This window comes from Aliiroseovarius sp. B-4 (assembly GCF_056857795.1).
This window is the reverse complement of sequence record NZ_JBSXNV010000029.1, coordinates 1-55441: the sequence shown is the minus strand read 5'-3', so window position 1 is coordinate 55441 and position 55441 is coordinate 1. Positions and strand designations below refer to the sequence as shown.

Here is a 55441-nt window from a genome sequence, read left to right as displayed (position 1 = left end):
GAATGCGCGAGTGAAATAGGCTGCCGAGGCAAAGCCAAGCGATTTGGCGATGTCCTTGATCGGGATATGCGTTTCTGTCAGCAAACGACGCGCCTCGTAATGGATGCGGTCTTGCAGGATGGCCGAGGCGGGGCGCCCACAGGTTCGGTTGCACACACGGCTCAGATGGGTCGGTGTGACGCCCAGTTCAGCGGCATAGTCGCGCACCGTCTTGTCGGTGTGGAACTCCTGTTCGACGAGCGCGGCGAAAGCGTTCACCAGACGCCCTGTGGCCCCGATTTCCGATTGCTCGACCTTGGTGTCGGCCAGTTGGCGCTCCAGCCACACAGACAGCAGGCCCGCATGGCACATCATGGCGCGGTGGGCCGTATCGCTGTATTTTTCCATCTCGCGTTGCAGGTCATCGACAAGACCGTTCAGAACCATCTGCTTGTCCGCTTCGCGCAGACGCATATGGACAGCCTCGTCCGGCAGGGCCAACGCCTCTTCGCTGCCTTGCGGAAAGACCACGATGGTGCCGTTCACCTGATTGGACATTTCGAAACCGTGCATGGTGCCTGCGGGCAGGAACAAGCAGTTATGCGGACCATAACCGGCGGTCACACCGTTGACGGTGATCCGGCCCTGACCGCGGGTGAACCACAACAGAACGGGCGCGCCATAGGATCGCATGGCCTCGGTGCGCCACCTGCCACCACTGCCCAACCGGGCAAGCGGCAGGACACGGAAGGGCGACGAAAAAGTATCGGATTTGGTCATAGGTTCAGCGTCAGACGTATAATACGGGCAATATCGAGCAACGTATCATGGGTATCCCAAAAACACGTCGCTGTCCCCAGATTTTTTATGCAACAGCGTTATCCACAGCTTGTCCACAGGCTTTGGGCGACAAATGACGGGTTTTCGGCGGATTGATGCAGAAATGATAACGGTCAGCCATCAGCGTGCGGGCAGTGTGGCACGGTCAGGGCAGGGGAATCACCTGCCAGTTGCCCATCCGCTTGCGAAACCATGTCCGTTGCCTTTTGGCATATTGCTGCGATGCGACAATGGCATGGTTGCGGGCGTCTTCCAGCGTCATTTCTCCCTTCAGATGCGCGATCAACTCGACCGCCCCAATGGCCTTGGCACTGGGGTCTTTGGGGTTCCAGTCGTCAAGGTTGGCGCGCGCCTCGTCCAAAGCGCCTTGTTCAAGCATCAAATCAAAGCGGTGCGCGATGCGGTCCCGCAACCAATCCCGGTCAGTGTGAAACACGAAAGGGCAGGTGTCAGCGAGCGGCAATAACGGTGGCGGCGTGCTGTCTTGCCAACTGGCCAAGCCGCGCCCGGTGGTGCGTTGAACCTCCCATGCGCGGGCCACGCGGGCTGGGTTCTGCTGGTCGATCCGGTCCAGTGTCTCGGCGTCCAGATCGGCCATAAGGGCGGACAATCCCCCTTCGGCCATCCGCTGTGCGCCTTCGACGCGGATTTCGGGCGGAGTCAAAGGGATGTCGGCCAGCCCCTCGGTCAGGGCAGTCAGGTTCAGCCCCGTCCCGCCAACAATGATCGGGCGAAGCGGGCCTTTCAGGATCGGGGCAACATCGCGCAGCCAATGCCCGGCGGAAAAAGGATAGTTGCGCGGAACATACCCGTAAAGCCGATGCGGCACTTGAGCCTCGTCCGCGATTGACGGGCGCGCGGTCAGCACCCGCCAATTGTCAAAGACCTGAAGGGCATCGGCATTGACGATCACCCCACCAGAGGCTTCCGCGATGGCCATGGCCAAGGCTGATTTTCCTGACGCCGTTGGGCCAGCGATCACAACTGGTCGATCTTTCGGTACGCTTTTGGCGATGGACTTTATGTCAACTCGGGTCTGGGACATGTGGCCTCGTGCACATCTCGCCCCGAAGGGGCTTTTTTGACAGGGGACGCGGATCGCGCATTGAATAATGTGCCTTGATCGGTCATTTTGCGCCAAAACAATCACGACAACCAGAAAGTGGCAACCGATGAGTGATCAGGCCTCAGGGGTTTCGGGCAAAGACGCGTCAGACAGCGACGTCGATATCCCGCAACCGACCTATAAACGCGTCATGTTGAAAATTTCCGGCGAAGCGCTGATGGGGGATCAGGGGTTCGGTCTGAACCCGCCCACCGTTGAGCGCATCGCGCAAGAGGTCAAATCGGTCCATGATATGGGCGTCGAGATCTGCATGGTGATCGGCGGCGGCAATATTTTCCGGGGGCTGCAAGGATCGGCCCAGGGGATGGAGCGGACGACGGCGGATTACATGGGAATGCTCGCCACGGTGATGAACGCGTTGGCAATGCAATCGGCATTGGAAGGTCTGGGGGTCTACACCCGTGTGATCTCGGCCATTCCGATGGATCAGGTGTGCGAGCCGTATATCCGACGCCGCGCGGTGCGCCACCTTGAAAAAGGGCGCGTCTGCATCTTTGCGGCAGGTACTGGAAACCCGTATTTCACCACCGACACAGCCGCGACTTTGCGCGCAAATGAAATGGCTTGCGAGGCGATCTTCAAGGGAACGAAAGTCGATGGGGTCTATGACAAGGACCCGGTCAACAATGCGGATGCCGTGCGCTATGATAAAGTTTCGTATGACGATGTTCTGGCCAAGCGGTTGGGGGTGATGGATGCGTCGGCAATTGCCTTGGCGCGTGACAACAACCTGCCTATCATCGTATTTTCGCTGGATGAACCGGGTGGGTTCCGGGGCATCCTGTCGGGCAAGGGCACCTATACCCGTGTTGGCAGCTGACCGGCGCAGACGCATGGGGCGATTTTTCGCCAACCGATGAAACACCGTGCTGGGTCCGGTCAACCGGACCTATACATCATATGGCTGGTGGCGTTATACCGGGCCGAAGACGCTCGGACGTAGGGACGAGAAGAAGACAAGGGGAAGCCACAGGATGGCAAACGAAGAATTTGAACTGGATATGGGTGATCTGGAACGCCGAATGGACGGTGCGATTGCATCGCTCAGAACGGAATTCGCGTCGCTGCGCACGGGGCGTGCGTCGGCCTCGATGCTTGAGCCGATCATGGTCGAAGCCTATGGGCAGCGCACACCAATCAACCAGGTGGGCACCGTGAACGTGCCGGAACCGCGTATGGTGACCATCAATGTCTGGGACAAAAGCATGGTCAACGCGGTTGAGAAGGCGATCCGCGAAAGCGGGTTGGGCATCAATCCTCAGCTCAATGGCACCATCATCATGCTGCCGATCCCCGAGTTGAACGAAGAACGCCGCCGCGAGTTGAGCCGTGTAGCCGCGCAATATGCAGAACACGCGCGCGTCTCTATTCGGAATGTGCGTCGTGATGGCATGGAACAGCTTAAAAAGGCAAAGAATGATGGAATGAGTGAAGATGATCACAAATTCTGGCATGATGAAGTGCAAGGCCTGACAGACAGATTTGTTGGTAATGTCGACAAGGCGCTTGAGGTAAAACAAGAAGAGATCATGCAGGTCTGACCCTCAATCGGGCGAAGATTGATCGAATAAACAGAATTGGGCATGTCGATGGGCAGAAAAGCCGCGGACAAAGCAGAGAAGGTGCATAAGTCGCCTGATCATGTTGCCATCATCATGGATGGCAATGGCCGCTGGGCGCAAAGTCGTGGAAAACCCCGACTTTTTGGCCATCACGCAGGTGCCAAACGGGTGCGCGAGATCGTCGAAGCCTGCCCGGATCTGGGCGTGAAATACATCACCATTTTTGCATTCTCGACCGAGAACTGGAAGCGGACTCAGGCCGAGGTTGCCGGTCTGATGAGCTTGTTTCGTCGCTATATCCAGAAAGAAGCGCGTGCCTTGCTGGCCGAGGGCGTGCGGGTGCGCTTCATCGGTGATCGTGACCGGCTGGACAAGAAGCTGATCGCTCTGATGCACGAGCTGGAGACGCTGACCGAAGGCAATGACCGTGTTCATCTGACCATCGCCCTGAATTATGGTGGCCGGGACGAGGTTGCACGCGCAACACGTCGCATGGCGTTGGATGTGGCCGCGGGTCAGCTGGATCCTGAAAGCGTGAATGAACAAACGCTTACAAGTTACTTGGATACATGCGTTTTACCCGATCCAGACCTGGTAATCCGCACATCCGGCGAAGCGCGAATTTCGAATTTTCTGCTGTGGCAATCCGCCTATGCGGAGTATGAGTTCATCGACACGCTCTGGCCCGATTTCTCAGCCGAGGTCTTTGAGGAGGTGGTCGACCGTTTTGCCGGGCGCGAGCGCCGGTTCGGTGCGGTCGAAACCGCTGCCGAGTAACCTTCAGACCGGTCCCTGATCGGCCCATCGGTGGCGCGACAATTGCGCCACGCCATAGCTTTGCCCCACATCTGCGTGATCAACAGCTTGAGGGCCGCGCGTGTGAGTGCCATAAACCCCGCATGACAACCGCAAATTCTTCTTCGAAATGGTCCGATCTGGCACCGCGCGTGCTTTCTGCCATCGCCATGGCGGCCATCGCAATCGTAGCCGTTGCGCTTGGCAATCCGGTCTATCTGATCATGATTGGCACAGTGATCGGGCTGTCCGTGGGGGAGTTCGCGCGCCTGATGCAACCCGAGATACCGCGCGTCTATATTCTGTTGGGAATTCTGGCGACCATCACCATATTCGTTACCGGGCTTGGCGTTGATATCGCCGATCGGTCAGGTGGTTTGATCGCGTCCAGAACGCTGTTTTTGCTGATTCCACCGCTGCTGGGCACCGCATTGATCAAACGGCACAAATTGTTGTTTCTGGGTTATTGCAGCCTGATCATGCTGGCCGGTTTGGGCTTTGTGGTGATGGGACCGGGCAAGGTTCTGATCTGGTTCTTGCTGATCATCATCATGTCCGACGTGGCTGGCTATTTTGTGGGCCGCACGCTTGGTGGGCCGAAATTCTGGCCAAAGGTCAGTCCCAAGAAGACATGGTCCGGCACGATTGCGGGCTGGGTCGGTGCACTGTTGATTGGCTTGCTTGGGGCAGGTCTGGGCGATTTCACCCCGACGGAAGCCTTGTTCGCCCCCGTGATCGCCTTCGCCGGTCAAATGGGTGACATCGCTGAAAGTGCAATCAAGCGCAAGATGCATGTGAAAGACAGCTCAAACCTTATTCCGGGTCACGGCGGTGTGCTGGATCGGTTTGATGCTATGATCGGCGCCTCGGCGGTTCTGCTGCTTCTGACTGGGGCCGCATCCTTTATGATTTCAGCGGTATGACAGGGCAGGGCGCATGACACCGACATCGCAGCGCAGGGTCTCGATCTTTGGGGCGACCGGGTCGATTGGGCAATCCACGATTGACCTGATCGCGCGTGACCTTGCCGCCTATGACGTTGTGGCGCTGACCGGTGGGCATAACGTGGCCTTGCTGGCGCGCGATGCAATCCGTCTGAACGCGGACATCGCGATCACCGCCCATGAAGAGCACCTGCCAGCCCTGCGCGACAGGTTGTCCGGTTCCGGGATTGAGGCTGCGGCAGGAGAGGCCGCGATTGAGGAGGCCGCCACGCGACCCGCCGATTGGGTCATGTCCGCAATCGTGGGGGCGGCCGGTTTGCTGCCAGGTCTGCGCGCACTGGAAGCCCGCGCGACGCTGGCACTGGCCAATAAGGAAAGCCTGGTAACGGCGGGGCCGCTGATCATGGCCACGGCAAAAGCGCATCACGCTCGCATTCTGCCCGTGGACAGCGAACACTCGGCGGTGTTTCAGGGGCTGGCAGGCGAAAACCTGGCAGCGGTCGAGCGGGTGATCATCACGGCCTCGGGTGGGGCATTTCGCGACTGGCCGTTGGAAAAACTCGCTCATGCCACGTTGGCGCAAGCCAGTGCCCATCCAAACTGGGATATGGGTCAACGCATCACCATCGACAGCGCATCCATGTTTAATAAGGCATTGGAAGTAATAGAAACCAAAGAGTATTTTGGTTTTCTTGCAGATCAAATCGAAGTCGTCGTGCACCCCCAAAGTCTGGTTCACGCGCTTGTCGGGTTCAACGATGGTGCCTTGATGGCACATCTTGGCGCCCCGGATATGCGCCACGCCATCGGATATGCGCTACATTGGCCGGATCGGCGCACATTGCCAGTGGATCGTCTGGATTTGGCCCAAATTGCAACCTTGGAGTTTCGTGCACCTGACGAGCAACGATACCCCGCGCTGCGTCTGGCGCGCGAGGTGATGGCGGCAGGCGGCTTGTGCGGAGCGATTTTCAACGCGGCGAAAGAGGAGGCGTTGGACAGTTTCATTGCGGGCCGCATCGGTTTCATGGATATGGCTGACGTGGTTGAACAGGTTTTGACGCGTCTTGACGCAGATGTGACCCTGATGCAGGGCGCAATGACCCTTGATAATGTTCGCGCCGCCGACCAAATGGGACGGATAACTGCCCAGCAAGTCATCGGTTCATACCCCGCCGTGTAAGCGGCCAATAGTAGAAAAAAGAGCAGGAGAGACATCCCATGGAATTCACCGGGTTGCTTCCCGATTTTGGAAACCTCGCCTTTACGATATTGGCGTTCCTGGCTGCGCTGACGGTGATTGTCGCGGTGCATGAATATGGCCACTACATCGTCGGGCGTTGGTCTGGGATCAAGGCTGACGTGTTTTCGATCGGGATGGGCCCGGTTTTGACCTCGAAGATGGACAAACACGGCACGCAATGGCAGATCGCGGCCTTCCCCATCGGCGGATATGTCAAGTTCCGGGGGGACGCCAATGTCGCGTCGGGCAGCGCGGATGAAGACGCCATGGCGGAGATGAGCGCCGAGGAAAGGCGCCATACCATGCATGGGGCCCCGCTCTGGGCGCGGGCAGCCACGGTTGCAGCCGGGCCGATCTTCAACTTCATTCTTTCGATCATTGTCTTTGCCGGGCTTGCGCTTGCCACCGGCGTCGCGCGTGATCCGCTGTCGGTTGCCACACCATTGGACGTGCCGGGAATGGAAGATGGCCTGAGATCCGGGGACGAGATCCTGTCGATTGCCGGGATCGAGACTCCGCCCTTGGCGGACTTTGCCACATTGGTCGAAAAGCTGCCCGATACGGCCCTGATCGACTATCGGGTTCGGCGCGATGGGCAGGTGATGGATCTGACCGCAACCCATCCCTTTCCCGCCCTTGTCGGGTCTGTCAGCCCGCAATCGGCGGCGATTGATGCGGGTTTGAAAGAAGGCGACTTCATCGCGACGGTCGATGGCACCCCGGTGCCCACCTTCAACACCCTGCGCGAGATCGTGGTGAACGGTGATGGAAGCCCCATGACCCTTGGCATCGTGCGCGAGGGCAAACCGCTTGAGGTAACGCTGACCCCGCGCCGGCAAGACATTCCCAGCGCCGATGGCGGGTTTGAAACCCGTTGGCTGATCGGCATCACCTCGGGCATGGTGTTTGAACCGGCGACCCGCACACCCGGTGTCTGGGAAAGCGTCGCGTCCGGGGCTGAACGGGTGGTCTATATCATCCGCGCCAGCCTGTCGGGGCTTTGGCATATGATCACCGGTGCGATCTCAAGCTGCAATCTGTCCGGTCCAATTGGCATTGCGCAGGTCTCGGGGCAGGCCGCGTCGATGGGAGCCACCAGCTTCATCAGTTTTATTGCGATGCTGTCGACGGCCATCGGTCTGTTGAACCTGTTCCCGATCCCGGTTCTGGACGGTGGACATCTGGTGTTCTATGCATGGGAGGCGGTGACGGGCAAAGCACCGTCCGACAAGGTTCTTAATGTTCTGTTGGCAATTGGTCTGTCTCTGGTGTTGTCCTTGATGGTGTTTGGGGTCACAAATGACCTGTTTTGCCCGTGAAACCACTGTAAACCCGCGCTTGCCACAATCTTGCCGCATTTCTGAAAAGGTTGTGCCGCAATCCCTTTCTAATCTTTGAGATGTCGTGAACTACGACTCGTTGAAAGGGTTGGGCAATGGACCGGATAGATCGCGGATCAAACGCATTCGCTGTTTTGGTTGATCTGAACTGGGATAGATTATTTTTCGCGAGCGCGATTGCAGCCGCTCTCGTCTTAAGCGCGGCGCTGCATAGTCTTTTGTGATCCCCCGAAAATCGCCGGGATGGCACGACCATCACCTTGACCCGCCACAGCAACCCTGTGCGCGGGTTTGTCATGACCGGATGCCGGATTTGATCGCGTCGAGCGCATCTGGACAATCTACATCGCACGCACGCCGGACGTGATCGAATTGGCGCGGCGCCGCCCCCTTTCGAAAGTCTTGTTTCGCGCTTTGACAAGACCGTCGCAACCCCTTATCCACATTGGCACTGGGATGTCTGGGGAAAGTAAATACGATGGCATTTGATAAGAGGTTGGGCAGCAACCGTTTCAAGACAACAGGGCGCGGCGCAAAAGGTCTTTTGACCAGCGGTGGGCTGGCATTTTTTCTGGCAATTACCGGGGTTACGGTCACGGTGCCGCATGTTGCGGTCGCGCAATCCTATGCGTTCCAGCGGATCGAGATCGAGGGCACGCAGCGGATCGAAGCCGCCACCATCCTGTCCTATCTGGGAATCGCCCAAGGAGAGGCCGTCTCGGCGGCGCAGTTGAATGATGGATATCAACGTCTTGTCGGCTCTGGCCTTTTCGAAGACGTGCAAATCCTGCCACGCGGCAACACTTTGGTGGTAAAGGTCCGCGAATACCCGACCATCAATGTTGTATCGGTCGAAGGAAACCGCAAGGTCAAAGATGACGTCTTTGCACCCCTCCTGAAATCCCAGCCACGTCAGGTCTATAGTCCGGCCAACGCGGAGCTGGACGTTCAAACCATCACCGAGCTGTATCAGGCGCAAGGCCGATTGGCGGCGCAGGTGACACCGAAAATCATCCGCCGCTCGAACAACCGTGTCGATCTGGTATTCGAAGTTGTCGAAGGCCGCAATGTCGAGGTCGAGCGTCTGTCCTTTGTCGGCAACCGTCAGTTTTCGGACAGTCGACTGCGGCGGGTTCTTGAAACCAAGCAGGCCGGCATCCTGCGTGCCCTGATCCGGGCCGACACCTATGCGCCGGAACGGATCGAGTTCGACAAGCAGGTGTTGCGCGACTTCTATTTGTCGCGCGGCTATGTGGATTTCAAAACCACGGGCGTCACAAGCGAATTTTCCCGCGAGCGCGACGCTTTCTTCATCACCTTTTCGGTGCAAGAAGGCCAACAGTTCCGGTTTGGCAACATCACCACCTCGTCCGAGGTGAACAATATAAACGCGGCCGACTATCAAGCGGTGCATAAATTGCGCTCGGGTGTTGTCTACAGCCCGGCGCTGATGGACAACGCCATTGCGCGAATGGAACGTCTGGCCATTCGCAATGGTCAGGATTTCGTCCGCGTTGAACCGCGAGTGACCCGCAACGAACGCGCGCGCACGCTGGATATTGATCTGGTTCTGGTCCGCGGCCCGCGCATCATCGTCGAACGAATCGACATCGAAGGCAACGCGACCACGTTGGATCGCGTGGTGCGCAACCAGTTCCGCGTGGTGGAAGGCGACCCGTTCAACCCCCGCGAAATTCGCGAGGCGGCAGAACGTGTGCGCGCGCTTGGATATTTCTCGAATTCGAATGTCGAGGCACGCGAGGGATCTGCACCCGACCAGGTGGTGATTGATGTCGATGTCGAAGAAGCCCCGACCGGATCGCTGAGTTTTGGCGGCGTCTATAGTCTTGAAAACGGCTTTGGTCTGAATATTGCTTTCACGGAACGCAACTTCCTTGGTCGCGGACAGTATCTCAGCGCCAGCTATTCAAGCGGTGAGGATACGTCGAGTTTCTCGTTCAAATTTGCCGAGCCGAATTTCCTGGATCGTGATCTGGAGCTGGGGTTCGAAGCCTATTATCAGGAAACCGCCTTCGCCTCGTCCTTCTACAACACGCGCTCGCTGGCAATTCGGCCTTCAATCTCGTTTCCGATCAGAGAATATTCCCGGCTTGGTCTGCGTGTGTATGGCGATGGCGCGGAAATCACCGATGTCGATAATGATAGCTCGCAAGTCCTGAAAAACGAAGGCGCGCGCGGCCGGCAGGTTGGCGCGGGTGTCGGTTTGACCTGGAGCTATGATACGCGCCGCACCGGGTTGGACCCGAACCGCGGGTATCTGCTTCAGTTCGACGGCGATCTGGGCGGTCTGGGTGCAGATTATCAATACGCAAGGGCATCCGCCTTGGCGCAGGCTCAGACCAAGATCTGGAACGATCAAGTGACACTGACGGCGACCGTCGAGGGCGGGATCCTTCACGGTCTTGATGGCAACCCGTCGCGTGTGACGGACCGCTTCCGCCTTGGCCCGTCCAAATTGCGGGGATTTGCCACCAATGGGATCGGACCGCGGGACCTGACTGCAATCAATCAGGATACGTTGGGCGGCAACAAGTTTGCGGCCGCGCGTCTTGAAGCGCAGTTCCCCGTTGGCTTGCCCGAAGAATACGGCATCACCGGCGGTCTGTTCCTTGACGCCGGGACGTTGTGGGGGCTGGACGACACGTTGGGCGGCACGATTGACGACAGCGCGCATCTGCGTTCCTCAATCGGGGCGTCGATTTTCTGGGACACACCGATCGGTCCGCTTCGGTTCAACTTCTCGCATGTGTTGGCCAAGGAAGACTATGACGAAGAGAACAGCTTCGAGCTTACGATTTCGGCAGAGTTCTGATCCAGTGATCCGGCTGGCGCTGCGATACGCATGTTGCGGTTTGCGGCGTCATGCCGTCCGGTTCTTCTTTCCGGTCTCATTGGCGACGGGGCTGATTTTCGGATCACTTCCCACGCCGGTGATGGCCCAGCAGACTGGCAGCGCCGTATCTCAGATTGTCACCATTGATCGGCAAAGTCTGTTTTCCGACACACAATATGGCCGCAGGGTGGTCGAAACGGTCGAGTCTGAACGCGTGCGGCTGGCCAGTGAAACGCGCAAGGTCGAAGAGGCCTTGGTAAAGGAAGAGCGTGAACTGACCGATAAGCGGGACGGTATGTCGCCCGATGACTTTCGCAAACTTGCCAAGGCGTTCGACGAAAAAGTTCAAGCTCTGCGCACTGAAGGGACTGAACGCGAGCAGGAATTTGTCCGCACGCTGGAACGGGAACAAGCCGCATTTTTTGAACGGATCGGCCCGATTCTGGGAAAGCTGGTGCGCGAATTGGGCGCTGTGGTCATCTTGGATCGGCGCGCCATACTGCTGACCACGCAGAACATCGACATCACCAAACTTGCGGTTGAGCGTATCGATCAGGTGCTGGGTGATGGCAGCGATTTGCAAGACAGCGCGCCCTCATCCCCGGCGGGAGAGGTTGTGCCCCCGGAACAGCCCGCACCCGAAATGCCGGTCTTTCCCTTGGGGGACGCAGCCCCGGACGGCACATCGCCTGATAACTGATAGCAATTGTTTCAACCGTTCCAGACTGGTAGTCAGATAGGACTGGGCCACCAAGAGCCCCATATGCAAAGGACGTGACTATGACATCAGACGTGCCCAGCACCGCAGATATCCAACTGATCCAGCAATGTATTCCCCACCGCTATCCTTTTTTGCTGGTGGACCGGGTCGAGGATATTCGCGCCAAGGAATTTGCCAAGGGCATCAAGATGGTCACGATGAACGAGCCGCATTTCCAGGGACACTTTCCGGGTCTGCCGATCATGCCGGGTGTCACGATCATCGAAGCGATGGCGCAGACCTCGGCGGTGATGGTGTCCTTGTCGTTGGGCCTTGTCGGGTCGGGAGCCGTTGTCTACTTCATGGGTATTGACAGCGCCAAGTTTCGTCGCAAGGTCGTGCCGGGCGATGTGCTTGAGCTGCATGTGACCACCATTCGCGGCGGCGCAAAGGTCTGGAAATTCGACGGGCGCGCCATGGTCGGTGACCAATTGGCCTGCGAGGCGACCTTTATGGCAATGATCGACGTGACCGGCGGGAAAGGCTGACCGATGACTGCCAAAGGGGGCGTTGATCCCACAGCCCTGGTTCATGCCAGCGCGATCATAGAAGACGGCGCGGTTGTTGGTGCCGAGTGCCGGATCGGCCCGTTTTGCGTGATCGGCCCGAAGGTCAGGCTTGGTGCCGGGGTCGAGGTGAAATCCCATGTGGTGATCACCGGCGATACCGAAATAGGCGACGAGACTGTGATTTTTCCGTTTTCGGTGATTGGCGAGATTCCACAGGATTTGAAATTCGCGGGCGAGGATACGCGGCTGGTGATTGGTAAACGCAACCGCATCCGTGAACATGTCACCATGAACACCGGCACCGCCGGCGGCGGCTTTGTCACGCGCATTGGTGACGATGGGTTGTTCATGGCGGGCAGCCATGTGGCCCATGACGCCCAGATTGGCAACAACGTCATTTTGGTCAACAATGTCGCGGTGGCCGGTCATGTGGTCATCGAAGATGATGTGATCGTCGGGGGTCTGTCCGGGTTGCATCAATGGATCCGCATTGGTCGCGGTGCGATCATCGGCGCCTTGTCGATGGTGACAGCCGATGTTTTGCCACATGCTTTGGTGCAAGGGCCGCGCGCGGAACTGGACGGGTTAAACCTTGTCGGGTTGAAACGTCGTGGGGTGGCGCGAGCTGATATCGCGGCCTTACGGTCTGCCTTGCAGGTATTGAAAAACGGCGAGGGGTCGTTTCGCGACCGCGCCGCCGGTTTGGCGGACAGCGCAGACAGCGACTATGTTCGCGAACTGGTTGCCTTTATCACCGGTGACAGCGACCGTGGTTTCCTGACCCCAAAATAGCGAGCAGCAATGACCGACCGCCTTGCCATCATCGCCGGAACCGGGGACCTGCCGCACCGCATTGCCGCCAGCAATCCGGGCGCGCTGTTCGTGACGATCAAGGGCGTCGAAGTGGCCGCCCCGGACGGGCATGAACTGGTCGAGGCGAGCTATGAAAAACTGGGTGCCTTGTTCAAATCCATGCGCGGGGCAGGGGTCGCGCGCGTGGTTTTTGCGGGCAAGGTTGATCGCCCTAAGCTGAACCCCTTGCGGATGGACCGTGTGACTCTGGGCCTGTTTCCTCGGGTCAAGGCGGTTCTGGGCAAGGGCGATGACGCGCTTTTGCGGCTGGTGGCCGAGGTTTTCGAAGAACAGGGGTTTCAGGTGGTCGCCGCCACCGATGTGGCGCAAGGGCTGAGCCTTGACGCCACGGTCATCGGTCGCACCCCCAGCGATCAGGACCGCCGGGATGCGGATCGTGCCTGGTCCATTCTGAACACGTTGGTCCCCGAAGATCTGGCGCAGGGGGCAGTTGTGGCGGGCGGACAATGTCTGGGGATCGAGACCATTCAGGGCACCGATGCGTTGTTGCGTTTCGTATCTGAATCTCCCGAACATCTGAAGCTGGGCGCGCGTGGCGTGTTTGTAAAACGTTCCAAACCCGGACAAGACCAGCGCATGGATATCCCGACCATTGGCCCGGCAACCGTGGAGGCGGTGGCCAAGGCGGGCCTGGGCGGCATCGTGATACCGGCAGGCGATGTGATCGTTATGGAGCAAGACGAAGTCGTACGATTGATTGAAGAGCATGATCTTTTCCTGGACGTGCGCGGGGCCACGCCATGAAGGTGTTCCTGATCGCGGGCGAACCCTCGGGTGATCGGTTGGGCGCGGCGCTGATGGCGGGACTGAAATCTGTGGTGGATGACGTCGAGTTTCTGGGCATCGGTGGCACCGCGATGGCTGGTGAAGGATTGCAATCGCAATTTCCCATGTCCGACCTGTCTGTCATGGGTATTGCCGAGGTCGCACCCAAATATTTCCACCTGAAACGCCGCATCCGTGAAACGGCCGAGGCGGTGATTAAAGCCAGTCCCGATGTGATGATCACGATCGACAGTCCGGATTTCTGTCTGCGCGTGGCGCGGATCGTGAAAGAGGATGAAGTTGAGGGGCTGACCTTTGGCCGCGACATTCCCACGGTGCACTACGTTGCGCCCTCGGTCTGGGCGTGGCGTCCGAAACGGGCCGAGAAAATGGCGCAGTGGATCGATCATGTGCTGGCGCTATTGCCCTTCGAGCCACCTTACATGGAAGCCGCGGGGATGAGTTGCGAGTTTGTCGGCCATCCGGTTGTGGCGGAGCCGGTCGCATCGGATGCGCAGGCGCAGGCCTTTCGCGACGATCGTGGGATTGGTGATGTTCCCTTGCTTCTGGCATTGCCGGGATCGCGCAAGGGCGAGGTGGCGCGCCTGGCTGACCGCTTTGGCGAGACTTTGGGCCGTGTTCAACACGACCTCCCCGACATCAAGGTCGTATTGCCGGTGGCGCAGGGCGTGGACGGGCTGGTGCGTGACATGACCGCCAAATGGCCCGTGCAACCGATCCTGATCCCTGCTGATCAAGCAGATCAGAAACGGGCCGCATTTCGGGCGGCAGATGTGGCTTTAGCTGCGTCCGGGACGGTATCACTTGAACTCGCGGCTGCCGCGACACCGATGGTGATTGCCTATGACATGAACTGGCTTAGCCGGCTCTTGATCGGGCGCTTGTTGAAAATCGACACCGTGACATTGGTCAATCTGGTGTCCGAAACGCGGGTGGTGCCGGAGTTTCTTGGGCGAAACTGCACGCCCGACCAGATCGCGCCGGCGCTTCTGGCAACGCTGGCCGACCCCTCGGCCCAAAAAAGCGCGATGTCATTGACAATGGATCGTCTTGGCAAAGGGGGCGAGGCACCCGGACTTCGGGCCGCCCGTTCGGTTCTGAACGTGGTGGCGCGGGCACAAACAGCCTGACGCGCCAGCCGATACAGCTTAGGCGCTACTCTGCCTCAGCGCCTTCGCTCAGGATCGCCTGAACTTTCGGGATGATCTCGGGCATCTTTTCCTGCACCATTTTTATCACCATTGGCGTCTGCCGTTCTGTCACCTGTGGCAGTTTACTCATCGCCGAACGACCCAGATCGGTGGCATAGAAATCGCGAATGGCCTTGATCTCGTCAAATGTGAACAATTCGGCCATGACAGCTGCCTGATCGCGCATGATCTCGTACATGGGACCGGACATTTCATCCTGATAAAGCTGGTCGATCCGGGCGATCTGGTCATCATTCAGGGGAATGCCTTTGGCGGTGACATCATCGACAAGGGGTTGCCACATGGTCTTGACCATTGCTTCCATGTCCATGTCTTCCAGGGTGGCTTCGATATAGCCGGTGGCGATCGCCAAACGCTGCTCATAGGTTTCCGCAGCCAGAACCGGCGTACCAAGCAGCGCGGCGGCGACAAGGGCGGGAAGTAGATTACGCATCAGAAGTCCTTTTCAGTGTCGTTTCCCTCGCATTCTCAACCCATAATTCCGCCGCCGCAATCACATTGGTCAAGTGGGGTGTGAACCGGAGCAAAAAAAACCGATTCAGCCGCGCCAGATCCAGCCGCCGCCGAAGACGCGCGAGCTGTCCAATGAATAGAACACACAGGCCTGTCCGGGGCTGACACCTTCTTCGGGAGTCAAAAGTTCGACCTCTGCTTCGGTCTCGGAAATCGGACGGATGATCGCCTCGCGCGGCGGGCGGGTTGATCGGATTTTCACGCCCATATGCCATTCCATGCGCGACATGAAGGGTTCGTCGCCCAGCCAGTTGATCTCACGCACAGGAACTGTGCGTGTGGCAAGCATCTCTTTTGGCCCGACCACGACCTGCTTGGCATCCACGTCCAGTTTGACCACGTAAAGCGGATCGGACAATCCGCCGATACCAAGCCCGCGTCTTTGGCCGATGGTGTAGTGAATGACGCCGTCATGCTGCCCCAGCGCGCGCCCGTCTGCATGCACAATCTCGCCGGGTTCGGCGGCCCCGGGGCGCAGTTTTTCGATGACGCTGGCGTAGTTCCCATCCGGCACGAAGCATATGTCCTGACTGTCGGGCTTGTCGGCGACTTCCAGCCCGTATTTTCGCGCCAGCGCCCGTGTTTCATCCTTGGTTTTCAGGTGGCCCAGGGGGAAACGAAGATAATTCAACTGCTCGGCAGTGGTCGAGAACAGGAAATAGCTCTGATCGCGGGCAGGATCGGCGGCGCGGTGAAGCTCCGGGCCGACCTGACCCACGGTGCGCTGGATGTAGTGTCCCGTCGCCATGCAATCGGCCCCCAGATCGCGCGCAGTTTCCAACAGGTCCTTGAATTTAACCCGCTCGTTGCAGCGGATGCAGGGCACGGGGGTGGCTCCGCCCAGATAGCTGTCGGCGAACTCTTCGATCACAGCGTCCTGAAAGATGTTTTCATAATCCAGCACGTAGTGCGGAAACCCCATGCTTTCAGCAACATGGCGGGCGTCGTGAATGTCGATTCCGGCGCAGCAGGCGCCTTTCTTGGCAAGGGCTGCACCGTGGTCGTAAAGCTGCAAGGTCACGCCGATGACATCATAGCCTTCTTCGGCCAGCATCGCGGCCACGACCGAACTGTCCACGCCACCCGACATCGCGACCACGACACGGGTCTCGGCGGGCGGTTTGGCGAAGCCCAGTGAATTCAGCACCGGGGCTGTTTTGGCTTTGACGGTCGTGGACATGACCAAATCCTTTCCAGAAGAATGTCGGAATATATGAAAATTCGAATGAACAACAAGGGGAAGCTTCACCTCTCTTTAAGTGTAACGGTCGAAAATCGTCACAGACCAAGACGTGAGGGCTGGATATGTATCTGAAAAAAGTTGAAGGGCCGCGCGCAGTGACCCTGCCGGATGGGTCGATCATGACGCGTGCTGATCTGCCACCGAAAACCACACGGCGCTGGGTCGCCAGCCGTAAAGCGGCCGTGGTGCGGGGCGTAATGTCCGGGTTGATTTCGGAACGAGATGCGCAAGAGCTTTATGCCTTGTCCGATGAGGAGCTGGCCGAGTGGATCCGGGCCGTGTCCGATCACGGAGAGGCCGCGTTGAAGGCCACCTCTCTACAAAGGTATAGACAACCTTAGATTGTTTTCGCTAAAAGTTCTGCATGGGTAACGTGTGGTTAACCATTTCACGAGATGCTGACTGCGAACATTAGGACTTTTTAGCGGAGAACCCGAAATATGCGTATACTTCTGGTGGAAGACGACCCGACAACATCGCGTAGCATCGAATTGATGCTGACCCATGCCAATCTGAATGTCTATGCAACCGATCTTGGTGAAGAAGGCATCGATCTGGCAAAGCTCTATGACTATGATCTTATCCTTCTTGATCTGAACCTGCCTGACATGAATGGGCACGAAGTTTTGCGTCAGCTTCGCATGGCGCGGGTGGAAACACCGATCCTGATCCTGTCCGGGGCCGATGACACCGAAAACAAGATCAAGGGCTTTGGGTTCGGGGCTGATGATTACATGACCAAACCATTCCACCGGGAAGAACTGATTGCCCGCATCCACGCAATCATTCGCCGGTCGAAAGGACATTCGCAATCGGTTATCAAGACCGGACCTATTGCCGTCAATCTGGATGCAAAAACCGTCGATGTTGACGGGCGCACCGTTCATTTGACCGGCAAGGAATACCAGATGTTGGAGCTTCTGTCGTTGCGCAAGGGCACAACCTTGACGAAAGAGATGTTCCTGAACCACCTTTACGGCGGGATGGACGAGCCGGAACTGAAGATCATCGACGTATTTATCTGCAAACTGCGCAAGAAATTGTCTACGGCAACCGGGGGCGACAGCCATATCGAAACGGTCTGGGGGCGTGGCTATGTCCTGCGCGACCCGGAACCTGCCGAATTGGACGCAAAAATCGCGATGGGCGCGTAAGTCGCGGCCGACCGGCATCGGCGTGGGACCGGCGGCTTTTCACCACTGACTTTTATCACCGAACTGTGTTCAGGCCTTCAATTCACAAGCGATGCGTGCCGCAAGGCGCGCGTTGTTTTTGACAAGGGCAATATTCGCCACCAACGACGCCCCGTCGGTCGCGTGGAAGATGCGATCCAACAGATAGGGAGTTACTGACTTGGCCGCGATCCGCTCCGCAGCGGCGGCGGCCAGAGCCTCTTCGATAACCGGGGTGATCACCTCGGTGGGAATCTCGTCCGCCTCGGGAATCGGGTTGGCAATGAAATGACCACCCGTCAGGCCCATGCTGCGCCGCACCTTCATTGCCGCCGCGATCTGGGCGGGATCATCCATCGACAAGGGTGCAGGAAGTCCGGAACTGCGCGACCAGAAAGCCGGAAAGTCCGTCTGGCCATATGCGATGACCGGAACGCCCAGCGTTTCCAGCACTTCAAGCGTCTTTGGCAAATCGAGAATGGCTTTCGCACCGGCCCCGACAACCGTCACTGGCGTCTTGGCAAGCTCTTGCAGATCGGCAGAAATGTCGAAGCTTGTCTCGGCCCCACGATGCACGCCGCCGATTCCGCCCGTCGCAAAGACTTCAATTCCCGCAAGATGCGCCGCGATCATCGTGGCGGCCACTGTGGTCGCGCCCGTGCCGCCGGTCGCGATGCAAGCGGCCAGATCGGCGCGCGACAGTTTTGCCACGTTCTGGGCCTGGCCCAAAGTCTCAAGCTCGGTATCGGTCAGACCGATATGCAGTCGTCCATCAAGAATTGCGATGGTGGCCGGCACAGCGTCGTTTTCGCGAATGACGGCTTCGACCTCGCGGGCGGTTTCGACATTCTGCGGCCACGGCATCCCATGGGTGATGATCGTGCTTTCCAGCGCCACGATGGGTTGGCCAATTTTGCGCGCTGTTTCAACCTCGGGCGAAAAGGTCAGGGGCAGGGTCATGTGTCGTCTTCTCCGGATACGTAATGGGCGGCGGTTTCCTGGGCATGCGCCAGCGCTTCAGCCGGATTTTTGCCCGCCATTTCGGCGGCAATATGTGCGGCCATGAAAGTGTCGCCCGCACCGGTGATCCGGCGCACGCGCACGGCCGGGCAGGGGGTTTGGATCACCCCGCGCAGCTTGCTGCCATCTGCGGCGAAGCTGCCGCCATCGGTGACAAGCACACGGTTCGCCCCGGCGGCCAGCAGCCCCTCGGCCGCTTCAAGCGCATTGTCGAACCGCTGATTGGCCAGGTATCCGGCCTCTTCGCGGTTGACATAAAGGGTGGCGCCCGGGTGTCCCATCAGGGGTGCCAATCGGCGCGCCTTGCCGGGACTGGCCGGGGCCACGCGCAGGTCGGCGTCGGCGAAGCTGGGGCGACCCGCGATGTCCGACAATAAAGGCAGCGTCAGGTTGCCATCCAGCGCAATCACGCCCGCATATGGTTTGTTGGCAGAGCCAAGCGAGCCGTCTTCCAGCGGTGCCAGAATTGCATCACCAGCAGCTTCCAGAGAATGGGCATCCGCCAATGCAGCGACCAGCCCCTGCGGCCCTTCGATGGCCATATAGACATCGGTGGGCAAACCAGGCGGGCGGTAAACATAGCTCGTGACCATGCCGCGCGCGCCGCATTCGGCCAACAGATCTTCCCCTTCGGCATCACGGCCAATCGCGGTCAAAAGGGCGGGGCGCAGATCAAATCGTTGCGCCGTCATGGCGATGTTCATGGCCACACCGCCCGGCAGTCGCGTGATGCGCCCCGGTTCGTCCGAGCCGATGCGCATCGGGTGCTGTGTGCGCCCGATCACGTCCCACAGCACGGACCCGATACAAAGAATATCATGTGTCAACGTCATGCTGTCTGTTTGCCGAGGATTGCAGCGTGACACAAGAGCGGATCAGCCGGCAACCGATCGACACAGCAAGAACCAACAAAATATAGCCAAAGCCCCGCATTTTGGGCTTGTCAGTCCCCGGGTTGGGGTCTATACGCCCCCCATCAATCCACAGGCGGGGTTGGGCTGATGAGGGAGACATCCTCGGACGTCCGCCGGTTGAGCCGGGGAATGACCAAGAGATCGAAGCCGTGAAAGTGGTTAGATTTCAAGGACATGAACTGCTCGTATGGCCCCGTCAAGGTAGAAACCGGAAAGGAAAAGAACATGGCGCTGCCTGATTTCTCACTGCGTCAGCTATTGGAAGCTGGCGTTCACTTTGGTCACCAGACTCAACGCTGGAACCCCCGTATGGGCCCGTTCATCTATGGTGAGCGCAACGGGATTCACATCCTTGACCTGACACAAACGATGCCGATGCTCGACGCCGCACTGAACGCGGTACGCGAAACAGTCGCCAAGGGTGGCCGCGTGCTGTTCGTTGGCACCAAGCGTCAAGCCGCTGGAGCAATCGCTGAAGCCGCCGAGAAGTCGGCGCAGTATTACATGAACCACCGTTGGCTCGGTGGCACGCTGACCAACTGGCAGACCGTGTCACAGTCGATCAACCGTCTGAAAGAATACGACGAGAAACTTGCGAACGGTGCTGAAGGCCTGACCAAGAAAGAGCGTCTGGGCATTGAACGCGAGCAGGCGAAACTGCAAGCGTCACTGGGCGGCATTCGCGAAATGGGCGGTGTGCCCGATTTGCTGTTCGTCATCGACGTGAAAAAAGAAGCGCTGGCGATTGCCGAAGCCAACAAGCTGGGCATCCCGGTCGTGGCCGTGGTTGACACCAACTGCCCGCCGGAAGGTGTGGATTATATCATTCCGGGCAACGACGACGCGGCCCGTGCCATTGCGCTTTACTGCGATCTGGCGTCGCGTTCGGCTCTGGACGGTATGTCGGCCCAACTGGGTGCAGCTGGCGTTGATCTCGGTGCGATGGAAGAAGCTCCGACCGAAGAAGCTGTTGCTGAAGCTGCTGAAGAAGCTGCGCCGGTCGAGTAACGACCGCACAATTGCGGGGCAGGGCGATCTGCCTCGCATTTCTTGATACAGAAATGATCCGGGGGCGGGTATATAACGCCCCAGACCCCGAGACACCAAGGAGCTGAGATATGGCAATCACTGCTGCACTCGTCAAAGAACTGCGCGAATCCACCGGCGTTGGGATGATGGACGCGAAAAAAGCACTGGTCGAAAATGATGGCGACATGGACGCCGCCGTCGACTGGCTGCGCACCAAAGGTCTGGCGAAAGCCGCCAAGAAAGCAGGCCGCACGGCCGCCGAAGGTCTGGTGGCCGTCGCCGTGTCCGGCGGCAAGGGCGTCGCCGTTGAAGTGAACTCGGAAACCGACTTCGTTGCCAAGAACGCCGAGTTTCAGCAGATGGTTTCGGGGATCGCGAATGCAGCCCTAAGCGCCAGCGATCTGGACGCGCTGAACGCGGCTGACCTGGGTGGCAAGTCGGTCGCCGACACGATCACCAACAAGATCGCCACCATCGGTGAAAACATGTCGCTGCGTCGCATGGGATCGGTCGAAGGTGAAACCGTTGTGACCTATGTCCACAATGCAGCTGCGGACGGCATGGGCAAAATCGGCGTCTTGGTTGCGATGAATGGTGGTTCGGAAGAATTCGGTCGTCAGGTTGCCATGCACATTGCGGCGGCTAGCCCGCAAGCCCTGAACGAAGCCGAGCTTGACGCGACCGTCGTTGAGAAAGAGCGCTCGATCCTGACCGAGCAAGCTCGCGAAAGCGGCAAGCCCGAAAACATCATCGAGAACATGATCAAAGGCCGCATGAAGAAATTCCTGGCCGAAGTGACTTTGCTGGGTCAGGATTTTGTGATCAATCCAGATCTGACCGTCGAGGCCGCCGCCAAAGAAGCCGGTGCCGTGATCGTTGGCTATGTCCGCATGGAGGTGGGCGAAGGGATCGCAAAAGAAGAGGCTGATTTCGCCGCCGAAGTGGCTGCTGCCGTACACGGCTGATCAGGTTTCACCACGATGTCCAGAGAGGGCCGGGCGACCGGCCCTTTTTTGTATTGATCGGGCAAGAAAAGAGCGGGATGGCTGATCGCACCTGGCACCAAATGAAGCGCGGCGCCAACGGGAAGGTTGACGCCGCAAAAGACCCACACGGGACATGTATGTTTCTTTCTAGATTTCCGGGTATTTTAGGTTGCTGGTGCCTCTGGGAAAAATACTCCATCAGCACCAGCTCCCGGTTTCCCGGAAGAATGAGACGTTGTCTGAAATCGCAGTACGTCCACCCCTTCAAGTTCCAACGGCTATAAAGCCACCACTCACGGAACAAGTCTATAATGCCTCAAAATGAAGCGAAATGGAAGTCAGGGTTTCCGTACCGTTAGGTCAACTAGATGTGATTTTTTGTTCGCAGACGGTCTACAATGGCGTGAAATTATCTTGAATAAGTTCCCTAGGGTCAATTCAATCAACCATGAGGAGAGCGAATTTGATTCAGGTATGAGATTTTGAGGATTGCCTGCGCAGTTGTATCAACCCCAAGTTTGGACCGGGCGATTCGCAAATGCTTCTCGACCGTGGCAGCCGAAACGCCCATGATCGTCGCGATGTCCTGATTGGTCTTGCCGATGCCCACCCATTCCAGCACTTCGCGCTGGCGTGCCGACAGCTTCGCACGATCGGTTTGTTGGGGCAGGGACATTATTTTCAGATGCACGACATGATTCATGGTCTCGATTCTCTTGCCATGCTCTTCCCAAATCTGATCGACCTCATCCTGAGTCAGCCCGTTCCTGGCAGTCAACGCCATCAATGCACGGGCACGTTTGGCGGATTCCGGAAACGAGATCGTATAGCCTGCGGTGACATTCATTTGACGGTTGATGTCCCGAACCTTCAGACCGCCTTCCGAAAGCTTGTCGATGTTTTCACGCACCCAGGACCAACTGCAAGCGCCGCTGTTCTTCGATGCCCATTCGATCATCGGAGAATGGCGGTACAGTTCGTCATCGGTATAGAGAAGTTTTACGTATTCGGGCGGATGAGAAGACAGTATTAACGTATCTTCACGCGGGCCAAGCGATGTTGGCGTTGTGAAATGGGTGCAACCATAGACCAGCCGGTCAAACCCAAATTCATTCATCGCCTCACAGTGAATATCCCAAAGCTCTGCGATGGACGTGCAATGACATATCCGCGCCATGTAATCGAGTGTAGGATCCATTCAGATCGTCCCGGCTTCTACAATGCTGTCATACCATGATGTTGGTAGACATGCGGCAGGGTCAGGTATTCCCGACAAATCTCGGCGCGGCGCGTCCAGAACATCGAACAAAATCATCAATCAATTCCTTTTCTCGACCGCATTCTTTGCTGCTCGTGCAATAATTGTCGAGAAAAAACAGGATGTCAGTGTTTGTCCCAAACGTGATCCGCCACCGCGGAGATCGAGGCGGTCTGTGTTACACGTGGTGTTAAGCGGTGCACAGAAAGCAAGACGCAGACGCCAGGGTGGATGATGGAGGTATTATTCCCATTTACCGAGTGTCCATTAGTGACATGATATGAGTGTGTTGCAGGATATAGCTAACATCCCACACTCATTCTGTATGTATAAATATTACATAATACTGATTATGCGATGTAAGGGTTCACATGGGAGCGCGCTACCCCAGTGCATATCCTGTGCCGCGCACAGTGCGTAGCGGATCGTCACCACCCTGTCGGCAAAGCGCCTTGCGCAAGCGTCCGACATGGACGTCGACCGTGCGCGTGTCGACATAGACATCGCGCCCCCAGACGCGATCCAGCAATTGTTCGCGGCTCCAGACCCGTCCGGGTTTTTCCATCAACGTCGACAGCAGACGAAATTCTGTCGGTCCCAGTTTCACAGGCGCACCAGCCCGCGTCACGCGGTGGCTTTCGCCGTCCAGCAGGATATCCTGATACTCCAGCCGCTGCCCCACCGCCCCCGGACGTGTGCGTCGCAACTGGGTGCGGATGCGGGCCATCAGTTCACTGACCGAGAACGGCTTGACCACGTAGTCGTCAGCGCCGGTTTCCAGTCCCCGCACGCGGTCAACCTCTTCTGATCGGGCTGACAGCATGATCACCGGGATGGTGCGGGTTTCCTTGCGCGTTTTCAGGCGGCGGCAAATTTCGATGCCGGACACACCGGGCACCATCCAATCCAGCAGCACAAGGTCTGGCGTAACCTCATCAATCAGGATCAGCGCCTCATCACCGTTTTCGGCCATGGTGACGTCATAGCCTTCGGCGCTGAGGTTATAGCGCAGGACCTCTCGCTGGGCTGGTTCGTCTTCGACCAGCAAAACGCAGGGCTTATCTGCACTCATCCCTTGGCCCCCGTTTCACTGGAGCTTGGGATCTCGTAGTTGGGCGCATTGCCTTTCGGGCGCGCCTCGTCCGGCATTTCTCCGGTCACCAGATAGATAACCTGATCCGCGATCGAGGTCACATGATCCCCCATCCGTTCGATGTTCTTGGCGATGAAATGAAGATGCATGCAGGATGAAATATTGCGCGGGTCTTCCATCATGAAAGTCAGAAACTCACGAAACAGCGCGTTATACATCTGGTCAATCTCAAGGTCACGCTGGCGCACATCATGCGCCAGATCGGCATCGCGGCGGATATAGGCATCCAGTGCGTCTGTCAGCATGGATTGCGCTTCCCCGGCCATCCGTTTAATCGCCCCTGAAGCGCCGTCGATGGGAGGCATATGCACCAGAACAGTGGTGCGCTTGGCCATGTTCTTGGCATAGTCGCCGATCCGTTCCAGGTTCGCGGCCACTTTCATCACGGTCAGAACCGTGCGCAAATCGGATGCAATCGGCTGACGCAGGGCCAGAACACGCGCGCATTCTTCCTGAATTTGCAGGTCCAGCGCGTCGATCTTCTTGTCGTTCTTGCGCACGGTATCGGCCAATTCTTCGTCCCGACGCTTCAACGATTTGGCACCTTCGCGGATGGCGTCTTCGACCATCCCGCCCATTTTCATCAGATGAGCCTGGATTTCTTCCAGGTCGCGGTCGAAGGCGGATGCGATATGTTGGTCGGTCATGTATGTCTCCTGCCCTTTGAGAGGCGATCCGTCGTCAGCCGATCCGGCCGGTGATATAGCTTTCGGTGCGGGGGTCTGTGGGGTTGGTGAATATCCGATCCGTATCCCCATATTCCACCAGGTTGCCCAGATGGAAGAACGCGGTTTTCTGACTGACCCGCGCGGCCTGCTGCATCGAATGGGTGACGATCACCACCGAGTAGTTCTCGCGCAGTTCGTCGATCAGTTCTTCCACCTGCGCGGTGGCAATCGGGTCAAGCGCCGAGCACGGTTCGTCCATCAGAAGAACCTCGGGTTCGGTCGCAATGGCTCGGGCGATGCACAGACGCTGCTGCTGTCCGCCGGACAGCCCGGTGCCGGGTGCGTGCAGTCGATCTTTCACCTCGTCCCAGATGGCACCGCGGCGCAGTGATTTTTCGACAATCTCGTCCAGGTCGGCCTTGTTGCGGGACAGACCGTGAATGCGCGGCCCATAGGCGATGTTGTCATAGATCGACTTGGGAAACGGATTGGGTTTCTGGAACACCATACCGACCTTGGCGCGCAGCTGAACAGGATCGACGCGTTTGTCATAGATGTCTTCGCCGTCCAGGCGAATATCGCCTTCGACCCGACAGATGTCGATGGTGTCGTTCATCCGGTTCAGGCAGCGCAGAAATGTGGATTTTCCACAGCCTGACGGGCCGATGAAGGCCGTGACGGTGTTGTCCTGAATATCGACCGACACATCCTTGATGGCATGCGTGTCGCCGTAATGGACCTGCACGCCTTTTGCCGTGATCTTGATGTCGTGCATCGCGGCGGTCCTTTCAATCTTTGTCATATCGTTCATGGGTTCGGTCTTTCGCATTCTTTTTTGCGGCTCACCAGCGGCGTTCGAACCGGCGGCGCAGGATGATCGCAAGGATATTCATGCTCATCAAAAAGAGAAGCAGGATGATGATGCCGCCCCAGGCGCGTTCATAATAGGCCGGATCGGCACGCTTGGCCCATTCATAGATCTGCGCAGGCATGGCCGAGTTCGGCGCCATGAAACCTTCGACTAGACCATCGGGATAGTTCGACGCGATGTAGCCCACCATGCCGATCAGAAGCAGCGGCGCGGTTTCGCCAAGCGCCTGAGCCAAACCGATGATGGTGCCGGTCAGGATGCCCGGCATGGCCAGCGGCAGCACGTGGTGAAACACGGTCTGCATTTTCGAGGCCCCTACCCCCAAAGCGGCTTCGCGGATCGAGGGTGGGACTGATTTCAGAGACGCGCGAGTCGAAATGATGATGGTTGGCAGCGTCATAAGGGTCAGGACCAGCCCGCCGACCAGTGGGGCGGATTGCGGCAAATGTGCGAACTGGATGAACACGGCCAGACCAAGGATGCCAAACACGATGGACGGCACCGCCGCAAGGTTTGAGATATTGACTTCGATCAGATCGGTAAACCCGTTCTGCGGGGCAAATTCCTCCAGATAAATGGACGCAGCCACGCCGATGGGCAAAGCGCAGGCCAGCACCACAAGCATCATATAGAAACTGCCCAGCATAGAGACTCCGATTCCAGCCTGTTCCGGGCGACTTTCCGACGCATCCGCGCCGGTGATGAAGTCAAGGTTGAACGATTTCGTCACCACACCCGCGTCTGTGAGCGCATCAATGACATCAAGATGTTCTGGTGTCAGGTTCTTGTCGCGGGCCAGGCTTTCACGGGTCACGCGGCCCTTCAGATAGCCGTCGACACGGGACGAGGCCAGCAGCTTGAACGTCACGGTCTCACCGATCTGATCCGGGTTGGCGATGACATGGTCGCGAATGTCTGCCGCTGCGCCCGAACTGATCATCTTGCGCAGGTCTTTGCCTTTGCTGAACGGGTTATCGGCCCCGATCTCGGCAATCGCGCGTGCGAGTGCATCATCAATCAGCGGGTTATATCCGAAGGTTGTCACCTTCTTGATGGCCTCGATGTCACGGGACCCGGACTTGTCCAGTTTCGCTTCCTGAAGCTCGACATTCAGGGTGATGAAACTCTGCTGAAACGCGCCCACACCTTTGAGGATGATCGAGCTGATCAGCACCACCAGAAAGATCAGGCCAACCGCGATGGCCATGATGCCACCGGCGCGAAACCGGGCCTCGGCGGCGTTGCGCTTCTTGGTGCGGGCGTCTTGGGTCAGAAGCGACGATGGCGCGCGCGGCGCGGACCCGTTGGCACCGTTTGGAAAAGCGGCGTCGGTCATTCGTATTGCTCCCGGTATTTGCGCACGATGTAGAGCGCAAGGACATTGAGACCAAGGGTCAGGATGAACAGGGTCATACCAAGCGCGAAGGCGACCAGCGCCTCGGGGCTGGCAAAATCGCTGTCGCCGGTCAACTGGCTGACAATCTTGGCGGTGACGGTCGTCATTGCTTCGAACGGGTTCAGGTCCAGCCGGGCGGCAGCCCCTGCCCCCATCACCACGATCATGGTTTCGCCAATCGCGCGGCTGGCGGCCAGCAGCACGGCACCCACGATGCCCGGAAGGGCAGCCGGCAGAACCACCTGACGAACGGTTTCCGATTGTGTCGCGCCCAGCCCGTACGAGCCATCGCGCATCGCCTGCGGCACCGCGTTGATGATGTCGTCGGACAACGAACTGACAAACGGGATCAGCATGATGCCCATGACCAGCCCTGCGGTCATCACCGACCGCGCGCCTTGCATCCACCCCAACCCGTCCGCACCGAACACAGTAACCAGCATCGGTCCGACCACGGTCAGAGCAAACAGACCATAGACGATGGTGGGAATGCCCGCCAGAACCTCCAGCATAGGCTTGGCGAAGGCGCGGGTGGCCCGGTTGGCGTATTCGGCCAGATAGATCGCCGCGAACAGGCCGATGGGCACTGCGACCAGTAACGCGACGAGCGAGATATAAAGCGTGCCCCACAGAAGCGGCAGTATGCCCAAGTGCTCGGATCCGCCGCGCCCCTCCGGGCTCCAGACCGTGCCGAACAGAAAATCGCCGGCTGGAAACATGCCAAAGAAGCTGATCGTGTTGAAGATCAGCGACAGGACAATGCCGATGGTGGTCAGGATGGCAAGGGATGCTGCCCCAATCAGCAACAGCTTGACTCCAGCCTCGACCCGGTTGCGGGCCCGGAACGTGCCCGAGGTCACGCGCATTGCGGCCAGAAAACCGCCCGCCGCAATAATCAGGACAATCACTGTCAACGCCATCGTGCCGGTTTCAGTTTTGCTGCGCAGCACTTGCGCGGCGGTCAGGATGGCGGGGCTGATATCAGCCCCAACCGCGACACCGACCTGTGCCAGTTGCCCGCGAAGATCAACAGAGGCAGCGTCAAGGCTGGCCACTCCGGCCTCGGTCAATGATGTTTGGCGGACCAGTTGATCCAGCCCGGTTGCCACGCGGTTCACGTCGCTCATGATCAGGTTCAGTTGTCCGGCATCCTCATAAAGCCCGTCGGGGATCAGGCCTGCCACGCTGGCATTGATCGCAATGGGCTGCACGACAACCCACAGTGCCAAAACAAGAAGAGCCGGCACCAGTGCCAGCATTGCAACATTGAAGCCATAATAATGCGGCAAGGAATGAAGTTTCCGCCGATCCCCCCCGACCGAAGCCATCGCGCGTCGGCGTCCAAGAAAGAAGCCGGTGACTGCCAGCGCCAGTATGATCACAAGAAGCCAAAGTGCAGACATGTAAGAACTCTTGCAGCAGCTATGCGGATCCGTTGCCGAACCCGCAGGGATAATGCGGTGCGGGACCCCTGCCCCACACCGCGTTCACTTAGTTGGTCAGCACGTCTTCCGCGGCGACTGCGGCTTGCGTGGCACCCAATTCAGGATCAGATACCAGACCATATTCTGCCAGCGGGCCATCAGGGCCAGCAATTTCATCCGCGACAAAGAACTCGGCAAATTCTTTCAGGCCGGGGATCACGCCGATATGCGCCTTCTTGATATAGAAATAGAGCGGGCGCGATACCGGGTATTCACCGGTTGCAATCGTCTCGGTTGACGGAGAGACACCTGACATGGTCGCCACTTTCAGCGTGTCGGTGTTGTTTTCGTAAAACGCCAGACCGAAGATGCCGATACCGTCTTTGTTTGAAGAAATCGAGGCCAGCGTCTCGGTATAATCCCCGTCGATATCGACCGATTTGCCATCAGTGCGCACGCCGTAGCACATTTTGGCTGCGGCCTTTGCCTTGGCTTTGTCATCATCCCCTTCTGCGATTGTCAGGAAGGCGTCATAGGCGCCGGTGGCCTTGCAGCCCTCTTCCATCACCTTGACTTCAAAAACTTCACGGGTGCCGTGCTTGGTGCCGGGAATGAAAGCCGCAATGTCGGCGTCGGGTAGGTCGGCGTTGAAATCCGACCACTTCTGATGGGGGTTATCGACCAACAGACCGTCGACGATCACTTGTTCAGCCAGCGCGTTGTAAATGTCGGCAGGCTCAAACGCCGAGAAGTCAGGGCCGTCGATCTGGCTGGCAAAGACGATGCCGTCATAGCCGATGCGCACCTCAACGATGTCGGTGACGCCCGCCGTGGCGCAGGCGTCGACCTCGGAGGCTTTGATTTTGCGCGATGCGTTGGCGATGTCGATGGTGTTTTCCCCGACACCTTCGCAGAAACGCTTCAGGCCTGCCGACGATCCACCCGATTCAATCACCGGTGTCGGGAAGTCAAAGTTTTCACCAAAGGCTTCCGCCACGATCGAGGCATAGGGCAGCACGGTCGATGACCCGGCAACCTGAACCTGATCACGCGCCGCAGCAGCAGTTGCAGACACGGCAGCGATGGCCAGGGTGGAAGCGGTCAGTTTCGCGAAGGACATGGATAGCTCCTGTTTCAATATGGCATCGCCCCCTCGGACGACATGCGGCTGTCCTATGGGTCTTGATCAAAGGTTTTGTGTAAGTTTTGTAAAAGTAATGTGACAAACCGCGTCGGACAGAAAATTTTCTGAAGATTGCGAGAAAAAGTTGTCAGGTGGGATCGGGCACCGGCAAGGTAACGGAAAAGCAACTGCCCGCGCCGGGGGTGCTTTCGATCCGCAAACGCCCGCGATGCCGGTTCACGATGTGCTTGACGATCGCAAGCCCCAACCCGGTGCCGCCCAGTTCACGTGACCGATGGTTGTCGACCCGGTAAAACCGTTCAGTCAAACGGCCAAGATGTTTGGGATCAATGCCGTCGCCATCGTCCTGCACCGTGACCTCCAGCCCCGGCCCCTTGAACGCGGGCACCTGCGCCACCGCTTTGACAGTGATCTGCACAGTTCCACCCTTGTGCCCATATTTGATCGCATTTTCCGTCAGATTGGTGAAAACCTGCGTCAGTTGATCCCGGTCCCCCACCACGATAACGGGGCGGGTGGTGTCAAAACTGGCACGCACATCGACATTGCGATCCTTTGCCGCGGGGTTGAGTGCGTTAATCACCATCAGGATCACCTGATCCAGTTCGACCAGATCGGTGGGGCGCATCCACCCCATGTCTTCAAGCCGGCCAAGTGACAACAGATCCGTTACCAGCCGATTCATCCGGCCTGCTTCTTTTTCCATGATATCCAGGAAACGTGCGCGGGCGGCCGGATCATCACGCGCCGGGCCACGCAGAGTTTCAATAAAGCCCGTCAATGCGGTCAACGGTGTGCGCAGTTCATGGCTGACATTCGCCACGAAATCTGACCGCATCTGCCCGGCCTCTTCCTGCCGCGAGACATCCAGAAATGTCAGGATGGCGCTGCGTTCAGACGAAAGTGTCGCCACATGCACATTGTAGATCAGATCGCGACCATGGGGCGAGAATACAAGACGGGCATCGGCGTGCTGCGCGCCAACAAGCACTGCTTCGATGGCCTCGAGCAATGCCGGTTGGCGGATGGCGGTCGCCACATGGCGCCCCAGCAGATCAGCGCCGAACAGGTGTGCAGCAGCACCGTTCTGGCCTGTGACCCGTTGATCCTGGCCAACCACCAAAACGGGTATCGGCAACGCTTGCAAAACTTCGCTGGACGACATCACACAGTAGCACCCTTGGTTCAGCTTTCGCTGGTACAGGGATGGCGGGATATTGTCGCCAGGTCAAACTGCAAAAAATACGGCAAACTTCATGGGGGGAGAATTGCAAACCTTTTGCTCGCCTTATATGTGTGATCCGTAATTGCGGACGACAGGCCGGGAATATCGTCCTGCGTTGCAACGAATAATGTGACTGAGGCCGCAAAAGCCTTCGAACGGGTATCGGGTTGATGACAGACAGCCGCTTTGAGAAACCAATGCTGTTGGCATTGGGGGGCGACGCAATCGCAGATGAACGGCTGAGGGATACATGTCGCTTGGCCCATATGACATGCGACACGTTTTTTCGCCTGTCGCGCGCAGAATTTGGCAAGAAAAACATTCAGTTGGTGATGTCAGCCCTGTTCTGCGCGCAAACAGATTGTATCGAGATCGGTCAGCATCTGAGCGCGCTCGGGTTTCAGGGCATCTATCTGATCCGGACAGATAGCCTGCCAGATCCGACTGTCATCAAGCGCGAATTGCACCAGCTTTATCCGGATCTGGAATGTCAGATCATGACTTCGGACGATCTGATGGATTTCCTGGGCAATCCACACACGAGCCCAAGTCAGTAGATCAGGTCATGATCGTCGCCTGTCACTTTGTCATAGTGGCGCGCAAGATAACTGAGTGCGACCCGCAGCATGTATTTCCCCGATCGCGCGGGCATCGCCATGTCGGCCTCGATGCGCTCCATGCCGCGTTCGTGGCAACAGACCGCCATCGCGATCTGGGCAAGTTCTGGTCCAAGGGCTGTAATCGCATCGGCAAATCGCTTGCGGGCATCGAGCTTGCGGTCGGACGGGTTCCCCGCCGCCGCACCGGTCGAGGATGGGATGGCTGCCTGAACACGGTCCCACGAATTCAACCCGGATACGGCGCACTGGCCCAGAGCGAAATCGCGGTGTAACCGCTCGGCAGCGCTGACCAGATCCGGTCCCAGATAGGGTTCTTGATGTCCCTTCGCGCGCCCCAGTACCCGCACGGGGCTGTCGGCGCCAATCGGGCGTTTTGATGTTGTGGCAGAACGCTTGCGGTTGCCCGGACCGGGACGATTGGACATCCCCATGAAGGTTGTCTGTGCTTCAGCAAATCCGGTCGCGCGGCTCTCCATTTGGGCCAGCATGCGGTTCAGGGCGACCCGACCTTCTGGCGTCATATGATAGCGGCAGATCCGTCCTCGCGTGCTGCCCTCGATCCAACCGCGCAGGGCCATGACTTCCACAACCTCGGTCGGACCCTTCGCCAGTGTCACAGGGTCGCCATCATCACGGGCGGCCAGCACAACGGCGGTATCAACACCCTGACTGACCACCATAACGGCCCGGTCCTTCAGCATCGCCCGCAACAGTCGCAGCATATGGGGCGACACCGGATCTTCGTCGGGGCCATCCTGCGCGTGTTCGTTTGCTGCAAGATCAGCCTGACCGTCGCGCAGCCCTGCCCCCAATCGGGTCAGCAAAGCGTCGACCAAAGGGTCATCCCTGCGCGCTTCGGTCTTGCGCACCTGACGCATCACGGTCGAGGCATGGACACCCATGTCGCGCGCAAGTGAACGGATCGACGCACCCTTCTCGGTGTGTTTCAGATAAAGGTGAACCTCGTCCGGCAACCAGCGCAGTACAGAGTTGTGTTCGATCCCAGATGGCGTCGCGTTTTGCATTCAAGCCCCTTCCAATTGGCGTTCCGTGCGTTTCGCGATATTCCACCGCACAACCGCAGGTTGAATTTTAGCCGGTAAGACCTATCATTCGATTGGTTAGCGGTTCGTTAACCCACATTGTCTGGAGAAAGGATCATTGCTGAACCGGTAAGATTTGTTAAAGGCCGCGCACGGTATCAACGAGGCTTGCGCAACACCCGCTGAGGTTGTGTCACGATCATGGAGAATCACTGAAAGGACACTCCATGACCGACGCCTTCACCTGTATAAAAGCCCTTCGTCGTCCGCGTATCCTGGTCCGCGCCGCACGGTTTGGGCTGGTTGACTATAATCGGGATAGAGATTTGAAAAAACTCATGAAAACCACGATGACGCCCAGCCCGGCAAAGGCGCTGGATGAGCTGCTACAGGAAGAGGCGCGACTGGAAGATACGCGGACATCGGGGGATGCGTCTTACTCCATCGCCCATCATGTCGAGGTGCTGATCGCGCTGATGTCTGAGCTGCGTCTGCTGCCCCAGAGCCCGCGCGAAGTCCAGTAATCCACGCGCCCCTGCACAAAGAGTTAAGGGGGCCGTTAAGCCCCCTTACCCCGATGTTAACCGACCGGAACGGACCGCGAACGATTCCACCTTAGCCGAACGCATCCGGCATCGAGGCTTTCTTGGTCTCGACATAGTCACGCAGACCTTCGGCAATACCCGGATCAATACCTGGTTGCTGGTAATCGGTCAGCAGTTTCTGCACCCGCGCCGTTGCCAGCGCTTCGGTGTCGCGCGCACCTTCTTCTTCCCATGTCTCGAACGGTTTGTAATCCAGCAGGTCGGACCGCCAGAACGCGGTCTTGAAGTTCGACTGGGTGTGCGCACAGCCCAGATAATGCCCGCCCGGCCCGACTTCACGGATGGCATCCATGGCTTGCGCGTTTTCATCAACCTCGATGCCCTTGGCAAGATGATGCAATGTGCCCAACTGGTCGGCATCCATCACAAACTTCTCAAAGCTCGCAACCAGACCGCCTTCCAGCCAACCGGCGGCATGCAGCATGAAGTTCACACCGGACAGAAGCCCCATGTTCAGACTGTTGGCGCTTTCATACGCCGCCTGCGCATCGGGCAGTTTCGATCCGTTGAACGACCCGGCAGACCGATAGGGAAGCCCTAGGCGGCGGAACAACTGCCCCGCGCCATAGGTCACATGCGCCGCTTCCGGTGTGCCGAATGTCGGCGCGCCCGAGTTCATGTCGATCGACGACACGAACGTCCCCGCCACGACCGGCGCCCCTTTGCGCACCAACTGGCTGTAGGCCACGCCCGCCAACACCTCGGCCAGCACCTGCGTCAGCGTGCCCGCCACCGATACCGGTGCCATGGCCCCGCCCACAATGAAGGGTGAAATGATCGAGGCCTGGTTGTTGGCCGCGAACACCTCCATCGCACCCATCATCACGTCGTCATATTGCATGGGCGAGTTGATGTTGATGAGCGACGTCATCACTGTGTTTTGCTGGACGAACTCCTTGCCGAACAGGATCTCGGACATCTCGACGCTGTCCTGCGCCCGTTCCGGGGCCGTGACCGACCCCATATAGGGCTTGTCCGACAGGGTCATATGGGCAAGCAGCATGTCCAGATGGCGTTTGTTGACGGGCACATCCGTCGGCTCACACACCGTGCCGCCCGAATGGTGCAGCCATTTGGACATATAGGCCAGTTTCACGAATTTGCGGAAATCTTCCATCGTGGCATAACGACGGCCGCCGGCTGCATCGCGCACAAATGGGGGGCCGTAAACAGGTGCAAGCACCATGTTCTTGCCGCCAATTTCGACATTCCGTTCCGGATTGCGCGCGTGTTGGGTGAAGCTGCTGGGCGCGGTCTTGCACAGCTCACGCGCCAATCCGCGCGGAATGCGCACCCGTTCGCCACTGACATCGGCGCCGGCGTTTTTCCAACGCTCAAGGGCGGTCGGGTTTTCAACGAAGTTGACGCCGACTTCTTCCAGAACCGTTTCGGCGTTGTACTCGATGATCTCCAATGCCTCTTCGTTGAGAATCTCGAGATTGGGAATATTGCGCGATATGGTTTTGGCGCATTCGATCCGCACAGCGGTGCGTTCCGCGCGCCGTGCTGCGCCGCCGCCTCCGCGACCACGACGGGTGGGTGCCTCGGTCATGGATGTCCTCCAAATTATCCTGTTGATGTGTGAATATCCTGCGACCCCGGTCAAATCCGCTCGCAAGCGTCCTTCATGGGGCAAAAGCGACATCTGAACGGAAAAGGTTGGAAAAAGTGTCCAACAAGTCACGAAGTGCCCATGGCGGGACTTGCGTTGCCCCCGCCCCTGCCCTAATCGGTTTCCATGACAGATCAGAGCCACGACCGCCTTCTTATCATCGACTTCGGCAGCCAGGTGACGCAGCTTATTGCGCGGCGTCTGCGCGAGTTGAACGTCTATTGCGAAATCCACCCCTATCAGAACGTCACGATGGATTTCGTGCGCGAAATGGCCCCGAAAGCGGTTATTCTGTCCGGCGGCCCCGACAGCGTCACGCGCGACGGCAGCCCCCGCGCCCCGCAAGAGATTTTCGATTACGGCGTGCCGATTCTGGGCATCTGCTATGGGCAGCAGACGATGATGACGCAGCTTGGCGGCAAGGTGGTCAGCGGCCATGGCACATCCGAGTTTGGCCGCGCCTACGTCACCCCTGAAGCCAAGTTGGATTTGCTGGATGGCTGGTTTGAACATGGGGTTGAACAGGTTTGGATGAGCCACGGCGATCATGTCTCTGAAATCGCACCGGGTTTTCAGGTTTACGGCACCTCGCCCAACGCGCCGTTCGCGATCACCGCCGACCCATCGCGACATTTCTATGCAGTTCAGTTCCATCCCGAAGTGCACCACACACCGAAGGGTGCAAAGCTGTATGAAAACTTCGTGAAACTGGCCGGGTTCAAGGGCGACTGGACCATGGATGCCTATCGCGACGAAGCGATCCGGGTGATCCGCGAACAGGTCGGCGATAAAAAGGTCATCTGCGGCCTGTCCGGTGGCGTCGACAGTTCGGTTGCCGCCGTTCTGATCCACGAAGCGATCGGCGACCAGTTGACCTGCGTGTTCGTGGACCACGGCCTGCTGCGCAAGGGTGAGGCGGAAGAGGTCGTCACCATGTTCCGCGACCATTATAACATGCAGCTGATCCACGCAGACGAGCAGGAGTTGTTCCTGGGCGAGTTGGACGGGCAATCCGACCCGGAAACCAAACGCAAGATCATTGGCAGACTGTTCATTGACGTGTTCCAGAAACACGCCGACCAGATCGAGGGCGCAGAATTTCTGGCCCAAGGCACGCTCTACCCCGATGTTATTGAAAGCGTCAGCTTTTCGGGCGGGCCGTCGGTGACAATCAAATCACACCACAATGTAGGCGGGCTGCCTGAAAAGATGGGGCTGAAACTGGTCGAACCGCTGCGCGAGTTGTTCAAGGACGAAGTGCGCGCCTTGGGTCGTGAACTGGGCTTGCCCGACCATTTCATCGGTCGCCACCCCTTCCCCGGCCCCGGTCTTGCGATCCGCTGCCCCGGAGAAATCACTCGCGAAAAGCTGGACATCCTGCGCGAGGCCGACGCGGTCTATATCGACCAGATTCGCAAGCATGGCCTCTATGACGAAATCTGGCAGGCCTTCGTCGCCATCCTGCCCGTCCGCACCGTAGGTGTGATGGGCGATGGACGGACCTATGATTATGCCTGCGCCCTGCGCGCTGTGACCTCTGTCGATGGCATGACCGCAGATTATTACCCGTTCAGCCATGATTTCCTGGGCGAGACCGCGACGCGGATCATCAACGAGGTCAAGGGCATCAACCGTGTGACCTATGATGTGACCTCGAAGCCACCGGGTACGATTGAGTGGGAATAAGCGCCTGCCGCGTTTCTTCTGTCGCCAGCCCAATTTGACCCAAAGCGTTTCACCCGTTTGGGTGGTGATCCCCTTGTTCGACACCCTCTAAAGGTGTTAACTGCGACGAGGTATCGGCCATCGTGGGACCGTAAAGCATGAAAGCAATCTTGGTGAGGGCGATCACCTTTTTCACAGCACGTTTGCGGTTTCGTCCCGTAATGTTTGTATTACAGAAGCTCAATCAGTTTCCGTTTGTATACCGCGCGGCGCGGTTTTTCGATCCGAATTACATCAGAAAAATAAGACCGTTCCGATACCAGCCCGCGGTTGCGCAGATCAACTGGCAGGGCACCAGGTTGTTGGTCGACCTCAACGACCATATCGGATTTCAAAGTTTCATACGAAACGAACCGTTTGAAATGACGGTCTATACGATGGCCAAAAAGCTCGGCCTTTCAGGAGGCGACGTCATTTTGGACATCGGTGCCAACATCGGAACCGCCAGCATTCCGATTTGTCGCGAACGTGGTTGCGAGCTTGCAGCGGTTGAGGCGTCGAAAGACACGGCGGCACAATTGCTCAGAAATATTTCGCTGAACGATGTGAAAGCCCATGTGGATGTGATTGCGCTTGGTTCTTCGTCAGGTGTTGACGGGTTTCTGAAACTGCATCTGCGCGACGGGAACCGAGGGGCGAACTCACTACATGAAGACTGGTCAACATCGGTTGGCGTTGACACTTTCGAATGGGTGCCCTGTCAATCGCTGGATGATTACGTGGCGCGGTCTCCGTTTGCAGACCGGATCAAGTTGATCAAGATTGATGTTGAAGGCGCGGAACTGGATGTCCTGCGCAGTGGGCGCACCTTCCTGTCCCGCAACACCGCGCCAATTCTTTTGGAATATCGGATCGACGCCGGCAAAAAGACAAGGACAATGTTGCATCAGGTTCTGGATGACCTGGACGACAGCTATGAGGTGCACGCGCTGGACGAGGCCGGAAACAAGCATCCATTTGATCGCGACACAGCTTACGCGAACGTGCTTTTCGAACGGCGGACAAAGGACGCACGCGCCTGAGTGTTTCGGCTTTCAAAACCGAAATCGTCTGTTAACGTGCCGCCATGCCTAAGATATTCCTGACCGGTTACATTGATGTTCCCGAAGCGCGACGTGCTTTGGTTCACGACGCGTTGCCCCAGCACATCGCCTTGACCCGGGCGGAACCGGGCTGTCTTCGCTTTGACGTCACGGAAGATGAAACCAGTCCGGGTCGCTATCTTGTTTCTGAACTCTTTGCCTCACGGGTCGATTTTGACGCCCATCAGATGCGCGCGGCCCAAAGCCCATGGGCTGCCGTCACCGCGGGCATCCCGCGTCACTACACCATTGAAGAGGTCTCAGCGTGACACCCACCGTGCGTGCCGCATTTTGGATGACCGGCGCGATTGCCTCGTTTTCGGCGATGGCCATTGCAGGGCGCGCGGTCAGTCACCAACTGGATACGTTCGAGCTGATGCTCTATCGATCCTGCGTAGGGTTTGTCATTGTTCTGACAATACTCATTGCACGCGGTCGGCAGAACGAAATCACGATGCTCAATGCGCCGCTGCACGTGGTCCGAAACCTTGCCCATTTTGCGGGGCAGAATCTTTGGTTCTTCGCCCTGACAGCCATACCACTTGCACAAGTCTTTGCGTTGGAGTTCACTTCGCCCCTGTGGGTCGCGGCATTATCGCCGCTGGTGCTGGGCGAACGGCAGACCGTGATCCGGGCAATCAGCGCTGCGGTGGGCTTTGTCGGCATTGTAATCATAGCGCAGCCCGGTTCTGGCGCAGTGAACTCGGTGGGTCTTGGCGCGGCGGCACTGTCGGCGATCTGTTTTGCCTTTACGGCGATGCTCACCCGCCGGTTGACCCGGTCTGAAACGACATTGGCGATCCTTCTTTGGCTCACCTCAACGCAGTTGGTGTTCGGTATGGTAACAGCGGGGTATGACGGGGACGTCACCCTGCCCAGCCTGGCAACCGCACCGTGGCTGGTTCTGATCGGCTGCGCCGGTCTTCTGGCGCATGCCTGCCTGACCACCGCCCTGTCGCTCGCCCCGGCCTCGGTGGTGATCCCCATCGACTTTACCCGCCTGCCCCTGATCGCACTGATTGGCGCGGTCTTTTATGACGAACCGATTGGTTGGGCACTCGTGCTGGGCGGGAGTCTGATTGTTGTGGCGAACCTTGCCAACATCCGCGCCGAGGCGACACCTCGCGCGTCCTAGTTCACCCAATACAACTTATGCAATAGCCGGTCGAAGCCGGATTTTCGCTTGAAACCGTGTCCTTTCCACATCGCTTAACCGGTTATAAACGGCGCTGTGTTATGTGACCCAAGGTAACGATTGACCAATATCAAGTGCGACAAATAGCCTTGCCCTAATGTAACATATCTAGTTCGGACAGTTTGTGGTTCACGGGAGGAATGATGAACAAACTTACACTCACAACCGCTGCGCTTTTCACCGCCGCAGCAACCACCGCTCAGGCGGGGATCGACAGGTCTGACCAGGACATCTCGATCCTGTTTGAAGAAGGCAACTACCTGTCCTTCTCATATGCCAATGTCAGCCCGACCATCGAAGGTGTCGGTGCCGGCGTTTTTCCGATCAGCCAATCGGCGGTTGATTTTTCGATGTTTTCGCTGGGCTACAAGACCCAGTTGAACTATAACCTGAGCCTTGCGCTGATCTGGGACCAACCCTTTGGCGCAAGCATCCAATATATCGACGCCCCCCTTGCCCCTGGCATGGCGGAAGTCAAAAGCTCTGCCCTGACGGGAATTCTGCGCTATGAAATGGGCAACGGGTTCTCGGTTCACGGTGGTGTCCGCGCCCAGAAAGTATCGGGCGAGATCATTTCAAGCCTTGGCGCCCTGAGTGCCGAAAGCGGCAACGAATGGGGTGGTCTGGTCGGTGTGGCATATGAGAAGCCTGAAATTGCTCTGCGTGTCGCCCTGACTTATTTCACTTCGGTTGACCACGCTCTGACTGGTTTCCGCGCCACGCCGTTTGGCGTGGACGCCGTGACTGGCTCCGTCACCATGCCGGAGGCCTTCAACCTCGATTTCCAGACGGGCATTGCAGAAAACACGCTGGTGTTCGGCTCGATCCGTCATGCCATGTGGGATGGTATCTCGCTTGACACGACCGGCCCGGCTTTCGGGGATGCAAACTGGGTGAACTTTGTTGAAGATATCACCTCGTACGAGTTGGGAATCGGTCGCCGTCTGAACGACAACTGGTCGGTTTCGCTGTCCGTCGGCTATGAGAATGGGATGGATACCGGTGCTACTTTCCTGGCCCCTGCCGGTGCATCGAAATCCGTTGCTCTTGGCGCGAAATACACCCAAGGCAACTACGATATCTCGGCCGGCGTTCAATACACCAAATTCGACAGCAAGACCGTCACATCCGGTGGCCTGCCCGTCGTCTATGACGGTGGCAGCGCCGTTGCCGTCGGCGTGAAAATGGGTCTGCGCTTCTAAGCGACCCCTTGCGTCAGAAACACAGAATGCCCCGTGCCGACCGCGCGGGGCGTTTTCATTTTCCCTTTCCGTCCCAATCTGATGCGAACCATTTGACCCGCCCGCTTTCCCCGCTTACCAAGGGGCAAAATGGTGGATGCAAGATGTTGTATCAAAACGCACAGGAATGGATAGATGCCCCGCATAAGCGGGTGTTGTTCTTTGGCATGTCCGGGCTGGGCAAGACCTATCTTTCGACAATGCTGCGCGAACAGGGCGATTGGTTCCACTATTCCATCGATTACCGGATCGGCACCCGGTACATGGACGAATACATCACCGACAATCTGAAAACCGAGGCGATGAAAATCCCCTTTTTGCGCGAGCTTCTGCTGTCGGATTCGATCCGCATCGCACCCAAGGTAAGATTTGATCACCTGACCCCGGTTGCGACCTATCTGGGCAAACCGGGCGCGCCTGACAAAGGTGGCGTGCCAATCGAAGAATATCGCCGACGGCAAACGCAGTTTAGAACGGCGGAAACTGCCGCCCTGATGGACACCGGCCATTTCATCGACCGGGCCGAAAACATCTATGGCTATCCCCATTTCATTTGCGACAGCGGCGGATCCATCTGCGAATGGATCGACCCGGCCCTGTGCGAAAACGATCCACTGATTGCCGAACTCAGCCAGCACTGCCTTCTGGTCTGGCTCAGGGGGGACAAGGCTCATACCCGGCGACTGGTGGAACGCTTTGACCGCGCGCCCAAACCAATGGCGTATCAACCGGAGTTTCTGGCGCGTATCTGGGAAGATTATTTGTTAAAAAACAGCGTCAAGGCCGACGATGTTGAACCCGACGATTTCATCCGTTGGACCTATGCGCAGGCGCTTGCCCATCGCCAGCCACTCTATGAGCATATGGCGCGCTACGGTGTATCGCTCTGTGCCCATGACGTTGCTGCCATCAAGACCCCGGACGATTTCACGGCGATGATCGCCACGGCCATTGACGCCGCCTGATCCTGCATTATCTGACAGACTTCACCCGCAACCCAAGGACATGTGACATGCCGATCAAGATACCTTCCTCCCTTCCCGCAGCGAATGTGCTGAAGGATGAGGGCGTGATGGTCATGTCCGAGGATCAGGCCGACAAGCAGGACATCCGTCCGATGCGGATCGCTTTGCTGAACCTGATGCCCAAGAAGGTCGAAACGGAAACCCAGTTTGCACGATTGATCGGTGCCCATCCGTTGCAGATCGAACTGACGCTGCTGCGCCCGTCGGAACATACGTCGAAAACCACCAGCCAGGCCCATATCGGCGCGTTTTATCAACCGTGGGAGGACGTGCGCGATCAGAAGTTCGACGGGCTGATTATCACCGGCGCGCCGATTGAACACATGCCGTTCGAGGACGTGACCTATTGGGACGAGATCAGCCAGATCTTCGATTGGACCCAGACCAACGTGCATTCGACCTTCGGTGTGTGCTGGGGCGGTATGGCGATGATCTATCACTTCCACAAGGTTAAGAAGCACATTCTGGACGCCAAGGCCTTCGGGTGTTTTCCGCAAAAGAACCTTGATCCCGCCTCGCCCTATCTGCGCGGCTTTTCCGATACTTGCGTCGTGCCGGTCAGCCGTTGGACCGAAATGCGGCAAGACGAGATTGATGCCACAGTCGGGTTGACCACGCTTTTGGGATCGGATGAGGTTGGGCCGTGTCTGGTCGAAGACACTGCGCATCGTGCGCTCTATATCTTCAATCATTTCGAATATGATACCGGCACACTGAAGGGCGAATATGACCGTGATGTCGCCAAGGGCGCGCCGATCAACGTGCCGATAAATTACTATCCCGGCAACGATCCCGGCAAACGCCCTGAAAACCGCTGGCGCAGCCACGCGCATCTGCTTTACGCCAACTGGATCAGCGAAATGTATCTGACCACGCCGTTTGACATCGACCAGATCGGGGAAAGCAAGCAGGACCGCCGCAACTGACCCAACCGATGCAGCCTGCCAATTGCCAACCCGCGGCCTTCGCCCCATAATGGCGTGAAATCAGGAGTTTGCGTATGTCTTTGCCGTTCGATGGTGCCATCTCGAAATTCTTTCAAGAGACCGCGCCACTTGCGGTCCAGAAGGCGATCACGGACGGCCGCAAGAAGGATATTCTGTCAGACAGCTATCCCTATCGCGCCCGCATGGACAAGGACATCTATCAGGCCGAGATTGAGGCCCTTCAGCTTGAACTGGTGAAGTTGCAGGCTGACGTGAAAGCCACGGGCAAGCGAGTTGTGGTCATCTTCGAAGGGCGCGATGCGGCGGGAAAAGGCGGCACGATCAAGCGATTTCGCGAGAACCTGAACCCGCGCGTGGCGCATGTCGTGGCCCTGTCCAAACCGTCGGACCGCGAGGCGGGGGAATGGTATTTTCAACGCTACATCAAGCACTTGCCGACCGAAGGTGAGATAACTTTGTTCGATCGGTCCTGGTATAACCGCGCAGTGGTCGAGAAGGTTTTCGGCTTTTGCACCGATGCCGAGCGAGAAGCATTCTTTCGTCAACTGCCCGAATTCGAGGACATGCTGGTCGACGAAGGCATTCATTTTGTCAAGATTTGGCTGAATGTCGGGCGTGCTGAACAGTTGCGCCGCTTCCTCGCCCGCGAAAAAGACCCTTTGAAACAGTGGAAACTCAGCTGGATCGACGTTGAAGGATTGAACCGCTGGGATGCCTATACCGACGCCATCCAGGAAACCTTTGATCGCAGCCACCGCCCACGTGCGCCTTGGACCATCGTCCGGTCCGACGACAAGAAACGCGCGCGTCTTGCCGCGATACGCGCTGTCCTTCAAAACATTGATTACACTGGTAAAGATTCGAACGTTGCCCATCCGCCTGACAGCACTATCAGCGGCGGGCCAGAGGTTTGGGATGGCTAAGCGCGGCTATCACCACGGGAACTTGCGGCAGGCGTTGGTCGATGCGGCGCTTGAACTGATCGAGGCGAAAGGCCCGACCGGCTTCACCTTGTCCGAAGCTGCCAAACAGGCGGGCGTCACGCCAGCCGCTGTTTATCGTCATTTCGCAGGGCGCGAAGATCTGATCGCCGAAGCCGCGCGTCAGGGGTATGAGATATTCGCCGATCTGATGGTCTATGCCTATGACAAGGGCCAGCCCTCGGCACTGGCCAGTTTCGAGGCAACCGGCCGCGCCTATCTGGCCTTTGCGCGCAGGTATCCCGGTCACTATATCTCGATGTTCGAAAGCGGGATTTCGATCAACCATTCTGCCGATCTGGCCCGTGTCGCCGGGCGGGCGATGGGTATTCTGGAAAATGCGGCGGAAAAACTGGCGGAAAACATTCCCGAGGATAAACGCCCCCCATCGCGCATGGTCAGCGCGCATATCTGGGCGATGAGCCACGGGGTCGTCGAACTTTTCGGGCGTGGCAGCCCCGGCCAGAAAAGCCCCTTCCCGCCGGAAGAGCTGCTGGAAAGCGGGATCGGGATCTATCTGCGAGGGCTTGGTTTGATCCGGCCCGACGACTGAAGCGGGCCGGGTGGGTCAGACCAAAAGCCGGTGGCACAGTTCCAGCCCTTCGACCAGGCGATCCACCTCGTCCTTGGTGTTATAAAGCCCAAACGACGCACGCGCCGTCGCGGACACGCCCAGATGCGCCATCAAGGGCTTGGCGCAGTGATGCCCTGCCCTGACCGCAATCCCTTTCTTGTCCAGAATGGTCGAGATGTCGTGGGCATGGGCCGCGCCTTCCATCGTCAGCGAGAATATCGCCGCCTTGCCCGGTGCCGTGCCCTGCACGTTGACCCAGTTCAGCCCGGCGAGCCGTTCGGTTGCATAGCTGGCCAACGTCGCCTCGTGCGCAGCGATGTTTTTCATCCCCAAGTCCATCAGATACTCCAGCGCTGCACCCAGCCCGATGGTTTGCACAATACCCGGCGTGCCCGCTTCGAATTTCAGCGGAGGGGAGGCATAGGTGACGCATTCTTTCGTCACGTCATTGATCATGTCCCCGCCACCAAAGAAAGGCTGCATTTCTGCCTGACGTTCAGAGCGAATATAGATCGCACCAGAACCGGACGGCCCATAGAGCTTGTGGCCGGTGATCGCATAGAAGTCGCACCCGATATCCTGCACGTCGACGGGCAAATGAACCGCCCCTTGCGACCCGTCTACAAGCACCGGAACACCCCGACGGCGGGCTTCGGAACAGATGGTCTTGACATCCACCACCGTGCCAAACACGTTCGAACATTGGGTGATGGCTATCAGCCTGGTCCGGTCGGTGATCGCATCCAGCAGTTTTTGCGGGTCAAGTGATCCATCGGGTTCGGGATCGACCCATTTCAGAACCACCCCCTGGCGTTCGCGCAGGAAATGCCATGGCACAATATTGGCGTGGTGTTCCAGAGTGGACAGGACAATCTCGTCTCCTGCCTGCATTCGTGGCGCTGCCCACGCATAGGACACAAGGTTGATGCCCTGAGTGGTGCCTGAGTTGAAAATGATTTCCGACTCGGACCCGGCATTCAAGAACCGCCTAACGGTGCCGCGCACCGCTTCGTATTTCTCGGTGGCGAGGTTGGACAGGAAATGCAGGCCGCGATGGACGTTGGAATATTCCTCGGCATAGGCACGCGTCACGGTATCAATCACCACCTGTGGCTTCTGCGCCGAGGCGCCATTGTCCAGATAGGTCAGCGGTTGGCCGTTCACTTGCCGCGACAGGATCGGAAAATCGGCGCGGATTTTGTTGATATCGTACATGGCGCGGGCTCCGGTCAGTTAGGGGCGGTGGGCATCGGCATCGGCTCGACCCCCAGCAGCACAAGCACGAAAGACAAGGCGAACACCGCAACGATCATGAACCCCAGGATCGAGGTGAAAACCAACCCGGTCGACCGAAAGCCGTGGCTTTCAGTGGTGAAATGGCTTAGCACCCAGAAGAACAAAACGACGGACACAATCATCAGGATCGCCGCCAGTCCTGGTGCAAAAAACGTCAGAACCAGCGTTAGTGCCTGCAACATCAGGAAGATAAACTCCATCCACACCACGGTGATGATGGCGTCTGACAAAGCTCCTTGCCCGCCAAACATTCGCCCGATTGCGAAGATCCCCCAAGCCAGACCGAACATGAACACGGCTTCGATCACGCCCAGCAGAACCGGGCTGGACAATACGGTGCCCATCTGAGCGGGGTCCAGCGGATACATCATCCCCGCCAGCACGCCGAGTGCGGCGTTCACGACAACGACCAGCGCCAGCGCGGTCCAGAGGACCTCGCGCGGCAGATCCAGGTCGAACAGGTCGCGCGCGACCTTTCGCGGTTCGGGCACCGTTTGCAGCGCCATACCCAAAAGATAACCGGGATCAAACCGCATGGATCATCCTTCCACCCTACGTTCCGCTTCACGCAGGTTGATGGACCAGAACAGCAGAAAAGCCAACAGCGCAAGCGCGCCGGTCAGAGTCATTTGCACACCTTCGCCAATAAACCCCGCAACCAACCCCCAAAGAAGCCAAAGCGGAGTGGCACATAACAAGGCCCAGAACAGCGCAAACCGAGCGGCAAAGGCGTTGCCATGACCGCCGACAAGACGCATCAGGACATGGCTCAGCGTTCCGATCAGATAGAATGCCAGCGGCATGATGAATATCCACGCCAACATGGTCGCCCCCATCAGCATATTCAGATCCTGTCCGGTTTCATGGGCGACACGCGCCAATCGGGGAAGTTGAGCGGCAAAGACCAGAAGGCAGCCCCCCATCAGAACGGCCAGGGCCTTGTCCTCACGCGCGCCCAGATCAAGCCTGCGCCGAAACACCGCGCGGGGCGCGCGGTAGCTTCGGATCACATCATCAATCACAGACATCGCATCTGGCCTTGGTCAGCCGCGATGGCGGGCAAGCCACGCATCCAGACGGTCATTGATTTCAGCCGCGATAGCGTCATCCTCGATCTCTTCGATCGCATCGGCCAGAAACGCCAGCACCAGAAGATCGGTGGCGATATGGGCCGGAACGCCGCGCGAGCGCAGATAGAACAATGCCTCTTCGTCGATCGCGCCGGAGGTCGAGCCGTGCGAACAGATCACGTCGTCAGCATAGATCTCAAGCTCCGGTTTGGCCTGGAAACTGGCGTCTTCGTCCAACAGAAGCGATTGCGACTTTTGATACCCATCGGTTTTCTGCGCATCCGGTTTCACAAGGATCTTGCCTTGAAACACCCCTTTTGCACCGTTTTTCAGGACTTTCTTGAACACCTGACGGCTTTCGCAGGACACGGCATCATGGGTGATGAACACCGTGTCATCATGGTGAAAATCGCCATCTGCCCCATCGCCCAAGGCAGCGCCCGCGACATGGGCCGTCGCGTTGTCACCCAAAAGCTCGATCACGCACTCATTGCGGGTCAGGCGGCCATTCACTGTCATGGTGAAGCTTTTGAACACCGATTCCGCGCCAAGGCGGGCAAACAGATGGGTGATGGCCTGCCGTTCGTGATCGCGACCCTGCGCGCGTATGTGGTGAAATTCAGCGCGATCGGCCACGTCCACCTCGCACACTTTCGAAAAACGGGCGGCGGCGGCTCCGTTTTCCAGAAGCGTCAGCTTCGCGCCTTCTTCCACCCGGATCACATGGTGCAACACCGCGTCCGAATTTGCGTCGTCGTGGCGATAGAACAGGCTGACCGGGCGGCTGACCTGCCCGGTGACGCGGATCACCACACCATCGGTGGCCATCGCTGTGTTATGGGCGGCCAAGGGGCGGGCGACGGGAGATTGGCCGCGTGCCTCCAAAACACCATAGAGGTCTTTGGCCCAGTGAATATCGGCAGCAGCCGCATCCGCCAGACGCTCGATCTCGATCCCCTCGTCCGACAGATCGTCCGAGGCATCTGCGTCAAACACACCATCGACAAAGACGACCTTAAGTCGGTCGATCGCATGAAAGACCGGCGGCTCGCCTGCATAATCGAATACGGCGGCGGGCGATGGCGAGGCCGCGATCAGACTGTCGGGCCACGTCCATTTCCAATACTCATCCCGGCGTGTGGGCAATCCCACATCGGCCAGCCGCGCGGCGGCATCGGCCCGTGCTTCTTGCGCCCATGCACCCGAGACCGGGCGCGCATCGGCACTGATCATCGGTGTGGCTTGTTTTGTGGCGGTGTTCATGCCTCGACCTCCATCTCGGCAAGGATGTCGGCATAGCCGTTGTTTTCAACTTCCAGCGCCAGTTCGGGACCACCCGATTTGACAATGCGACCGCCTGCCATGATGTGCACCACGTCAGGTTTGATATGGTCCAGCAGACGCTGATAGTGGGTGATAACAAGGAAAGCGCGGCCCTGATCGCGCAAGGCGTTCACGCCTTCCGACACCAGCTTCATGGCATCCACATCCAGACCGGAATCGGTTTCGTCCAGAATGCACATCTTCGGTTCCAGCATCGCCATTTGCAGGATTTCGTTGCGTTTCTTCTCGCCACCCGAAAAGCCGACATTCACCGGGCGTTTCAGCATCTCGGCGTCGATTTTCAGCTCTTTTGCCTTTGCGCGGATGAATTTCAGGAAGTCGGCGGCCGACATTTCCTCTTCGCCGCGCGCTTTGCGCTGCGCGTTCACCGCGGTGCGCAGGAAGGTCATGTTGCCCACGCCGGGGATTTCGACCGGATATTGGAAGGCCAGAAACAGGCCAGCCGCGGCGCGCTCTTCCGGTTCCATCTCCAACAGGTCAGCGCCTTCCAACGAGGCACTGCCTTCGGTCACTTCATACCCATCACGGCCCGACAGGACATAGGACAGCGTCGATTTGCCCGAGCCATTTGGACCCATGATCGCATGCACCGACCCGGCGGGCACCTCAAGGTCGACACCTTTCAGAATGCGTTTGTCTTCTTCTTCAAGTTTGACGTGCAGGTCATTGATTTTAAGCATTTTATATCGTCCTTACGAAACAGTGACAGCCGTGCCCGAGGCCGACACCATCAGCATGTTGTTGATCACTTCATAGTCGAGGTCCACGCCCACGACCGCGTTGGCGCCCAGTGACGCCGCGTGTTCTTCCATCTCGGCCAGCGCGGTGCGGCGCGCCTTGCCCAGTTCTTCTTCATAAGCCCCCGAGCGTCCGCCCACGATGTCGCGCACCTGTGCAAATAGATCGCGAAAGATATTCGCCCCCAGAATGGCCTCACCGGTGACGATGCCGTGATAGGCAACGATGGGATGGCCTTCTACGGATGGGGTTGTGGTGATAATCATCTTATCCGCCCTTTTTTCACGCTGCATCAGCGCCACAGATCCAACAGTTTCATCACACCGCGCGACGCAGCCCATCCCAGAAAGATGCCGAACGGAATCCAGATCATCGGGTTCAGCTGATCCATCTTGTGAGTGTTGATGTAAATCACAGCCGCGCCGCCACCGATGGCCGGCAGAATATAGGGTATGGCGCTTTCCACATTACTCAAGAAGTCTCTCACCCTGCCCCTCCCGCACCGAAAAATTTGAACAGTCCAAGCCCAAGCGCGAGGACAACAAAGGCTCCGATCACAAAAGATGGTGGGGCCATGCGGGTCTTGCGGCGCAGGGCGTTCACGATGACGCTGACCAGAAACCATGATGGAATAAGCGCGATCCAAGCGACCGAAAGAAGCGCGACAGGCATAGCAAAGGCCCCGGGGGTATCGTTTTGCGTGACACGTTCTGGTGCCAGATCAGAAATCGCCTGTAGGTTTACAAACAGTAACAGCACCACCGCCGAACAAACTCCCCCAAGCATCGCCCATTTGCCCGAAAGCTTGTTGTCATGGCGCGGTGCGGAAGGGGGCTGCGCGTCCGGTTGCACACCGCGTCCTTGCGCATCCAACCGGTCCGGCATGTCTTGGAAGTGGTCCTGGCTCATTTTACCCCACCGACCCCTCCAGCGATATCGCCACAAGCTGTTGGGCTTCCATGGCAAATTCCATCGGCAAGGCTTGCAACACTTCCTTGGCGAAGCCGTTAACGATCAGGGCCACGGCCTCTTCTTCGTCCATGCCCCGCTGGCGGCAATAGAACATCTGTTCGTCATCCACCTTCGAGGTCGTCGCCTCGTGTTCCACGCGCGAGGAATTGTTCTTCACCTCGATATAGGGCACCGTATGTGCGCCGCATTTGTCGCCGATCAGAAGGCTGTCACATTGCGTATAGTTACGCGAGTTCTTGGCCTTCGGGTGCATCGAGACAAGTCCGCGATAGGTGTTCTGCGCCACGCCCGCCGAGATCCCCTTGGACACGATCCGCGATTTGGTATCGCGCCCCAGATGCACCATCTTGGTGCCGGTATCGGCCTGTTGATGGTTGTTGGTGATCGCGATGGAATAGAACTCGCCCTGGCTTTCATTGCCGCGCAACAGGCAGGACGGGTATTTCCACGTCACGGCGGACCCGGTTTCGACCTGCGTCCACATCACCTTGGACCGGTCGCCCCGGCAATCGGCGCGTTTGGTCACGAAGTTATAGATACCGCCCTTGCCGTTCTCGTCGCCGGGGAACCAGTTCTGAACGGTCGAGTATTTCACTTCGGCATCTTCTTCGATGATGATTTCCACCACGGCGGCGTGCAGCTGGGCGGTGTCGCGCTTGGGGGCCGTGCACCCTTCCAGATAGCTGACATAGGAGCCCTTGTCCGCGATGATCAGCGTGCGTTCGAACTGGCCGGTATTCTCCGCGTTGATGCGGAAATAGGTGGACAGCTCCATCGGGCACCGGGTGTTGGGCGGGATATAGACGAACGACCCGTCCGAGAACACCGCCGAGTTGAGCGTGGCGTAATAGTTGTCCGACACCGGCACGACGGAGCCGAGATATTTTTTGACCAATTCGGGATGATCGCGGATCGCGTCCGAGATGGAACAGAAAATCACGCCGGCCTTTTTCAGTTCAGCCTGAAATGTGGTTCCCACGGACACCGAGTCAAACACCGCGTCCACGGCGACCTTCCGCCCTTCGGCGGGCACGTCTTCGGCGCCTTCGACACCGGCAAGGATCATCTGTTCCTTCAGCGGGATGCCAAGTTTTTCGTATGTAGCCAGCAGCTTGGGATCAACATCGTCCAGCGACTTCGGCTTCACCTCCATCGACTTGGGACGGGCATAGTAATACTGATCCTGAAAGTCGATCTCGGGATAGCTGAGCATCGCCCAGCTTGGTTCGACCATCTTTTCCCAGCGCGCAAAGGCCCCGAGACGCCATTCGGTCATCCATTCGGGTTCTTCGTTTTTCTCGGAAATCAGCCGCACGATATCGGGATTAAGGCCCTTGGGGGAATAATCCATCTCGATATCCGTTTCCCAGCCGTACTTGTATTGTCCAGCCAGCGTTTTTACCGCCTCGACGGTTTCTTCTTCAACGCCTTCTTTGACGTTCAGTTCATCTACACCGGCCATGTTGTCCTTTCATCCAAGCAAAGGGCCTAGCGGCCCCGCGCCCGGAATTTCTCGTATTCCATGATCCATGCCTTGGCAAAGGCACGCACCTCATCCTCACTCGTCATGGGGCCAAGCGAGACACGCAAAGCGCATCCCGCATGTTCCCGGTCAAAGCCCATTGCCACCAAGGCGGCGCTGGATTTTACCTTCCCGGATGAACAGGCCGAACCTGCGGAAACCGCAAACCCGGCAAGGTCCATCACCATCACCTGTGTTTCACCCTTCCAGCCCGGAGTGATGAAGCACGAGGTGTTGGGAAGCCTGTTCGCATCATTCCCGACAAAAATAGTCTCTTTTGCCGATTCCGCAATGGTGTTTTCTAGAATCTTTCTAAGTTTTTCGGTGACAGACATAACGCCACCCTCCAGATCGGTCTGGGCCGCACGGGCAGCGGCGGCAAATCCGGCAATACCCACCACGTTTTCCGTGCCCGACCGACGACCCATTTCCTGCCCGCCACCCTTGATCCGCGCTTCGATATCCGTGCCACGTTTGACGATCAGGGCACCCACGCCCTTCGGCCCGCCCAGTTTGTGCGCCGAGACGATGGCCATCTGCGCCCCGCACCAGTTGAACGCAAAAGGGATCTTGCCAAAGGCCTGCGTTGCGTCGGTCAGGAAAAGCCCGTCCGGCAGTGCCTGAATTACACCGGTTTCGGAGTTCGCGACCTGCAATGCGCTTTGCGCTGGGTCAGCGACGGACACCGCGCCGTTGATGTCAGCCGTCAGGCTTTCGTCGCACCAACTGCGCACCGCGTCATGTTCGATCCCCGCACAGGCGATCCCGCGCCCTTGTAAGGCCAGCGCCGCCGCTTCGGTCGCGGACGAGGTGAAGATGATATCGGCCCCCTCGGCCCCCAACGCCGCGGCCAGGTCTTTGCGCGCCCGTTCGATCAAACCTTTCGCCGCGCGCCCCTCAGCATGGACGGATGACGGGTTGCCCACCAGATCCATCGCCGCAATCATCGCCTCCCGCGCCTCGGGGCGCAGAGGTGTTGTGGCGTTCCAGTCAAGATAGGTTCGGGGCACCGACGGGTCCTATTCGATTACGCGTCTCAGGATGGCAGGCAAACGCCGCTGCCGCCTATCATTCCTCATCCACAACCGCAAACAATGTCGGCACTGCGGGGCATGGTGCCAGCTCGTTCTTCACCACGTCCGACAGGCGGGTCTGGTGCAGGAATACATAGACATGGGCCGACAGACCTTCCCACAACCGGTTGGTCATGGATTGCGCCTTGGAGCCAGAGCTTGCACCCGATGCCCCTGCCCCTTTGTGCATCGCGGACACTGTTTCGTCCACGGCCGCAAGGACCTCGGACACCCGAATATCGGACGCCGCGCGCGCCAGTTTATAACCGCCGCCCGGCCCACGCACGCTGTCGACAAGACCGGCACGCCGCAATTTAACAAAGAGCTGTTCCAGATAAGGCAGGGAAATGTCCTGACGTTTGGCCAGATCGGTCAGCGACAAAAGGCTGTCGCCGTTTTGCAACGCCAGATCGGCCAGCGCGACCATCGCGTAACGCCCCTTGGTTGACAGCTTCATCGCGTAACCTCTCTGCAAAAACATTGACCTTTTGAACTATCACCACTAGGTCACTTAGGACTGGCAAAGGCAGGTTCGAGACCTGTCAATTCGCCACCCCTGTATTATGGTGCGGGTCCGTATGCGTCAAGAAAGCTGGCAGTGGCAGCCTGACGCAGGATCTGACAAAAAAAAGAGGCCGCAACCGAATGCCCGAAGTGATTTTTCCCGGCCCCGAAGGCCGTCTTGAAGGCCGCTATCACGCCCAGAAGGAAAAAGACGCCCCCATCGCCATCATCCTTCATCCGCACCCGCAATTCGGCGGCACGATGAACAACAAGGTGGTGTATAACCTGCACTATGCGTTCCATAATATGGGCTTCAACGTGCTGCGGTTCAATTTCCGTGGCGTGGGTCGCAGTCAGGGCGAATATGATCAGGGTGTGGGCGAATTGTCCGATGCCGCGTCGGCGCTGGATTACCTGCAATCCATGAACCAGAACGCCAAACATTGCTGGGTCGCAGGCTTTTCCTTCGGCGCTTGGATCGGCATGCAGCTTTTGATGCGCCGCCCGGAAATCACCGGCTTCATCTCGGTCAGCCCGCCCGCCAACATGTATGATTTCAGCTTTCTGGCACCCTGCCCCAGTTCCGGCCTGATCATCAACGGCACCGCCGACCGGGTGGCACCCCCGGCAGACACTCATGCGCTGGTGAACAAGCTGCACGAGCAGAAAGGCATCACCATCACACATACCGAGATTGAACGGTCGGGTCACTTCTTTGAAAACGACCACATGGACACGATGATCACGCATGTGGATGAATATGTGCGCCGCCGCCTGACAGAAACCACTCGCTGAACGAGGCGCCGATGGATCTTCTTGAACAAGTCGCAGACGCCATGGCGAAAGACGTGCTGGAAGCGGTCGAGTTGACGGGCGAAGAAGATCTTGTTGATGAGATCAAGAAAACCATTGGCGCATCCTCGACCACGCTGGAAGAGGCATTCATGACCGCGGTCCGCATCCGCCGGGCCGAGGCACGCGGGCGGGCGCAGCTAAAGCTGTTGCTGCGGAAACTGACCTGAAGTTGTTCTGGTCTAGCCTGCGTTTTCTGTGCGGGAATCGTCCCATTCACAAGGCTGCCAAAGTTCAACCTTGTTGCCCTCCGGGTCCATGATCCACGCGAAATCACCGTTCTCGTGACGCTCAGGTCCGGCAACGACCTGCACACCTGCCGCCTTCAGTTGGGAAAGCAGACCGTCCAGATCATCCACTCGATAATTGATCATGAAACCCGCAGTGCTTGGGGCAAACCAGCTGCTGTTGCTGTCCGCCGTCGCCCAGACAGTCAGCCCCCCATCATTGGCTTCGTCGTCCCGCCAGTTCAGAACCGCGCCGCCAAAATCCGATAGCTGGATCCCCAGATTGTCCCTGTACCAGTTTGCCAGAGATGCACCGTCCCTGGTCGACTGAATGAACACGCCGCCGATGCCGGTTACTTTTGCCATTTGGAATCCTTCTGACTGTCAATATGATACCACGGAAGATTGTTCGTTGATTGTTGGGTTTGAGCCCATAGTTACCGATGCCGCGGTTGGGACGAACCGGTCATTTGCCGACATTGGAGACATTTGATCACGATGCTCGGATGGCTGTGCCGGGGTTTAACGAAACCTCAGACTTCCGCGGCGTGCACCATAGCGAGCCGGCCATTGGGTATATTTAACCTTTGGTCAGGTGCCCTTTGATGGTATTCTGAACTTGCGAATAATTTTGTCGCACAAGCAGATAGGAGTTGGTCAAAGTGGGACACAATCAATGAATCCGATTCTGATAACTTCGCTGGCAGTGCTCGTTCAAGCCACCGCCACTGTCGGATGGGCGGAGCAATACACGGTCGAACGATCATTGCAAGTTTCGTCTCCGAAAGACACGGTTTGGAATCAAGTGGGCGATTTCTGCGATATTGACGATTGGCATCCGGCGGTAAGTGACTGCAGTCTCAAGGTTATCGACGGGTCTCTCCACCGTGTGTTGACGTTGACTGATGGTGGAGAATTCGTCGAAAAGCGGATCGCAGTGGAACCGGGGCTTTCCTACACCTACAGGATCGTCAGTTCTCCACTACCGCTTGAAAAATACACCGCGACGTTTTCGATTATACCCGGAGACAGTACGACCATCACTTGGGCTGGTCGTTTCTCGGCAGATGATCCCGAGACTGAGAAAACGATTGCCGGGATCTACGAAGCCGGACTGTCTGCAATCGAGGAACGGCTGGCTGACTAATTTCTGTGCAGGAGATTTGGCTTCTTCTGCCCGTAAACCGGGTCTTAGCCGGAACCGCCCCGACGCCCGCAAAGTGCAGGTTGCCATCGTCGATATGGGCAAGGTGAACGACTGCAAGGTCCCGCAAAGCCGCGATTGATGCTTGGTCCATTAAAGCGTTTCGACATTAACCTGCGACATATCCGGCAGCCTTGAAGTAATTGCAGCACTCGTCTGGGTCGTAGAGATCGCAGATTGCACCGATGGCCTCAAAAACCTCGGTGAAGGTTCTGGCCCCGATCTTTCGAAGGTGAGCTTTCAGCTTGGAGAAGGCCTGCTCGATGGGATTGAGATCCGGCGAGTATGGCGGGAGGTACAGGAACCAGCAGCCGTGGTCGCGTAGGGCCTGAGCCGCCTCCTTGTTCCGATGGGTCGCCAGATTGTCCAGGATGACAACGGTTCCCGGGGCGATCACCGGAACGAGGACGTCACGGATGTAGGCGGCAAAGGCCGGGCCATCCATCGCACCCTTGATGACCCATGGTGCGATCAGCGCGTCCTGTGCCAGGCCCGCAATCAGTGTCTGGGTTCCCCAACTCCCAAACGGGGCATCCATGGTCAGGCGATGACCCCGCTTGGCCCTGCCGCGCAGGCGCGTGAGGTTCGTCTTCACTGCCGTTTCATCAATAAAGACAACACGTTCGGGCAAGGCCGCAATGGCAGGCAGCCGATGCTTGAACCAGTCGGCCCGCTGGCGCCTTACCTTGGCACGGCGGCGTTCGGTGGCCACCAGCGACTTTTTTTATACGTGAAGCCGAGCCGGGACAGCAGGTTGGCGATCGAGGAGTGGTGCACCTGCACGCCCTCGGCCTCGGCAAGCGCATCGCGCAGCTCGAAGAGCGTGATGTCGGGGTCTTGCGCGACCAGTTCCTCAAGGAAAGCCTGATGCGGAGCCAACTTTCCCCGGCCACGCGGCGGACCCTGTGGTGCGGGCTCAGCATGGCCCCTGGTCCGAACCTGACGCGCCCACCTTGCACCTGTGGCGGGCGAAACCTTCAAACGCAACGCCGCCGCACGCCCGCTTAACCCTTCTGCAATGTACTTCTGAAATCGCGCCCGGAGCGCCGATGGCAAAGGTGCTGACATGATTCATCCTCCCAATAAGGATGAATCACATCTGAACCCTCATGGGAATCCTCAGCGACTCAAGTTCAAGCCGAAACGCTTTAG

At 58.1% G+C, this 55441-nt stretch carries 60 protein-coding genes (1 of these 60 cut by a window edge); 31 read left to right on the top strand and 29 right to left on the bottom strand.

Annotated elements, in window-relative coordinates; translation table 11 throughout:
- A protein-coding gene (locus AC13C8_RS03495; protein WP_091430030.1) for an AraC family transcriptional regulator crosses the window boundary here: on the bottom strand, positions 1–759 show its 5' portion. Its footprint begins 48 nt before the window's first position; only the first 759 of its 807 coding nucleotides appear in the window; it begins with the start codon at positions 757–759; its stop codon lies off the left edge, out of view.
- A gap of 205 nt (positions 760–964) precedes the next feature.
- Complete coding sequence (gene miaA / locus AC13C8_RS03490; protein ID WP_482846383.1) at positions 965–1864, bottom strand: tRNA (adenosine(37)-N6)-dimethylallyltransferase MiaA; 900 nt, start codon at positions 1862–1864, stop codon at positions 965–967.
- Between the two features lie 127 nt (positions 1865–1991).
- Between miaA and pyrH the strand changes: the two genes are divergently transcribed.
- The 12 genes from pyrH to lpxB all read left to right on the top strand — a co-directional run bounded on the left by pyrH (position 1992) and on the right by lpxB (position 14741).
- The gene (pyrH, locus tag AC13C8_RS03485; RefSeq protein ID WP_091432240.1) at positions 1992–2765 is read left to right on the top strand and encodes a UMP kinase; all 774 of its coding nucleotides are present in this window, start codon (positions 1992–1994) and stop codon (positions 2763–2765) included.
- Positions 2766–2919: 154 nt separating this feature from the next.
- Complete coding sequence (gene frr / locus AC13C8_RS03480; RefSeq protein ID WP_091430034.1) at positions 2920–3486, top strand: ribosome recycling factor; 567 nt, start codon at positions 2920–2922, stop codon at positions 3484–3486.
- Positions 3487–3534: 48 nt separating this feature from the next.
- On the top strand, positions 3535–4284 hold the full coding sequence (gene uppS, locus AC13C8_RS03475) for a polyprenyl diphosphate synthase (protein WP_482846382.1): 750 nt from the start codon (positions 3535–3537) through the stop codon (positions 4282–4284).
- Between the two features lie 122 nt (positions 4285–4406).
- On the top strand, positions 4407–5225 hold the full coding sequence (locus tag AC13C8_RS03470) for a phosphatidate cytidylyltransferase (RefSeq protein ID WP_482846381.1): 819 nt from the start codon (positions 4407–4409) through the stop codon (positions 5223–5225).
- A 13-nt stretch (positions 5226–5238) separates the two neighbouring features.
- Positions 5239–6429 carry a 1-deoxy-D-xylulose-5-phosphate reductoisomerase gene (dxr, locus tag AC13C8_RS03465; protein WP_482846380.1) on the top strand — a complete coding sequence of 397 codons (1191 nt, stop codon included), beginning with the start codon at positions 5239–5241 and terminating at the stop codon, positions 6427–6429.
- Between the two features lie 38 nt (positions 6430–6467).
- Positions 6468–7808 (top strand): RIP metalloprotease RseP, encoded by a 1341-nt coding sequence (gene rseP, locus AC13C8_RS03460; protein WP_482846379.1) that lies wholly within the window; start codon positions 6468–6470, stop codon positions 7806–7808.
- Between the two features lie 499 nt (positions 7809–8307).
- On the top strand, positions 8308–10662 hold the full coding sequence (gene bamA / locus AC13C8_RS03455; RefSeq protein ID WP_482846378.1) for an outer membrane protein assembly factor BamA: 2355 nt from the start codon (positions 8308–8310) through the stop codon (positions 10660–10662).
- 121 nt (positions 10663–10783) lie between these two features.
- Complete coding sequence (locus AC13C8_RS03450; RefSeq protein WP_218142237.1) at positions 10784–11383, top strand: OmpH/Skp family outer membrane protein; 600 nt, start codon at positions 10784–10786, stop codon at positions 11381–11383.
- An 80-nt stretch (positions 11384–11463) separates the two neighbouring features.
- Positions 11464–11931: a 3-hydroxyacyl-ACP dehydratase FabZ gene (gene fabZ, locus AC13C8_RS03445; RefSeq protein ID WP_091430044.1), complete on the top strand. Its 468-nt coding sequence runs from the start codon at positions 11464–11466 to the stop codon at positions 11929–11931.
- Between the two features lie 3 nt (positions 11932–11934).
- Positions 11935–12744, top strand: a complete 810-nt coding sequence (gene lpxA / locus AC13C8_RS03440; protein WP_091430046.1) for an acyl-ACP--UDP-N-acetylglucosamine O-acyltransferase — start codon at positions 11935–11937, stop codon at positions 12742–12744.
- Between the two features lie 9 nt (positions 12745–12753).
- The gene (locus tag AC13C8_RS03435) at positions 12754–13569 is read left to right on the top strand and encodes an LpxI family protein (RefSeq protein ID WP_091430048.1); all 816 of its coding nucleotides are present in this window, start codon (positions 12754–12756) and stop codon (positions 13567–13569) included.
- Positions 13566–14741: a lipid-A-disaccharide synthase gene (lpxB, locus tag AC13C8_RS03430; protein ID WP_482846377.1), complete on the top strand. Its 1176-nt coding sequence runs from the start codon at positions 13566–13568 to the stop codon at positions 14739–14741. Before AC13C8_RS03435 ends, lpxB begins: the two co-directional genes overlap by 4 nt.
- Before the next feature lie 25 nt (positions 14742–14766).
- Here the strand turns inward: lpxB and AC13C8_RS03425 are convergent, their stop codons facing one another.
- Positions 14767–15255 carry a DUF2059 domain-containing protein gene (locus AC13C8_RS03425; protein ID WP_482846376.1) on the bottom strand — a complete coding sequence of 163 codons (489 nt, stop codon included), beginning with the start codon at positions 15253–15255 and terminating at the stop codon, positions 14767–14769.
- Between the two features lie 105 nt (positions 15256–15360).
- Positions 15361–16515 (bottom strand): tRNA 2-thiouridine(34) synthase MnmA, encoded by a 1155-nt coding sequence (gene mnmA, locus AC13C8_RS03420; RefSeq protein ID WP_482846375.1) that lies wholly within the window; start codon positions 16513–16515, stop codon positions 15361–15363.
- 125 nt (positions 16516–16640) lie between these two features.
- On the opposite strand from mnmA, the gene sciP reads away from it, so the two are divergent.
- Complete coding sequence (sciP, locus tag AC13C8_RS03415) at positions 16641–16919, top strand: CtrA inhibitor SciP (protein ID WP_091430054.1); 279 nt, start codon at positions 16641–16643, stop codon at positions 16917–16919.
- 99 nt (positions 16920–17018) lie between these two features.
- Positions 17019–17732 carry a response regulator transcription factor CtrA gene (gene ctrA, locus AC13C8_RS03410; RefSeq protein WP_091430055.1) on the top strand — a complete coding sequence of 238 codons (714 nt, stop codon included), beginning with the start codon at positions 17019–17021 and terminating at the stop codon, positions 17730–17732.
- Positions 17733–17801: 69 nt separating this feature from the next.
- Here the strand turns inward: ctrA and AC13C8_RS03405 are convergent, their stop codons facing one another.
- Entirely contained in the window at positions 17802–18710 is a 909-nt protein-coding gene (locus AC13C8_RS03405; protein WP_482846374.1) for a pseudouridine-5'-phosphate glycosidase, read from the bottom strand.
- Positions 18707–19603 carry a PfkB family carbohydrate kinase gene (locus tag AC13C8_RS03400; RefSeq protein ID WP_091430058.1) on the bottom strand — a complete coding sequence of 299 codons (897 nt, stop codon included), beginning with the start codon at positions 19601–19603 and terminating at the stop codon, positions 18707–18709. Before AC13C8_RS03400 ends, AC13C8_RS03405 begins: the two co-directional genes overlap by 4 nt.
- A gap of 306 nt (positions 19604–19909) precedes the next feature.
- On the opposite strand from AC13C8_RS03400, the gene rpsB reads away from it, so the two are divergent.
- Both rpsB and tsf read left to right on the top strand, forming a co-directional pair.
- Positions 19910–20692 (top strand): 30S ribosomal protein S2, encoded by a 783-nt coding sequence (gene rpsB, locus AC13C8_RS03395; protein WP_091432245.1) that lies wholly within the window; start codon positions 19910–19912, stop codon positions 20690–20692.
- A 110-nt stretch (positions 20693–20802) separates the two neighbouring features.
- Positions 20803–21678 carry a translation elongation factor Ts gene (tsf, locus tag AC13C8_RS03390; protein ID WP_482846373.1) on the top strand — a complete coding sequence of 292 codons (876 nt, stop codon included), beginning with the start codon at positions 20803–20805 and terminating at the stop codon, positions 21676–21678.
- Between the two features lie 463 nt (positions 21679–22141).
- Here tsf and AC13C8_RS03385 read toward each other — a convergent pair whose 3' ends face one another.
- The 8 genes from AC13C8_RS03385 to AC13C8_RS03350 all read right to left on the bottom strand — a co-directional run bounded on the left by AC13C8_RS03385 (position 22142) and on the right by AC13C8_RS03350 (position 30778).
- The gene (locus tag AC13C8_RS03385; RefSeq protein ID WP_482846372.1) at positions 22142–22897 is read right to left on the bottom strand and encodes a helix-turn-helix transcriptional regulator; all 756 of its coding nucleotides are present in this window, start codon (positions 22895–22897) and stop codon (positions 22142–22144) included.
- Positions 22898–23339: 442 nt separating this feature from the next.
- On the bottom strand, positions 23340–24029 hold the full coding sequence (gene phoB, locus AC13C8_RS03380) for a phosphate regulon transcriptional regulator PhoB (protein WP_482846371.1): 690 nt from the start codon (positions 24027–24029) through the stop codon (positions 23340–23342).
- Positions 24026–24757: a phosphate signaling complex protein PhoU gene (gene phoU, locus AC13C8_RS03375; protein ID WP_091430064.1), complete on the bottom strand. Its 732-nt coding sequence runs from the start codon at positions 24755–24757 to the stop codon at positions 24026–24028. Before phoU ends, phoB begins: the two co-directional genes overlap by 4 nt.
- Before the next feature lie 34 nt (positions 24758–24791).
- Positions 24792–25589, bottom strand: coding sequence for a phosphate ABC transporter ATP-binding protein PstB (gene pstB, locus AC13C8_RS03370; RefSeq protein WP_091432248.1), 798 nt, complete (start codon positions 25587–25589; stop codon positions 24792–24794).
- Between the two features lie 31 nt (positions 25590–25620).
- Positions 25621–26985, bottom strand: coding sequence for a phosphate ABC transporter permease PstA (gene pstA / locus AC13C8_RS03365; RefSeq protein ID WP_482846370.1), 1365 nt, complete (start codon positions 26983–26985; stop codon positions 25621–25623).
- Positions 26982–28448 carry a phosphate ABC transporter permease subunit PstC gene (gene pstC, locus AC13C8_RS03360; protein ID WP_091430067.1) on the bottom strand — a complete coding sequence of 489 codons (1467 nt, stop codon included), beginning with the start codon at positions 28446–28448 and terminating at the stop codon, positions 26982–26984. Before pstC ends, pstA begins: the two co-directional genes overlap by 4 nt.
- A gap of 88 nt (positions 28449–28536) precedes the next feature.
- On the bottom strand, positions 28537–29589 hold the full coding sequence (locus tag AC13C8_RS03355) for a substrate-binding domain-containing protein (protein WP_482846369.1): 1053 nt from the start codon (positions 29587–29589) through the stop codon (positions 28537–28539).
- A gap of 151 nt (positions 29590–29740) precedes the next feature.
- Positions 29741–30778, bottom strand: a complete 1038-nt coding sequence (locus tag AC13C8_RS03350; RefSeq protein WP_482846368.1) for an ATP-binding protein — start codon at positions 30776–30778, stop codon at positions 29741–29743.
- Between the two features lie 230 nt (positions 30779–31008).
- Here AC13C8_RS03350 and AC13C8_RS03345 point away from each other — a divergent pair, with 230 nt between their 5' ends.
- The gene (locus tag AC13C8_RS03345; RefSeq protein ID WP_482846367.1) at positions 31009–31395 is read left to right on the top strand and encodes a hypothetical protein; all 387 of its coding nucleotides are present in this window, start codon (positions 31009–31011) and stop codon (positions 31393–31395) included.
- Here AC13C8_RS03345 and AC13C8_RS03340 read toward each other — a convergent pair.
- Entirely contained in the window at positions 31389–32483 is a 1095-nt protein-coding gene (locus AC13C8_RS03340) for a DUF6456 domain-containing protein (RefSeq protein WP_482846366.1), read from the bottom strand. The two genes, AC13C8_RS03345 and AC13C8_RS03340, sit on opposite strands and share 7 nt — an antisense overlap.
- Positions 32484–32728: 245 nt before the next feature.
- Here AC13C8_RS03340 and AC13C8_RS03335 point away from each other — a divergent pair, with 245 nt between their 5' ends.
- Entirely contained in the window at positions 32729–33025 is a 297-nt protein-coding gene (locus tag AC13C8_RS03335; protein ID WP_091430075.1) for a DUF6477 family protein, read from the top strand.
- 91 nt (positions 33026–33116) lie between these two features.
- Here AC13C8_RS03335 and AC13C8_RS03330 read toward each other — a convergent pair whose 3' ends face one another.
- Positions 33117–34658, bottom strand: coding sequence for a trimethylamine methyltransferase family protein (locus tag AC13C8_RS03330; RefSeq protein ID WP_482846365.1), 1542 nt, complete (start codon positions 34656–34658; stop codon positions 33117–33119).
- 186 nt (positions 34659–34844) lie between these two features.
- On the opposite strand from AC13C8_RS03330, the gene guaA reads away from it, so the two are divergent.
- From guaA to AC13C8_RS03285, 9 genes are all read left to right on the top strand, one after another.
- Positions 34845–36404 (top strand): glutamine-hydrolyzing GMP synthase, encoded by a 1560-nt coding sequence (gene guaA / locus AC13C8_RS03325; protein ID WP_482846364.1) that lies wholly within the window; start codon positions 34845–34847, stop codon positions 36402–36404.
- Positions 36405–36745: 341 nt separating this feature from the next.
- Entirely contained in the window at positions 36746–37465 is a 720-nt protein-coding gene (locus AC13C8_RS03320) for an FkbM family methyltransferase (protein ID WP_482846363.1), read from the top strand.
- A 44-nt stretch (positions 37466–37509) separates the two neighbouring features.
- Positions 37510–37794 (top strand): putative quinol monooxygenase, encoded by a 285-nt coding sequence (locus AC13C8_RS03315; protein ID WP_482846362.1) that lies wholly within the window; start codon positions 37510–37512, stop codon positions 37792–37794.
- Complete coding sequence (locus AC13C8_RS03310; RefSeq protein WP_482846361.1) at positions 37791–38660, top strand: DMT family transporter; 870 nt, start codon at positions 37791–37793, stop codon at positions 38658–38660. The genes AC13C8_RS03315 and AC13C8_RS03310 overlap by 4 nt, the downstream gene beginning before the upstream one ends.
- 203 nt (positions 38661–38863) lie before the next feature.
- Positions 38864–39922, top strand: a complete 1059-nt coding sequence (locus AC13C8_RS03305; RefSeq protein WP_482846360.1) for an OmpP1/FadL family transporter — start codon at positions 38864–38866, stop codon at positions 39920–39922.
- 143 nt (positions 39923–40065) lie between these two features.
- Positions 40066–40926: an ATPase gene (locus AC13C8_RS03300; RefSeq protein ID WP_091432253.1), complete on the top strand. Its 861-nt coding sequence runs from the start codon at positions 40066–40068 to the stop codon at positions 40924–40926.
- 47 nt (positions 40927–40973) lie between these two features.
- On the top strand, positions 40974–41912 hold the full coding sequence (locus AC13C8_RS03295; protein WP_091430085.1) for a homoserine O-succinyltransferase: 939 nt from the start codon (positions 40974–40976) through the stop codon (positions 41910–41912).
- A gap of 74 nt (positions 41913–41986) precedes the next feature.
- A complete protein-coding gene (gene ppk2, locus AC13C8_RS03290; protein ID WP_482846359.1) occupies positions 41987–42856 on the top strand; it encodes a polyphosphate kinase 2 in 870 nt (289 codons plus the stop codon).
- Positions 42849–43466, top strand: a complete 618-nt coding sequence (locus AC13C8_RS03285; protein ID WP_482846358.1) for a TetR/AcrR family transcriptional regulator — start codon at positions 42849–42851, stop codon at positions 43464–43466. The genes ppk2 and AC13C8_RS03285 overlap by 8 nt, the downstream gene beginning before the upstream one ends.
- A 15-nt stretch (positions 43467–43481) precedes the next feature.
- On the opposite strand, the gene AC13C8_RS03280 is transcribed toward AC13C8_RS03285, so the two are convergent.
- From AC13C8_RS03280 to iscR, 11 genes are read right to left on the bottom strand one after another with little or no spacing between them, the layout of a single operon-like run.
- The gene (locus AC13C8_RS03280; protein ID WP_482846357.1) at positions 43482–44702 is read right to left on the bottom strand and encodes a cysteine desulfurase; all 1221 of its coding nucleotides are present in this window, start codon (positions 44700–44702) and stop codon (positions 43482–43484) included.
- 14 nt (positions 44703–44716) lie between these two features.
- The gene (locus AC13C8_RS03275) at positions 44717–45319 is read right to left on the bottom strand and encodes a YIP1 family protein (RefSeq protein WP_091430091.1); all 603 of its coding nucleotides are present in this window, start codon (positions 45317–45319) and stop codon (positions 44717–44719) included.
- A gap of 3 nt (positions 45320–45322) precedes the next feature.
- Positions 45323–45811: a YIP1 family protein gene (locus tag AC13C8_RS03270; RefSeq protein WP_091430093.1), complete on the bottom strand. Its 489-nt coding sequence runs from the start codon at positions 45809–45811 to the stop codon at positions 45323–45325.
- Positions 45812–45826: 15 nt separating this feature from the next.
- Positions 45827–47116 carry a Fe-S cluster assembly protein SufD gene (sufD, locus tag AC13C8_RS03265; protein ID WP_482846356.1) on the bottom strand — a complete coding sequence of 430 codons (1290 nt, stop codon included), beginning with the start codon at positions 47114–47116 and terminating at the stop codon, positions 45827–45829.
- The gene (gene sufC, locus AC13C8_RS03260) at positions 47113–47877 is read right to left on the bottom strand and encodes a Fe-S cluster assembly ATPase SufC (protein ID WP_482846355.1); all 765 of its coding nucleotides are present in this window, start codon (positions 47875–47877) and stop codon (positions 47113–47115) included. Before sufC ends, sufD begins: the two co-directional genes overlap by 4 nt.
- A gap of 12 nt (positions 47878–47889) precedes the next feature.
- A complete protein-coding gene (locus AC13C8_RS03255; protein WP_091432256.1) occupies positions 47890–48201 on the bottom strand; it encodes a heavy metal-binding domain-containing protein in 312 nt (103 codons plus the stop codon).
- A 26-nt stretch (positions 48202–48227) separates the two neighbouring features.
- On the bottom strand, positions 48228–48422 hold the full coding sequence (locus tag AC13C8_RS03250; protein ID WP_143064318.1) for a hypothetical protein: 195 nt from the start codon (positions 48420–48422) through the stop codon (positions 48228–48230).
- Positions 48419–48844, bottom strand: a complete 426-nt coding sequence (locus AC13C8_RS03245; RefSeq protein WP_091430101.1) for a hypothetical protein — start codon at positions 48842–48844, stop codon at positions 48419–48421. Before AC13C8_RS03245 ends, AC13C8_RS03250 begins: the two co-directional genes overlap by 4 nt.
- A gap of 1 nt (position 48845) precedes the next feature.
- Positions 48846–50369, bottom strand: coding sequence for a Fe-S cluster assembly protein SufB (sufB, locus tag AC13C8_RS03240; protein WP_482846354.1), 1524 nt, complete (start codon positions 50367–50369; stop codon positions 48846–48848).
- 26 nt (positions 50370–50395) lie between these two features.
- A complete protein-coding gene (locus AC13C8_RS03235; protein WP_482846353.1) occupies positions 50396–51439 on the bottom strand; it encodes a cysteine desulfurase family protein in 1044 nt (347 codons plus the stop codon).
- Positions 51440–51497: 58 nt separating this feature from the next.
- The gene (gene iscR / locus AC13C8_RS03230; RefSeq protein WP_482846351.1) at positions 51498–51959 is read right to left on the bottom strand and encodes a Fe-S cluster assembly transcriptional regulator IscR; all 462 of its coding nucleotides are present in this window, start codon (positions 51957–51959) and stop codon (positions 51498–51500) included.
- Between the two features lie 188 nt (positions 51960–52147).
- Between iscR and AC13C8_RS03225 the strand changes: the two genes are divergently transcribed.
- Together AC13C8_RS03225 and AC13C8_RS03220 are read left to right on the top strand one after the other, a co-directional pair.
- The gene (locus tag AC13C8_RS03225) at positions 52148–52801 is read left to right on the top strand and encodes an alpha/beta hydrolase (protein ID WP_091430111.1); all 654 of its coding nucleotides are present in this window, start codon (positions 52148–52150) and stop codon (positions 52799–52801) included.
- 11 nt (positions 52802–52812) lie between these two features.
- Positions 52813–53028: a hypothetical protein gene (locus AC13C8_RS03220; protein ID WP_091430112.1), complete on the top strand. Its 216-nt coding sequence runs from the start codon at positions 52813–52815 to the stop codon at positions 53026–53028.
- A gap of 12 nt (positions 53029–53040) precedes the next feature.
- Here AC13C8_RS03220 and AC13C8_RS03215 read toward each other — a convergent pair whose 3' ends face one another.
- The gene (locus AC13C8_RS03215) at positions 53041–53451 is read right to left on the bottom strand and encodes a VOC family protein (protein ID WP_482846350.1); all 411 of its coding nucleotides are present in this window, start codon (positions 53449–53451) and stop codon (positions 53041–53043) included.
- A 310-nt stretch (positions 53452–53761) separates the two neighbouring features.
- On the opposite strand from AC13C8_RS03215, the gene AC13C8_RS03210 reads away from it, so the two are divergent.
- Together AC13C8_RS03210 and AC13C8_RS03205 are read left to right on the top strand one after the other, a co-directional pair.
- Positions 53762–54232: an SRPBCC family protein gene (locus AC13C8_RS03210; RefSeq protein ID WP_482846349.1), complete on the top strand. Its 471-nt coding sequence runs from the start codon at positions 53762–53764 to the stop codon at positions 54230–54232.
- Positions 54233–54248: 16 nt separating this feature from the next.
- Positions 54249–54371: a hypothetical protein gene (locus AC13C8_RS03205; protein ID WP_482846348.1), complete on the top strand. Its 123-nt coding sequence runs from the start codon at positions 54249–54251 to the stop codon at positions 54369–54371.
- 27 nt (positions 54372–54398) lie between these two features.
- Here the strand turns inward: AC13C8_RS03205 and AC13C8_RS03200 are convergent.
- A protein-coding gene (locus AC13C8_RS03200) for an IS630 family transposase (RefSeq protein WP_482846347.1) occupies positions 54399–55357 on the bottom strand; the annotation gives its coding sequence in 2 pieces (ribosomal slippage) (positions 54399–55013 and positions 55016–55357; 957 coding nt in all).
- Positions 55358–55441 lie beyond the last annotated feature (84 nt).

What these genes read in the sequence shown, in the direction of transcription:
- AC13C8_RS03295 (WP_091430085.1), top strand. Translation starts at nt 40,974, where the DNA reads ATGCCGATCAAGATACCTTCCTCCCTTCCCGCAGCGAATGTGCTGAAG.
- sufC (WP_482846355.1), bottom strand. Translation starts at nt 47,877, where the DNA reads ATGCTTAAAATCAATGACCTGCACGTCAAACTTGAAGAAGAAGACAAA.
- AC13C8_RS03285 (WP_482846358.1), top strand. Translation starts at nt 42,849, where the DNA reads ATGGCTAAGCGCGGCTATCACCACGGGAACTTGCGGCAGGCGTTGGTC.
- AC13C8_RS03400 (WP_091430058.1), bottom strand. Translation starts at nt 19,603, where the DNA reads ATGACGTTGACACATGATATTCTTTGTATCGGGTCCGTGCTGTGGGAC.
- AC13C8_RS03305 (WP_482846360.1), top strand. Translation starts at nt 38,864, where the DNA reads ATGAACAAACTTACACTCACAACCGCTGCGCTTTTCACCGCCGCAGCA.
- AC13C8_RS03300 (WP_091432253.1), top strand. Translation starts at nt 40,066, where the DNA reads ATGTTGTATCAAAACGCACAGGAATGGATAGATGCCCCGCATAAGCGG.
- AC13C8_RS03210 (WP_482846349.1), top strand. Translation starts at nt 53,762, where the DNA reads ATGAATCCGATTCTGATAACTTCGCTGGCAGTGCTCGTTCAAGCCACC.
- AC13C8_RS03245 (WP_091430101.1), bottom strand. Translation starts at nt 48,844, where the DNA reads ATGAGCCAGGACCACTTCCAAGACATGCCGGACCGGTTGGATGCGCAA.
- pyrH (WP_091432240.1), top strand. Translation starts at nt 1,992, where the DNA reads ATGAGTGATCAGGCCTCAGGGGTTTCGGGCAAAGACGCGTCAGACAGC.
- sufB (WP_482846354.1), bottom strand. Translation starts at nt 50,369, where the DNA reads ATGGCCGGTGTAGATGAACTGAACGTCAAAGAAGGCGTTGAAGAAGAA.
- AC13C8_RS03220 (WP_091430112.1), top strand. Translation starts at nt 52,813, where the DNA reads ATGGATCTTCTTGAACAAGTCGCAGACGCCATGGCGAAAGACGTGCTG.
- AC13C8_RS03355 (WP_482846369.1), bottom strand. Translation starts at nt 29,589, where the DNA reads ATGTCCTTCGCGAAACTGACCGCTTCCACCCTGGCCATCGCTGCCGTG.
- pstC (WP_091430067.1), bottom strand. Translation starts at nt 28,448, where the DNA reads ATGTCTGCACTTTGGCTTCTTGTGATCATACTGGCGCTGGCAGTCACC.
- AC13C8_RS03335 (WP_091430075.1), top strand. Translation starts at nt 32,729, where the DNA reads ATGACCGACGCCTTCACCTGTATAAAAGCCCTTCGTCGTCCGCGTATC.
- AC13C8_RS03425 (WP_482846376.1), bottom strand. Translation starts at nt 15,255, where the DNA reads ATGCGTAATCTACTTCCCGCCCTTGTCGCCGCCGCGCTGCTTGGTACG.
- AC13C8_RS03330 (WP_482846365.1), bottom strand. Translation starts at nt 34,658, where the DNA reads ATGACCGAGGCACCCACCCGTCGTGGTCGCGGAGGCGGCGGCGCAGCA.
- phoB (WP_482846371.1), bottom strand. Translation starts at nt 24,029, where the DNA reads ATGAGTGCAGATAAGCCCTGCGTTTTGCTGGTCGAAGACGAACCAGCC.
- AC13C8_RS03450 (WP_218142237.1), top strand. Translation starts at nt 10,784, where the DNA reads ATGGCCCAGCAGACTGGCAGCGCCGTATCTCAGATTGTCACCATTGAT.
- guaA (WP_482846364.1), top strand. Translation starts at nt 34,845, where the DNA reads ATGACAGATCAGAGCCACGACCGCCTTCTTATCATCGACTTCGGCAGC.
- mnmA (WP_482846375.1), bottom strand. Translation starts at nt 16,515, where the DNA reads ATGTCCACGACCGTCAAAGCCAAAACAGCCCCGGTGCTGAATTCACTG.
- AC13C8_RS03225 (WP_091430111.1), top strand. Translation starts at nt 52,148, where the DNA reads ATGCCCGAAGTGATTTTTCCCGGCCCCGAAGGCCGTCTTGAAGGCCGC.
- AC13C8_RS03280 (WP_482846357.1), bottom strand. Translation starts at nt 44,702, where the DNA reads ATGTACGATATCAACAAAATCCGCGCCGATTTTCCGATCCTGTCGCGG.
- AC13C8_RS03435 (WP_091430048.1), top strand. Translation starts at nt 12,754, where the DNA reads ATGACCGACCGCCTTGCCATCATCGCCGGAACCGGGGACCTGCCGCAC.
- sciP (WP_091430054.1), top strand. Translation starts at nt 16,641, where the DNA reads ATGTATCTGAAAAAAGTTGAAGGGCCGCGCGCAGTGACCCTGCCGGAT.
- iscR (WP_482846351.1), bottom strand. Translation starts at nt 51,959, where the DNA reads ATGAAGCTGTCAACCAAGGGGCGTTACGCGATGGTCGCGCTGGCCGAT.
- rseP (WP_482846379.1), top strand. Translation starts at nt 6,468, where the DNA reads ATGGAATTCACCGGGTTGCTTCCCGATTTTGGAAACCTCGCCTTTACG.
- pstB (WP_091432248.1), bottom strand. Translation starts at nt 25,589, where the DNA reads ATGAACGATATGACAAAGATTGAAAGGACCGCCGCGATGCACGACATC.
- fabZ (WP_091430044.1), top strand. Translation starts at nt 11,464, where the DNA reads ATGACATCAGACGTGCCCAGCACCGCAGATATCCAACTGATCCAGCAA.
- tsf (WP_482846373.1), top strand. Translation starts at nt 20,803, where the DNA reads ATGGCAATCACTGCTGCACTCGTCAAAGAACTGCGCGAATCCACCGGC.
- phoU (WP_091430064.1), bottom strand. Translation starts at nt 24,757, where the DNA reads ATGACCGACCAACATATCGCATCCGCCTTCGACCGCGACCTGGAAGAA.
- ctrA (WP_091430055.1), top strand. Translation starts at nt 17,019, where the DNA reads ATGCGTATACTTCTGGTGGAAGACGACCCGACAACATCGCGTAGCATC.
- rpsB (WP_091432245.1), top strand. Translation starts at nt 19,910, where the DNA reads ATGGCGCTGCCTGATTTCTCACTGCGTCAGCTATTGGAAGCTGGCGTT.
- uppS (WP_482846382.1), top strand. Translation starts at nt 3,535, where the DNA reads ATGGGCAGAAAAGCCGCGGACAAAGCAGAGAAGGTGCATAAGTCGCCT.
- AC13C8_RS03275 (WP_091430091.1), bottom strand. Translation starts at nt 45,319, where the DNA reads ATGCGGTTTGATCCCGGTTATCTTTTGGGTATGGCGCTGCAAACGGTG.
- sufD (WP_482846356.1), bottom strand. Translation starts at nt 47,116, where the DNA reads ATGAACACCGCCACAAAACAAGCCACACCGATGATCAGTGCCGATGCG.
- AC13C8_RS03315 (WP_482846362.1), top strand. Translation starts at nt 37,510, where the DNA reads ATGCCTAAGATATTCCTGACCGGTTACATTGATGTTCCCGAAGCGCGA.
- frr (WP_091430034.1), top strand. Translation starts at nt 2,920, where the DNA reads ATGGCAAACGAAGAATTTGAACTGGATATGGGTGATCTGGAACGCCGA.
- dxr (WP_482846380.1), top strand. Translation starts at nt 5,239, where the DNA reads ATGACACCGACATCGCAGCGCAGGGTCTCGATCTTTGGGGCGACCGGG.
- AC13C8_RS03270 (WP_091430093.1), bottom strand. Translation starts at nt 45,811, where the DNA reads ATGTCTGTGATTGATGATGTGATCCGAAGCTACCGCGCGCCCCGCGCG.
- lpxA (WP_091430046.1), top strand. Translation starts at nt 11,935, where the DNA reads ATGACTGCCAAAGGGGGCGTTGATCCCACAGCCCTGGTTCATGCCAGC.
- lpxB (WP_482846377.1), top strand. Translation starts at nt 13,566, where the DNA reads ATGAAGGTGTTCCTGATCGCGGGCGAACCCTCGGGTGATCGGTTGGGC.
- AC13C8_RS03350 (WP_482846368.1), bottom strand. Translation starts at nt 30,778, where the DNA reads ATGTCGTCCAGCGAAGTTTTGCAAGCGTTGCCGATACCCGTTTTGGTG.
- AC13C8_RS03470 (WP_482846381.1), top strand. Translation starts at nt 4,407, where the DNA reads ATGACAACCGCAAATTCTTCTTCGAAATGGTCCGATCTGGCACCGCGC.
- AC13C8_RS03340 (WP_482846366.1), bottom strand. Translation starts at nt 32,483, where the DNA reads ATGCAAAACGCGACGCCATCTGGGATCGAACACAACTCTGTACTGCGC.
- bamA (WP_482846378.1), top strand. Translation starts at nt 8,308, where the DNA reads ATGGCATTTGATAAGAGGTTGGGCAGCAACCGTTTCAAGACAACAGGG.
- AC13C8_RS03385 (WP_482846372.1), bottom strand. Translation starts at nt 22,897, where the DNA reads ATGGATCCTACACTCGATTACATGGCGCGGATATGTCATTGCACGTCC.
- pstA (WP_482846370.1), bottom strand. Translation starts at nt 26,985, where the DNA reads ATGACCGACGCCGCTTTTCCAAACGGTGCCAACGGGTCCGCGCCGCGC.
- miaA (WP_482846383.1), bottom strand. Translation starts at nt 1,864, where the DNA reads ATGTCCCAGACCCGAGTTGACATAAAGTCCATCGCCAAAAGCGTACCG.
- ppk2 (WP_482846359.1), top strand. Translation starts at nt 41,987, where the DNA reads ATGTCTTTGCCGTTCGATGGTGCCATCTCGAAATTCTTTCAAGAGACC.
- AC13C8_RS03255 (WP_091432256.1), bottom strand. Translation starts at nt 48,201, where the DNA reads ATGATTATCACCACAACCCCATCCGTAGAAGGCCATCCCATCGTTGCC.
- AC13C8_RS03345 (WP_482846367.1), top strand. Translation starts at nt 31,009, where the DNA reads ATGACAGACAGCCGCTTTGAGAAACCAATGCTGTTGGCATTGGGGGGC.
- AC13C8_RS03405 (WP_482846374.1), bottom strand. Translation starts at nt 18,710, where the DNA reads ATGACCCTGCCCCTGACCTTTTCGCCCGAGGTTGAAACAGCGCGCAAA.
- AC13C8_RS03215 (WP_482846350.1), bottom strand. Translation starts at nt 53,451, where the DNA reads ATGGCAAAAGTAACCGGCATCGGCGGCGTGTTCATTCAGTCGACCAGG.